The organism is Mesotoga sp. Brook.08.105.5.1 (assembly GCF_002752635.1).
Classification (GTDB): domain Bacteria; phylum Thermotogota; class Thermotogae; order Petrotogales; family Kosmotogaceae; genus Mesotoga.
In genome coordinates, this window is the sequence record NZ_AYTW01000005.1 from 230686 (window position 1) to 276857 (window position 46172).

Below are 46172 nucleotides of genomic sequence, written 5' to 3' on the forward strand. Positions count from 1 at the left end.
AGATCGACAAGGTCTTAGTCCGACCGACGATAAAGGTCAGGTCTGTTCTTACTTGTGAATCCGACAGTGGTGTTTGTGCTATGTGCTATGGAATGGATCTTTCAAACCATGAAATAGTGAATGTTGGAGAATCCGTAGGTGTAGTTGCTGCCCAGTCAATTGGAGAGCCGGGTACACAGCTCACGATGAGAACATTCCACACTGGCGGTATAGCGACTGGACAGGATATCACCAGAGGTCTTCCCAGGGCAGAGGAATTGTTCGAAGCTCGAAAGAAGCTGAAGGATCCCGAAGCTCTGTTCATTGAGAAGGGTGACGGAGGCTTCGTGAAGGATCTCGTCCCTGACGACAAGGGTAGGAGAAAGGTCTACATCGAAACGAAGACCGGAGGCATCAGCGAATACGATCTCTCCTCGAGCATAAAGCCAAAAATCGAGATTGGCGACAAAGTCCTAGAAGGAGAGACCATAACAACTGGAACGGTGAGGCCAAGGAAACTTATGGAAAAGCTAGGCCTCGTTCAGACGGCGCTTTACCTCCTGACTGAGATCAAGAGGGTTTATGCCGAACAGGGAGTCGAAATTCACGACAAGCACTTTGAACTTATCATCAGACAGATGCTTTCAAAGGTCGAGATAACCGATCCGGGAGATACCGACTTTTTACCCGGGGATCTTCTCGACATAGTAGAAATTAGGAAGATTAACAAGTCTATAGAGGAAGCCAACAGTAGAGTTGGCGAAAACAGGGAATACGTAATCGACAAGCGGTTGGCGAGGAGAGTCCTAGGCGAAGATGAAGATGGAAAGATACATAAGATTGCAGCCGAGGCCGAGCCGATTACGGAAGAGCTCCTGAATCAGATATTGAAGGGCGGAATCAAGCAGATATTGATCTATGATGTGGATGAGGATCAGTATCAGAAGCTGGTCGATGACTTCAACCCCGATACGGTAATTCCCGAGAAGAAGATCCAGATAATGCCGAAAGATCCCATTAAGTTCAAGCGAAAGCTTCTAAGGATCACAAAGGCATCTCTTGAGAGTGAAGGGTGGCTGTCGGCCGCATCGTTCCAGCAAACGCCTCAAATTCTCACCGAGGCATCTGTTGCGGGTAAGTCAGACTTCCTTCAGGGGCTGAAGGAAAATGTAATTGTTGGTCAGCTTATACCTGCTGGAACGGGTCTTGACATGTATGCAAATCTGCAGGTGGAAGAAGCTTCAATCCCTTCTCGTTTACAGGAAGAGGAGTTGGCTTGAGTAGGTACTTCTAATAGAAGCGGAAAGCTTAAAATAGCTTTCCGCTTTTCTTTTGTGATGGTAACATTGTAGAGGGAAAATCACTACTTGGGGGCTGAGTTGTCTAAGCCGATTTTGGAAGTATCGGATCTTAAGAAAACTTATGAGATGAGCGGAACAAAAGCTTTAAATGGAGTGACGCTTTCCTTTTTCCCGGGCGAGTTAATCTCGCTTCTGGGAGAGAATGCTGCGGGAAAGTCAACACTCATGAAGGCAATTGTTGGAATAGAAAAACCAGACAGTGGCTCAATGCTTCTCAAAGGAGAGCCTTACTCTCCGTCGAACCCTTCACAGGCTTTAAAAATGGGCATCGGGATGGTTCCGCAAAATCTGAGAGTAATCGACAGGCTTACTGTTCTTGAAAATCTTCTGATCGCACGTAAAGCGAATAGGTTGAAAAGAACGGCGAAAAGCTACAGAGAATACATTGAGACGTTGATAGGACGATATCAGTTACAGCTGCCCCTGGATAGAGAGGTTGGAACTCTTTCCTTGGCAGAGAGACAGAGAGTGGAAATCCTGAGGCTGCTTCAGAACTCGCCAGATATCTTAATATTCGACGAACCGACCGCTCTGATTTCCGAAAAAGAGAAGGCAGAGTTGTTCGAAACCTTCAACAAACTTAAGGGTGAAGGTAAGAGCGTTGTGTTCATTACTCATAAGCTGCGGGAAGCTTATTCTGTGTCCGACAGGATTTACCTGATTCGATCCGGGGTTATAGTAGGCAGTTTCAGGAAAGATGAGATCTCGGTCGAAGGACTGTACGATTTGATGGCCGGAGAAGAATCTCCCGGGTCTTCTGTCCGGAGTTCGTTGTCGGAAGAGGTCGTTCTAAAAGTTGAGAAGATCTGTGTAGAGTCTTCTGTAGAAGGGTCAGATGCAGTCAGGGATGTGTCTTTCGAGGCTAGAAAGGGTGAGCTTATCGCTATAACGGGAGTGGCCGGCAATGGCCAGGAGGAGCTTCAAGAAGGACTATTCGGAGTTAGAAAGGTGATTTCTGGAAGAATCCTGCTCGGCGGAATTGACGTTACAAATCTACCGCCGCATAGACTCAGAAGACTCGGAGTGGCTTCGCTGCCTTCAGACAGAGATAAGTTGGCGAGTTGTAGAGGTTCATCGATAAGGGACAATCTAGTTATTCAGAGAGTCCTCAGTGGAGGCTGGGTTGTTTCGGGCAGAGAAATGGATAATTATGCAAGGGAACTGCTTTCTAAGTATGGTGTTGTGTTTGGCAGTATCGGCGATCCGGTTTTCACTTTGTCTGGTGGAAATCTGCAAAAGTTGCTGCTAGCTAGAGAGATCAGCTCGGAGCCAAAGCTTCTTCTCCTGGGAGAGCCTTTTAGAGGGCTCGATGTCAAACATCTGGAGAAGCTGCGCAGCACTCTAGAGAGTATTAAAGAGAAGATGGCCATTGTGATATTCACTTCTGATCTCGACGAAGCTCTAATTGTGGCGGATAGAGTTGCTGTGATGTCAGAGGGAAGGATAGTCTTTTCCGGAGCGAACGGACCAGCACTCAGCAAGAGGGCAATAGGAAAGCATTTTGCTGGAACGTTGAGGGAAGATCAAAGATGACAAGTTTTCAAGATTTGAGAAGATCACTCCTTGTTATAGGTATTGCACTGATTGCCGGGCTATTACTCGTAGTTTTCATGAGTGAAGAGCCCATCAATTCGGCCCGATCATTCTTCCTTTCCGTCTTTTCAGACAGGTTTTACTTTGGCAATCTTATTTCAAATGCAATTCCACTTATCCTAACCGGGCTTGCAGCCTCAATAGCCTTCAGTTCGTCTTCCTTCAATCTTGGCATTGAAGGGCAGGTATATCTCGGGGCATTTGTCGGGACTGCGACAGGTATACTTCTATCGGGTAATTTGTCTGGTACTATAGGGATTACGGCAATGATCCTGGTGAGTTTCTTGTTTGGGGCTGGGGCGGCAAGTTTGTCAGCCGTCCTCAAAATCCGTATGGGTGTCAGTGAGCTAATCACTTCTCTATTGCTCAGCAATGGGCTAATTCTTGTCGTAGACTATTTCGTTGAGGGACCTTTCAACGACAGACAGTCGGGACTTGCGGCATCCTTAAGTTTGCCCGCGAATCTCAGGTTTTCAAGACTCATGCAACCTTCAAGTCTGCATACTGGGATCTTTTTCTCGCTGATAGTCGCTTTTCTTCTTTGGTTTCTCATGTTCAGGACTAGAGAAGGCTTCAAATTAAGAATTTCGGGCAAGAACAGGATGTTTGCTCATTATTCAGGTGTGAATACCAGCAAAGTCATTTTTTGGTCTCTCTTTCTGAGTGGGGGACTTGCTTCCACCGCAGGGATAATCGATGTAATAGGCGCACACGGTAGAGTTATGAGGGGTTTCTCGGCCGGATACGGATGGAATGGAATAGCGGTTGCCCTTATCGCAAGAAATCACCCGTTGTTTGTTATTCCTGCAGCTCTGTTCTTTGCATACCTGGAAAGCGGAGCACAGATATCATCTATTGAAGCGAGTGTCACGCCTGAACTGGCTAAGATAGTCCAGGCAGTAGTCTTCTTTCTAGTCACTGCAGAGGCACTTGCTCCCGTAAGCTTCAGGAGAAGAAGATATGTTTGAAGCCATAGTACGTGACACAATAAGGAATTCGACGCCTATCGTTCTTGCAGCAAGCGGAGGATTGCTGACAGAGGTTTCGGGATGGCTCAATATTGGACTTGAGGGTACAATTCTCTCAGGAGCGTTTTTTGCAGTAGTAATATCATCGACCACGGGTAGCATCCTTCTCGGAACTCTTGCTTCTATTATTGTGTCGATCATTCTTTCATCGCTTATCTACTTTGCAGTGAGATTTCTGAAGGCGAATCTCTTTGTTGTCGGAATTGCGGTCAACCTTCTATCCGTCGGATTGACTGTAGTGTTGACGGACGTTTGGTTCAGTAGTAAAGGCACAATTGTCTTCGGAGGTTCCCCCAGGCCTGCCGCTCTTTCTATTGATGTCTTAGGCGGTACTGTATTTGGTTGGTTGAATGGACTCGGTTTTTTTGATCTAATCGCCTTTGCCACTCCATTTGCTCTCTTCTATCTTTTCAAGAAGACGGTGGTTGGGGTGAAATTGCGGGCCTGTGGGTATGACGATGAAAGCGCCTTTTACAGCGGTGTTAGAGTAGATCAAATGAGATTCATAGCGTACATTGGCAGTGGAGTGTTCACGGGTTTGGCCGGTTCAGCACTTTCCATACCGTTAGGAGCCTTTGTATCCAATATGTCTGGGGGGCGCGGATGGCTGGCTCTTGTTGCCGTAATAATGGGGAGAAAGAACCCGCTTCTTGTAGTTGTTTCGGCTGTCATGTTGGGCTTTGTTACAGAACTCTCCATCTTCCTGCAAGTTTCCACAGAAATATCTCCTAAGTTACTATTGTCTTTACCTTACTTCGCTTCTCTTGCTATCCTTGCTATCTCATACGGCGGAAGAAAGGCGAAGCAGCTTTCGTGATTCGTAATGGTTGAGGATACTTAAGAGGCTCTTAAACTAGCCGAGTTGGACCATGATATAATTCATCGAATTGGAGGTGCAGTTTTGGAATTAATAGATCAGCTTAAATCAGAATACTCCGAGATCTCCTATCTTCAGAATGCAGCGGCCCTGATGGTCTGGGATTTGAGGACTTACATTCCCCCTAAAGGGGCCGAGAATAGGGCGGAGGCTCTAGGTTATGTATCAACTCTTGCATTCAAGAAGGCGGTCTCAGATGAATTTGGAGCATTGTTAAGGCAATTGAACGAAAGAGCAACCCAAGAAGGATTAACAGATGATGAAAAAGCAATGGTCAGGGTTGCTACGAAAGCATACAAAAGGGCCAGGTCAATTCCACCTGAGCTTCATCATAGGTTTTCCGTCCTAACGTCTAAGAGTGAAAGGGTATGGGAGAGAGCGCGAAAAGAAAACAGCTTTAGCAGCTTGGAGCCATATCTGGAAGAGATTGTCGCTCTTTCGAGAGAAATGGCAGAACTGTATGGTTATGAAGAAAACCCCTATGATGCGCTACTCGAAGGCTACGAAGAAGGGATGACGGCAAGAAAGCTACGGAAGGTCATCGAACCACTGAAATCAGAACTAATACCCTTCGTAAAAAAGATATTGGATAAAGGCACACATCCTGACACGTCAATCCTTCAAGGGATGTTCAGCAAGAGGGCACAGGAGAAGCTCAGCAGAAGGGCTCTGAAATTCATTGGCTATGACTTCGATGCAGGTAGGCTGGATGAGACTGTCCATCCATTCACGATTGGCATTGGAGTGAATGACGTTAGAGTGACTACCAAGTACGAGATCAAAGAGTTCACACCTTCATTGTTTGGATCTATCCATGAGGGGGGTCACGCAATTTATGAGCAGGGGCTGCCGATTTCTCTGAAAGATACACCTATATATGGTGCATGTTCATTAGGAATCCACGAATCGCAGTCAAGAATGATGGAAAACATAGTGGGAAGAAGCAAGGAGTTTCTATCGTTTTTCTATCCTCAGATTCAGAAGGCTTTCCCGTCAAACTTCAGGAGTGTTTCGCTTGGTGACTTCTATAGAGCTGTAAACAATGTCAAACCTTCGTTGATTAGAATAGAAGCCGACGAAGTGACATACAACTTTCATATCATGGTAAGGTTTGAGCTTGAAGAAGCGTTGATGAAAGGCGATTTGAAAGTGTCTGAGCTTCCGGCTGCCTGGAATGCAAAGATGAGAGAATACCTGGGAATTGAACCTGAGAGCAACCGGGACGGTGTGCTGCAGGACATTCATTGGCCATCGGGAATGATTGGATACTTCCCCTCGTATATGCTTGGAAACCTTTACGCCGCTCAAATGTACGCGAAAGCAAGACAGGATATCCCAAATCTCGAAAAGAGGATTGAGAAGGGAGACGTTCTGGCTCTTGTAGACTGGTTGCGAAAGAATATTCATGCTGTAGGCAGAAAGCATGAACCGGAGAGGCTTCTCAAAGTAGCGACGGGAAAGGAGCTAGATTCTTCTTATTTCTTGAAGTATGTCATCGATAAGTATTCCGAAATCTACTTCATTTAGTTCTCAGAGGCCTTTAGACCTTTAAGTAAGGCCTCAATTTCGGAGAGTCTGTCGGATGAAAGCTTCAGACTCTCCTTTCTACTAGTAAGAAAGGAGATTATTTCCTGTGGCTCAACGATCGCCATATCTTTCCACATGAAAGAAATTACTTCAGTGTCTACAAGGTTATGTGAGGTGAGAAGGTATATTGGCGAGGGCATTTCATCACTTATCTCACATACCTTGCTGATCTCACCCTTCTGTAGGTACTCGAGAGATTTGTCCACTACGGCCTTTCCAATGCCTCTTATTTCCAAGAGCTTTGTTATGTCACCATCTGAGAGACGGCCTTCCGGCAAATTAGATCTGATTATTCTTGCGGCGAATTCGTAAGTCCTTATCTTGAACGGGTTGTCTCTTATGACCTTGAGAAGTCTCGAGAGCAAGTCAAATTGCATTGCAAGTTCCTCTTTTCTCACCGGTATCACCTCTCAGTGTATTTTACACCGCTGAACACCGGCAAAGAAATCAGATGCTCGGAATTCTCTTGCGCTCCATTTGAAATGAATCTATTTGCCTAGACACAATTTAGGCAGACAAAAAGCTTCAATTATTGACACAGGGATCGGGATATCAGGGGATAGGCCCGTCGGATCTATTTTTTCCTTCTGCTAATAACAGCTTCAATGTTCTCCTTTGCCGTGCCAACAAAAGCTTCATAGAAAGCTATACCTGCTGCTTCTATAGCTTGAATGGCGTTGCCTCCAAGATGGAAAGCTATTATTGTGTCTATCCCTTGCTTTGTGAGCATATTTACGGCCATAGGTCCGGCACCGTGCGCCACACTGTTGTCTGGTTCTACATATTCTTCGCTTCCCGTTTCCGGGTCATACAGCAGAAAGAACTTAGCTCTGGCAAATCTATCGTCTGGGATGCTGTTGATACTCTTTTCTTTCACTGGGATAGCTATTTTCATTATTCTTCTACACCTCCGGAAATTTTCCGTTTCAACCTCAAGGCAATTCGCTTTATTGCTTGCGCTGCCGTAGAGTCTTCAATTGCAACAACCGGTTTTCCCATAATCGTCGCTTTCTCTACCTGCTCGTCAAAGGGAATCTTGCCAAGCAGTTCTATTCCGTTGGCTCCACACCAGGACTCTATGAAAGCGCTCTTGGATGTATTCAAATCCCATTTGTTTATAACTATTCCAAAGTCTCTCTTGAAATGTTTTATTGTCTCCACTATCCTTGCAAGATCGTGGTTTCCAGAAACAGTCGGTTCGGCAACTGCAAGAACGTAAGTTGCCCCGGTAATCGATGAAGTTGCGGGGCACCCTATTCCCGGGGCACCATCGATCACAATTACTTCTCTTTTTTCTCTCTCTGCGACATTAATTGCCAGCTTTCTGACCTCGGCCACCAACCCTCCAGAAGTCTCTTCCCCTGGAGTCAATAAAGCGTGGACAAGAGGGATTTCATTCGATTGAGACAAGAAGTACTCGCCCGACTTATTGTCTTTGAGTGAAATCGCATCTGCCGGGCAGACAGCCACACACATGCCGCATCCCTCACATGCGTAGGGATCGATTGAGTAAGGACCTCCCCTGATAATCGCATCGAACCTGCAGAATTTCTCGCAGAGTCCGCATGATATGCATTGATCAGAAATTTCGGCCTTTTTGCCACCATAGTATTCAAATTTCTCGATCTGCTTATTCTCAAGAATGAGGTGAAGGTTTGGTGCGTCTACGTCACAATCGGCCATCACTATTGAGTCAAAAAGAGAGGAAAGCGATCCTGCAAGTGTTGTCTTACCAGTTCCGCCCTTTCCACTTACTATGGCAAGTTGGAACATCATGACACCCCCGATGAAGAGATGATCTTTTCCGCCAGTTTTTTGAACCGTATCTTCCATGGTGGCGAAGTCTCAGTAAATAGCTTGCCTTCTGAATAGGCTTCCGCTATGCTGCGGTCAAAGGGTATTCTTTCGAGGAGAACGAGGTTTTCTTCACCAGCATACTCATCTATCATTGTGTAAGAATTCGTATCTCTGTTGATTACGACACCGAAAGGAATTTCCATCTCTCTTACAATTTGAACTGCAAGTTTCAAATCATGAAGACCAAATGGAGTGGGTTCGGTTACCAGTATCGCGAAATCTACTTTTCTTAGTGTCTCTACCACGGAACAGGACGTTCCCGGGGGAGAATCAATGATGACGAGCTTATTTCGATCGATATTCTCTTTAAGCTTTCTGATAACCCTTACAGGGGATGGTTCCCCAATTTCCAGTATTCCCATTCCAAAATCGATTTTGTTGTTGATCTTACCCGTCATGACTTTTCCAATGGTTTTTGGCCTCTCGCTGATTGCCTTCTCGGGACAGACAAAAGTGCACAAACCGCAGCCATGACACAAAGATTCAAAGACCATGACACCCGTGTCAAAAACAGAAAGTGCTCCAAACTGGCAGGCTTCAGCGCATTTGCGGCAACGAGTGCACTTTTCCTTGTCTATTACGGGAAGCATCAGCTCAATTTCCTCTTCATGCTCAATCTTTGGGTTAAAAAACAGATGTACATCGGGTTCTTCTGCGTCTGCGTCCAGAAGTTGAACATCAAACTCTTCAGATATTGCGTATGCGAGGTTTGTGGCAAGGGTTGTCTTTCCTGTGCCTCCCTTGCCACTTAGTACGGCAATAACCAAGGCCTACCACCATCTCCTGAAGCGATAGCCCATGCCTCTTCCGGCTCCAAAACCTCCCCCAAAACCCATCCTTCTTCCGAGAAAAAGTCTTCTCCTCGGATATGGTCGGTAGTAGTTCCTTGCGGGTGTCGGCCTCGACACTTGATCAACGGGAGCACAGTTTCCCATGCCCCAGCCGGTCATCGGCCCATAACCTTCGGGTCCAGTTCCATCTCTCCACGGCATATTCTCACTCCTCCTCTTCAGTACTGTTTGTGTTTTCAAGCGTTTCCAATCTCTTCTCTATTTCCTTGAGCTCTTCGCCGATCATCTCAAGCTCTCTCTTAAGCATCGCTTGATACTCCTTCAGTTCCTGACTCTCCATCTCAGCTGAAATCTCCTGATCGTAGGCGTATGGTCCATAATAACCGAAACCTCTTCCGGGCCCAAATCCCCTACCGTATCCCATTCCTCTTCCGTATCCTGCTCCATATCCAGGGCCGTACCCGTAGTATCTGCAGGAACCGTCTCTAAACCTCATAGGACCAGATCCAAATGGCATATTGTCACCTCCTATATATGCACTAATCATATATATTATACTGGTTGCAGCTAGCAATGTCAACAACAGATCTAGCTTTGCCGAATTCTGTAGAATTTCTGATATTATCTAAGTGAGGAGGATAGATGGGAAACAAAGCGCATGTCTTGCTGTTTTCACTAATAGCTCCATTTTATAACGTTGCTTTCAAGTCGCAGCTTAAAAGTTATCGAAGCCTTTTGAAAGAACACCGTTCTCTACTTGGCGACGACATCAAGAGCGTTCTCGATATCGGTTGCGGAACAGGTGCTCTTGCCAAAGCATTCGATGAACTGGGATACCGAGTAACGGCTGTAGATGCTTCGACTCCCATGGTAGTAATAGCAAGGCATAATCTTAAGGAAAGCGGGGTCAAAGTCGTTCAAGGCGACTTTTTTGAGAAGCTTCCCTTTGAAGACAATAGTTTTGATCTTCTCGTTGCATCTTATGTTGTACACGGTCATAAGATTGACGGCAGGGAGAAGTTTTATAGAGAGAGTCGCAGAATATGCAGGAAAGAGGTTCTGATTCATGAGTTCTTTCCGAATAGAAATCTCTTGGTCTATGTTGTCGAGTTCTTCGAAAGAAGCGATTACAGAAACTTCGTTCCGAAAGCCTTCGAAGAGCTCAAAGAGAATTTTCCCATTGTAAAAGACGTTAGGCTTTCATCTACGACAGGGTGGTATTTATGTCGGTGCGACTAGACTCTCAGGTTAGTTGAGTCTTCAGGATTTTGAAATTTGTGGGCGTTCAAGGAAGGGCTGGTATTTCAGTATTTGAACAATAGCATTATGGAGGTCTACAGGTGAAGAAAGCTACTCCTTATATATTTATTGCACCTGCAGGTGCAATAATTGGTTTCTTTCTCTTATATCCTTTGATATACTCATTTGCCATTAGCTTTTTTGAGTGGGACCTGTCTCCGACAATGACTTTCGTTGGTTTGGGGAACTACTCACAGATTCTCTCATCGAGCGAATTCTGGGACTCAATGTTATACACCGCTTATTACATTCTCGGCGTTCTCCCTTTTTCGCTCCTTATCGGTTTTCTCTTTGCCAATCTTCTGAACGATTCGACGATGAAGGGGATAGGGTTCTTTCGAATGATTTACTTCCTTCCGGTAGTTACATCACCCATTGCTGCCGGTATGGGCTTCAGCTTTCTGTTCAGTACGGAACTCGGTTATGTGAATCATATCATCTCCTTGTTTGGCGGGGATTACATCAACTGGTTAACTAATCCTCAGGGCGTAATTCAAATTCTTTTCAACTGGACAGGCATTCAGCTTCCCAGAATTCTGCAGGGGCCGAGCGTAGCGCTTTTCGTGATAATTCTAATGGGAATATGGCAGAATATCGGATATGCCATGGTTGTCTATCTGGCCGGTCTTCAGAATATCCCGACCACATACTATGAAGCGGCGGCGTTGAGTGGAGCTAACAGGTTCCAGATGTTGAGAAAGATCACCGTTCCGCTTCTTTCACCGACAACGTTCTTCCTTCTCATAATGTTCAGCATAAGCTCCTTCCAGGTCTTTGGACCGATTATGGTTATGACTCCAGACGGCGGACCGCTTAACACAACCTCCGTTGTCGTGTTTCGGCTTTATCGAGAGGCCTTCTCCTATTACAGGTTTGGCTATGCGTCCGCAATGGCCTTTGTTCTCTTCCTTTTTGTGATATTTTTGACTGCATTCCAAGTAAAGACAATTGAAAGGACCGTTCATTATGAGTAAGAGGATTGGAAGGATTCTGAAGTACTTCGTGTTGATATCCGGTGCAGTTGTGATGATTTTCCCGTTTTTCTGGTCTTTCATGACCTCCTTTAAGGATTTGCGAGAGATTCTCATGGATCCCTTTTCTCTTATCCCGAAGGAGTTCACTCTGAAGAATTATGTTAGTGTTTTCACGAAAGTTCCATTCGCAAGATACCTTCTAAATAGCACTATCGTAGCGCTGGGAACCACTTTCTTGCAACTTGTGACGGCCTCTCTGGCGGCCTTTGCATTTGCGAGAATGAGATTTAGGGGCAGAGAAGTGATATTCTACATCTTTCTGGCAACTATGATGATCCCTCAGCAAGTCGTAATGATTCCGCAGTATCTCGTTGTAATGAGACTCAATCTGGACAACTCATACCTTGGCCTCATTATTCCTCACGCAGCTACTGCGATCTCGATCTTTTTTCTGAGGCAGTTCTTTCTCACGATTCCAAGGGATCTAGAGGATGCTGCGATAATCGATGGTTGCGGTCCTTTAAGAACTCTGCTAAATGTTTTTTTACCTCTCACAAAACCCGCGATAGCAACAATCGCAGTCTTTTCTTTCATGTGGTCATGGAACAACTACTTCTGGCCCCTCTTGATTATTAGCGAACCTGAGATGAGAACTGTTCAGTTGGGACTAGCAATGTTCAAGTCTGAAGGGGGAATACAGTGGGGAGAGTTTATGGCCGCAACTGTAGTGGCTACGCTTCCGATCATGATAGCCTATTTCATCGCTCAGAAGCAATTCGTGAAGGGAATAACCCTTACGGGACTAAAAGGATAGCGATAAGGAGGAAGAGATGAAAAGAGTGACCATGGTAGTTATCTTGATGATCTTTGCACTAACGGGAATGGGAGCTGTCACGCTCACATTCTGGCACTCGATGTCTGATTATCAGAAGCCGATTATCGACAAACTCGTATCTGATTTCAACAAGGCACACAAGGACATCACTGTAAGGGCAATCTTTCAAGGCTCGTACGATGAGACCGTTACGAAACTAAAGGCGGCTTTGCTGGCAGGAAAAGGGCCGGATGTAGCGCAGGTGAACATCGAGCACATCCAGATATTTTCAAAAGACCATTCTCTCCAGGATCTCACAGATCTTCTGGCCGGCGATCCTACGCTTGACCCCGATGACTTTGTCCAGAGCTTCTGGCAGACAATAGTTCGTGACGAAAAGCCATATGCGCTTCCTTTCAACATCAGTGCGCTTATGCTTTTTTACAACAAGGATCATTTCAGAGCAGCGGGACTTGATCCAGACAGACCTCCTCAGAACTGGGAGGAACTCGAGGAATACGCCAGAAGACTCACAATAAGAAAATCTCTGGATTCCAGACCCTCTCAGTATGGTCTCTTATGGGGTGTAGACACCATGTTCTATCAGTTTGAACCTCTTGTCTGGCAGAACGGAGGAGAGATTTTCAATGAAGATATGACCGAGTGTGTAATCAACTCTCCTGAGGGAGTCGAGGCTCTGGAAACGTGGAGGCGTTGGTTCGTCGAGGGTTTGTCTCCGGTGGACTTGACCATCGATGAAGGAATACAGTCCTTCACAATGGGGAGAATCTCGATGGGCCCCATGACGAGCGGAGGAATTCGGTACGCTCTCGAGAACATACCCTGGAGTCTGGGAGTAGCCCCTCTTCCTGAAGGTAAGCAGAAAACCACAACGCTTGGAGGAGGTTCTCTTGCCATAATGGCCGGACTCTCAGAAGAGAAGCTTCAGGCCGCCTGGACCTTCATCAAATGGATGGTTTCAGAGAAGAACACATTGTTCTGGTATGAGGGAACGGGATACATGCCGGTTCTGAAGTCTGCAATGAGTTCTCTTGAGATACAGCTTATCTGGCAGCGCTTCCCGCAGTTGAAGGCTCCAATAGACTCGATAGAGTTTGCCAGACCCAGACCGGTTCACACAAATATTATTGAGATCAGGAATATTCTTTACGACGCTGTTGAGCAGGTAAGAAAAGGTGTTTCAGAGCCAAAATCGGCTTTCGATAGTGCTGTTACGAAAGTCAACGCGTTGCTTGAGTGAGGTGATGATATGAAGCGAATACTTCTGTCGGTAATATTCATTTTCTTTTCTCTAACGGTTTTTGCCAACAAAATCGTTGAAATTGAAGTAACAGGTGTTGATAAGACACTTCCACAAGTGGTAATCAATATTTCCGGGCTCAAGATCGGTGAAGATTTGGATATCGAGAGAGTCTACAGGGCAAAGAGAAATCTGGAAGAATGCGGTCTCTTTACAGACGTATATTTTCAGCTTAGAGACTCAAATGGCGACTATAAGCTGGTGATTACGGTTCAGGAGAGTTCGACAATCTATCCCTATTTCGGCGAGTACATGTCGATGGGTTTGGGGGAGAGAAATCTCCTCGGTACCGGTGTTAATCTCTATGGTGGGGTTCGGTTTCTCAGATTGACCGACAAGAAAATCCTCGGTTTCCTTCCCCAACCCGAGTTCTTCTGGGGGGGATTGAGATTTGGCGCAAGCACCCTTAGCGTCTTTGGAACAGGAATCAATCCCTTCATTGAAGTGACTCTGTTTAAAGATGTTCCGTGGCAGGCAGATACTATTCTTTCTCTTAGTTCTGTAGATCTGGGTGCGACATATCCCATTGGAGACTACGTTGCTGGACTCTCTTACACCTTTGAAAGTGCAACATTTGAGGCTACGGATTCAAACGACTACTCTGTATCAATACTAACAGGAGCCTTTGCCTTTGGGGATGAAGACAATTATCAGGAGAAGAGAGGTAATCTCTACGGGCAGACAAATCTTTCCTTTGGATTTGGGGAAGGAATATGCTATCTCCAGCAGAAGGCGTCTGTAAATTACTGGTACAGGATCATTGGAAGAATTTATATCGAGAGTGAGACAAGAGCAGGTGTGACTTATTTCGGAGATGCGCCGGTCACCAGGAGCTTCTACCTGGGAGGAAGCACCGATCTCAAGGGCTGGAACCCCAATGCATTTAATCCTAGATTCTATGCGCTGGAGATACTTCAGGCAGGAGTCCCTCTCACTGAGAGCTTCGGCATTGCTCCTTCCGATGATATGAGCGTCTTCATTCCCAAGCTCTACTTGATGGCGGCCGCGGGTGACAACGCCACTCTCGGTCTGTCGATAGGAATAGGTTTCGAGTGGAGAACACCACTGGGAGTTGGAGTGGAGCCTCAAGTATTCTTCGGAGGAGACGGTTTCAAATTCTACTTCGAACTCAGGTAACTTCTTGGCTAGCTTCACAAGAAGGTCATTTGCTTTTCTTTGCAAGCACAAAACGAAAGAACCGGCCACGAAAAAAGGCCGGTTCTTCTGCCACCCCATGTCCTTCAGCTTACTTCCTAACGAAAACGTTTTTCACATATTCAGAGAGCGAGTCGGCGAATTCGCTTAACACTGAATCCGGATAAGGTGGCGATTCGCAAAACCCGGATACCGGTCTATACTGCTGAACTGAAACCAACGACGCCCCGCTGCACATTCTCGCGAGCTCTTCGAAATCCTTTTCAGGAACGTAAGGTGGAAACATTGTGATCCTTATCTCATGAGTGGAGAAAGTCTTTGCCAATTCAATACTCTTCTGGATTTGCTTCAGATTTACAGTAGAAAAAGGCTCATAGTTCAGAGACTTGAGATCAACTGCGACATAGTCGATGACATTCAGGAACTCCCTGAGAATGTCTGAATTCCAGCCATTGGTATCGAGCTTAACCAACACAGTCGGAAATTGGGCCTTCAGTCTTTCGACAAATGGAATCAGATCATCTGCCCTGAGTGTAGGCTCCCCCCCGGTAATAACAACCGCATCAATGAGAGCCGCTCTTCTGTCAAGGTACTTGAAGACCTCTGATTCACCAACTTTCTCCTCTACCGATTTCTTCAGTTCAGGATTGTGGCAATAAGCACAGTCGAAATTACAGCTTGAGGTAAACAGTGTCAGGGCTACTTTGCCCGGATAGTCCACTAGACTGACCCTCTCCATTCCTGCGAAATTCATCTATTCTCTCTCCCCTGATTATGTAGGTCTCTCTCGTCTTAAATTCTTCCTGTTTTCCAGTGTTCCAGTTCTGTACTGGTCTGTAGTAGCCTGTAATCCTTGAATACACTTCGGTTGGCTTTCCGCATTCGGGACATGTGAACTGTTCACCTCTTATATATCCGTGGTTCTGACAGACTGAATAGGTTGGTGAAATCGTGAAGTACGGAATTCTATAATTCTCTGCGATCTTCCTCACAAGTTGCCTGGTCGTTTCCCAGTCAGATATCCTCTCTCCAAGGAAGGCGTGAAACACTGTGCCGCCTGTATATTTCTTCTGTAGTTCCTCCTGAAGGTCTAGCGCGCTGAAAATATCCTTCGTGTAGTCCACAGGCAAATGGGATGAGTTTGTGTAATACGGGTTGTCCTTTCCCGCAGTAAGTATTTGAGGAAATTTCTCTTTGTCCATCTTGGCGAGCCTGTAAGCCGTTGATTCGGCCGGTGTCGCCTCAAGGTTGTAGAGATGGTCGGTTGTCTCCTGATAGCCGATCATCTTGTTTCTCATGAAGTCCAGCACTCTCAATGCAAACTGATAGCCCTCTTCTTCGGCTATAGTCTTTCTGATCCATCGGGCATTCATACTTGCTTCATTCATTCCTATCAAGCCAATCGTAGAAAAATGGTTATCGAAGTTCTTCAGATATCTCTTTGTGTATGGATAAAGGCCTTCACTGTTCAGTTTCTCAACTACCGATCTCTTTATTTCAAGGCTTCTGCTCGACAAATCCATCATTTTAGAAAGACGTGCAAAGAACTCTTCTTCGCTCTTACTGAGGTATGCAATTCTCGGCAAGTTTATCGTAACGACGCCGATAGACCCAGTGAACTCATCCGAGCCGAAGAGCCCTCCCCCTCTTCTCTTCAGTTCTCGTTTATCGAGCTGAAGCCTGCAGCACATACTTCTGACATCATCCGGGTCCAGATCAGAGTTTATGAAGTTCTGGAAGTATGGAGTACCGTATTTGCTGGTTATCTCAAATAGAAGCTGGGCGTCTTCGTTGTCCCAATCGAAATCCTTTGTAATATTATATGTGGGTATCGGATACTGGAAACCGCGTCCGTTGGCATCACCCTCGTCGAGAATTTCCAGAAAGGCTCGGTTGATCATCTTCATCTCTTCCTGACAATCACCATATGTGAAGTCCATAGCTTTGCCGCCGACAATAGCAGCTTCGCTCTTTAGCTTGGATGGAACCACCCAGTCAAGAGTAACATTCGTGAAGGGGGCCTGTGTTCCCCATCGAGAAGGTGTGTTTACTCCGAAAACGAAAGACTGAATGTTCTGTTTCACTTCCTTCAAAGAGAGGTTATCTACTTTTACAAATGGGGCCAAATAGGTGTCGAATGAAGAGAACGCCTGGGCGCCTGCCCATTCATTCTGAAGTATTCCGAGGAAATTGACCATCTGGTTAACGAGCGTTGATAGATGCTTTGCAGGTGAGGAGGATACCTTTCCACGCACACCACCAAGTCCTTCTTCTATGAGCTGTCTCAGGCTCCAACCCGCGCAGTAGCCCGAGAGCATCGATAGATCATGGATGTGAATGTCCCCCTCGCGGTGGGCATTCCCAATTTGGGGATCGTATACCTCCCTCAGCCAGTAATTGGCGGTCACAGTTCCACTGTTGTGCAGAATCAGACCGCCGATAGAGTAGGTTACTGTGGAGTTCTCGTGAACTCTCCAGTCGAGCATGTCAAGATAACTGTTGACTGTCTTAGAGAAATCGAGCATGGAAGAATCGAGTTCTCTTAGCTTTTCTCGATGCCTTCTGTATAGAATATAGGCTTTGGCAACGTCAGCGAATCCTAGACTCTCCAAAGTTCTTTCAACGGAATCCTGGATATCCTCTATGTCCACCAGATTATCGGTGGCCTTCGACTGAAAATCGGCTACTACCCTTAGCGCAACCCTCTCAAGAATATCCTCGTTAAAATGTGTTTCAGTTGCCTCAAATGCTTTCTTCATGGCGCTGATTATCTTCTCCAGGTCGAATTCGACTATGGCTCCATTCCTTTTTCTTACATTCAACATCTCAATACCTCCATGAATCGGCTAATGATGTAGGACTCTATAAATTGTGTCCAAGAATGATTTTACCACAATATATGGGTAATTCAAAAAAAGAAAAGAGCATAATTTGGGCTAAGAAACCGGTTCTTCCGGTAAGAAAAATCTGCGATTTGTCGTGAAAGACTTTCCAGCAGTGGTCCACAGAATTACCGGGAAAAGGCGATCAAATATTCAAAGATTGCAATCGTTACTTGTGAGAGTTCCGTATGAAACGAGTTACGTTGTTTTTACCAATTCTAGTTAACATCGCGATAAAAGCGTCTGCTGTCGCGAGAGCATCTCCAAGCGCCCTGTGTCGCGATTCGGGAATTATGCCCAGTCTAGCAAGCAAAATATCCAGATTGTTTCTGCCATATCTGAAAACGGTCTTGGACATTTCTACCGTGTCGATATACGAATTGTCCAGTTTGCCAAGCCCGGATTTGATGCCGAAGTGATTTATAAACGAGAGATCAAAGAGAGCGTTATGGATAACAAGGGTCGAATCGCCCACGAAGGAATAGAAATCCTTTAATACGTCTGCCACCGAAGGTTTCCCTTTAACTGTGAGATTGCTGATTCCCGTCAGGGCAGTTATTGTAATCGGGATTATGCACCCGGGGTCTATTAGTGATTCAAAAGTGTCGTTTCTGTAGACCTTCCAGTCTCTCACTCGCACCCCAGCCACTTCTATGAGCCTTGCACCTCGCTCTACGCTTAGCCCGGTAGTTTCAGTATCAAGGACAACAAACTCCAATAGACTTCCCTCCCCTTAGATTTTATAATGAAGTGAGTGTTTTCAGAATAAGGTCAAAAAGAAACTTGTGAAGAATTATACAGATCATGGGAGCTCTTTTCCAAACCAAGGGCAACGTATAGAGTATAATTTTTATGAGGTGATCCACTATGGATGACAAGGTAAATCATTCCGAAGAGGAAATCAGGGAACGGTATAGAAAGGCTCTTGAATCAGCAGTTCAAAAAGCTCCGATAAGATCTGGAGAGAGACTGTATCTCACAGATCTCTGGGCCATCACCTCAATTCCTGAAGAGGTCATTGTGGAGACTCTTGCTTCTTCCGAGCTGAAGCTGCCCGAAGGGGTGTCCAGCATAGTCGATGATAGAAGGAAAAAGAAGAGGATCATTTATGGAAAACGAGAATCTAATGAAAAGGGTGGCGGTCCTAAGCAGCCCAGAATACGCAAGGTGCAGGAAGAAGATTAGCGAAGGGCTGGACCTGATCGAGTTCAACGAAACTCTGCAGGGAAAGAAAGTTCTTCTGAAAGTGAATCTTCTATCGGCAAGATCTCCGGAAAACTGTGTAACCACGAATCCTGCTTTTGTGCGCGCGGTTGCAGAGATCTTCATGGAGAGGGGAGCCAATGTGAGCATCGGGGATTCTCCGGCAAGCGTGAGCACTGCAGTCGCTGCCCATGCATCCGGGATCGCCTCTGTCTGCGAAGACCTGGGCGTTCCACTTGTCGATTTCGATGATCCCGTTCCTGTAGTCCTGGAGCATGGTACGTACAGAAGCTTCGAAATTGCCAGGCCGGTTCTTGAAACCGATCTTCTGGTGAATCTTCCGAAGCTCAAGACACATTCACTCACTCAGGTCACATTCGGGGTAAAGAATCTTTTTGGCTGTGTTCCGGGTGTTAAGAAGCAGGGTTGGCATTTCAGAGTAAGAAACATGAAGGAGTTCTCGGTTATGCTTCTTGATCTGGCTGGCTATTTGAAGCCGTCCCTGACAATAATCGACGGCGTAGAAGGCATGGATGGCAACGGTCCGTCGAACGGGAGGATTATAAGGCCAGGAATAATTGGCATTTCAGAAGATGTTTTCGCACTAGATGATGCCATCGCAGAACTCTTTGGAGTGATAAATTCGAAGGTCCCAATTCTCCGTTTGGCAAGGGAGAAAGGGTTAGTAGGAAATTACAAGGTTGTCGGAGATGAAGTCGAGCCGAAAAAACTCTCTCTCCCCGAGACAAATTTAATAGGTGTTTACGGTGCATCCCTATTGAGGAGATTAGTAACAAAGTTTCCGAAAATAGATAGGAAGAAGTGTGTGAGCTGTCGTGTTTGCGAGAGGGCCTGTCCGGCTGGAGCAATCGACATAAGCAGGTTAAATATCGATTATGGTAAGTGTATAGCTTGTTACGTTTGCCATGAACTTTGCCCTGAAGATGCTATCGTCTTCAGAAGACGTATTCATAGATAGGAGGGGTTAGATGAAGTATATTCTTGCTATCGATCAGGGAACGAGCAGCAGCAAAGCCGTTCTTTTTGATGAAGAACTGTATCAAGTTGCCGTTGCTCAGGAGGAGTTTGCGCAGATCTATCCCAAACCCGGGTGGGTTGAGCACGATCCTAGAGACATCATCTTAAGCACAATGGGTTCAATTGAGAAAGTAGTCTCGGATGCCAGGATCTCATTCAGGGAAATTGCGGCAATCGGCATCACAAATCAAAGAGAAACGGTCGTTGCCTGGGATTCGGTGACTGATCAGCCGCTCTACAACGCAATAGTGTGGCAGGATAGAAGAACTGCCGACAGATGCAGAGAGATTGAAGAGTCTCATGGAGAATTGATAAGACGAAAGACCGGCCTCAAGCCGGATCCCTATTTCTCCGCGACGAAGATGGAATGGCTGCTGGAGAATGTACCGGTAGTTCGAGAGGCGGCAAGAAAAGGGCGATTAAGATTTGGTACGATTGACTCCTGGTTAATCTGGAATCTGACTAGAGAGAATCTCCATGTTTGTGATTTCTCGAACGCGTCGAGAACGATGTTGTTCAACATCGAGAAGCTTGAATGGGATCGCGACCTACTCAATCTCTTTGGAGTGGAGAAAGAGTTTCTGCCCGAAGTGGTGGAATCGAGTAAGCTTCTCGGTCCTTCGATCTACGGCCCAAATATCGGGGGAATAGCTGGAGATCAACAGGCATCGCTGTTCGGTCAGACGGCCTTTCAGACCGGTGACGCGAAATGTACTTATGGGACTGGTTCATTTATATTGATGAACATTGGAAACAAACCAAAGATTTCCGATCATGGCTTGCTTACGACAATAGGCTGGAAGTCAACGGAAGAGACAGTCTACGCTGTGGAAGGTTCGATATTTGCCACCGGAGCCCTTATAAGCTGGTTGAAAGATGGACTGGGGATTATTGACAGCCCTTCCGATACGGAGCCTCTTGCCAGAGAAGTCAATGACAATGGAGGAGTCTTTTTCTCCGGTGCCTTGACAGGGCTGGGAGCTCCTTACTGGAACTCCTCAGCAAGAGGAATGATGATCGGTCTAACAAGGGGAACGAGGAAGGCACATATAGTAAGAGCCGTTCTCGAATACATCGCTTTCAGGACAAGAGAAATTCTTGAGCTGATGGAAAAAGAAACGGGAATCACGCTCAACAAGCTGCTTGTTGACGGAGGAGTTACCCGAAATAACTTCTTGATGGAGATGCAGGCAAATATCCTGAATATCCCGGTTGACAGATCTCTGATAAAGGAAACGACCGCGCTTGGTGCTGCAATGCTTGCAGGAATATGCACAGATCTCTGGGATCGGGAGAGCTTGAAGAACAAGAGAATAAGCGAAGTTGTCTTCGAACCTTCGGGCGATAGAATGGAGGCAGAGTACAAAAGGTGGAAAGAGGCGTTGAAGAGATCTATGAACTGGGCGAACTAGAGCTGAAAAATCTCGAGACTTTTGCACAAGAACTTGGAGAGGCACTCGAAGGAGGAGAGACGGTCCTTCTATTCGGTGATCTGGGCAGTGGAAAAACGACGTTTGTAAAGGCGCTGGCCAGCGGGTTGGGAATCGATAAGGATAGCGTGAGAAGTCCGACTTTCAACATTGTCAACTTCTATCCCGGCCGATCCTCGACTGGCGGAAGCGCCGATGTCGAAACGGTAAGAGTGCATCCCGCTCTCATTCACGTCGATCTGTACAGGATTACCGGTGAAGAAGAGGTTCTGGATCTAGCTATCTACGATCTAATGAATTGCAATACGGTTCTAGCGGTAGAATGGCCTAAACTTTACTTTAAGTATGTCTGCGAGCCTTATCTCATAGTTGAACTGGAGCATTTCGACGAGATCAAGCGAACCGTGAAATTGAAGCCATTCGGCCGCAGAATGAAGAGCATTTTGGATCGTTTGGTTAAGAGAATAGATCAAGATAAGAATGAAGGAAGGTGAATAGATGGCTCAGAAGTTTGAGTTGCTTGAAAAGGCTGCTGTAGGAAGCGAGCGAAAGATTGAGATACCCGACAAACTGCCGGTTATACCGACGAGAACAAACATGTTGGTATATCCTTCTTCAGTTATGCCGTTGTATGTTGGACGCGAGAAGTCTCTGGCGGCGCTGGAGGAGTCAATTGGCAAATTCAATCAGATGGTATTTCTCGTTTCTCAGAGGGACATTACTAAAGAAGAACCCGAGATCGAGGATCTATTCGAGATTGGAACGATAGCGAGAATAGTACAGCTGATGAAGATGCCCGATGGGAACTACAAGATTCTTGTTGAAGGCTTGACAAGAGCCAGGCTCTCTTCAGTGGAGGAAGGAGAGAGCACGTTTATCGTCGTTGCAGAGAAGCTGAAGTCCAAGGGTAGAAAAAGTAAGATGCTTCAGGCGCTGGTTCGAAGGGTGAAGGAACTTGCGCTGAGATATGTATCGATGAGCAGACGTTTCCCCGACGAAGCGATAATGGCGCTGGAAGATACTTCCGATGCAGACAAGTTTGCAGATTTCGTTTCCTCAATGGTGCCCTTTTCTTTGGAAGAGAAACAACGTCTTCTCGAGGAAATTGAAGCGAAGGATCGTCTCAATACGCTAATGGAGTTACTAACGAGAGAGATAGAGATTCTCTCTCTAGAGGAAGAACTAGACAAAAGGGTTAAACAGAAGATTGAGCAGGGGCAGAAGGAGTACTACCTGAGAGAAAAGATGAGAGCGATCCAGGAGGAGCTCGAGGGCGAAGAAGACGAGGAAATCAAAGAGCTTAAAGAGATGGCCGAGTCCGGCGAGCTTCCTCAGGAGGTAAAGGAAAAGGCAGAGCAAGAGATCTCGAGACTGGAAAAGATGTCCCCATATTCTCCGGAAGCGACGGTTGTGAGAACCTATCTCGATTGGTTGTTGAACCTCCCTTGGCAGAAAGAGACAGATGATGAGATAGTGATCAAGGACGTCAGAAAGACTCTTGATAACAATCATTATGGACTGGACGATGTGAAGGAAAGGATTCTTGAATTCCTGGCGGCCAGGAGGTTTTCGAAGAACCTGCGCACTCCGATTCTTTGCCTCGTTGGGCCTCCGGGTGTTGGGAAGACTTCACTTGGTCGGTCTGTTTCCGAGGCTATGGGAAGGAAGTTTGGTAGAATCTCGTTGGGAGGCATGAGAGACGAGGCAGAAATAAGGGGCCACAGACGTACTTATGTAGGAGCGCTTCCGGGCAGGATTATGCAGATGATCAGAAAGCTGAAGACCAGAAATCCGGTAATCGTGCTTGATGAAGTCGACAAGATGGGAATCAGTTTTCAAGGAGACCCCGCTTCTGCTCTTCTCGAGGTCCTTGATCCCGAGCAGAACAACAGTTTTACCGATCATTTTCTGGAAGTGCCTTTTGACCTTTCCAGAGTCCTGTTCATTACCACGGCAAACGTTCTCTATTCGATCCCTGCCGCTCTGAAAGACAGGATGGAGATTATCGAGATTCCAGGCTATACGGAGTCTGAGAAGTATCACATAGCCAGGGAGCATATATTGCCGAAGCTTCTCGATGAATACAACATGAAGGCCGGTAGACTCAAAATAACACCGGCCGCAACAAGAGACGTAATTAGAGACTACACAAGAGAAGCCGGAGTTAGGGAACTCGATAGAAATCTGGCGAAAATCATCAGAAAGGCCACCCTGAAAATAGCTGAGGGCGCTGATTCAATCTCGGTCGGTGTCAATGAACTGGGAGAGTATCTTGGAGCACCTCTATTCAAAGAGAGTGATTTCAGGAAGCATCCAGAGGTCGGCGTGGTGACTGGACTGGCCTGGACATCGGTTGGGGGAGAAATCATGTACATTGAAGTCCTGCCCGTTTCCGGGAAAGGAAAGACTATCATAACAGGTCAGCTGGGCGATGTTATGAAGGAATCGGCACAGATCGCGGCGTCGCTTGCCAGAAAGCTTTGTGGAGATGAGAAGTTCAACGAGATCTTCGAGAAGAAGGACTTCCATATCCACGTTCCCGAAGGGGCCGTTCCCAAGGATGGACCCAGTGCCGGGATTACTCTCACGACGGCGATTGTCTCGGCCGTCACCGGAAGAAAAGTGAGAAACGACATTGCAATGACTGGGGAGATAACTCTTAGAGGGAAGGTACTGCCCATTGGTGGTTTGAAAGAAAAGCTGATGGCAGCTTACCGTGCCAGAATGAAGAAGGTTCTGATTCCTCTTGCAAACAAGAGAGATCTCGATAAAGTCCCCGAAGAAATAAAGTCGAAACTGGAATTCGTCTTTGTTGAGAATATAAGCGAAGTACTAGAGGAGGCTTTGATTCAAGGTGATGGTGAAGAGTGCTGAACTTGTCCGAACTGTATACACGAAAGGCGAATATCCCCCTCCATTAAGGAGGGAGATAGCCTTCGCAGGAAGGTCAAATGTCGGCAAGTCTTCTTTGTTGAACGCTTTGTTTGGAAGGAAACTTGCGAAGACAAGTTCGACTCCTGGAAAGACAAGATCGATAAATTTCTATGGAGTAAACGGAGAGATCTATTTCGTTGATCTGCCCGGTTATGGATATGCAAAGGCCTCTATGTCGGAAAGAGAGAAGTGGCAGAGGCTGATTACCGACTATTTCGAATCGAGAGAAGACCTCTCTCTCGTTGTTATGCTCGTTGACATAAGGCACCCGTTGCAGCCGGCAGACGAGCAGATGCTTGAGTGGCTTACGCACTATTCCATCCCTTTTGTCTTGGTTCTGACAAAGGCCGACAAACTATCGAAGAATCGCCAGCTCCAGATGAAAAGATCGATAACCGAGGAAGTTACCTTTTGGGGAAAACCTCCGGTATTTGCAGTTTCTTCAGAGAAACGGCAGGGAACCGAAGAGCTTCTAGGAGTTCTGATTCAGTAGTTGCCGTGAGCTATTATCGAAAATCAGATGTGTCTTCTTGATAGATTCTCTTTCATCGACCTGAGTCTGCCGAGTGCCGATCTGTGGTGTGGATAGGCTGATGCTCGTTCTTTAAGGGCATCGCAAGGGAACTCTGCACATTCATAACAGTGACTCAGGCTTCGTTTTGCTACACAACAATCAAAAATGTTGCAGCTTTCTGTCCAGCGGTAAGATCCTTCACCCGCTTGGCAGCCGCTGCATCTAACTAGTGCCGAATCTACATTTCTGCTTCTCCAATAGCTCAGCTTTTCTTCGGTCCGAAGAAGATAGCATATCTAGAGCATTCGATACCACATGGAGCAATTATCGGCGATTTCGCTATGGCAACACTCCTTTTAGCTTTCTGCGTTGGTACTATTTCAGACTGTCCCTGATGAAATCTCTGAATTTTGCAACGCTCTCTCTAGGCCTTAATTCGAGACTCTCTTGAACCGTTTCGTAGAGTCCGAACTTCATTGAGTAGCCTTCTTTCCATTCGAAATTGTCCATAAGTGACCAGTACAGATAACCGAATACACGGGCTCCCTTATCCATAGCGTTTCTTAGTCCTGACAAAGCTTTCTCGATATACTCCCATCGTCGTGCGTCCGATTTGTCGGCAATTCCATTCTCAGTGATCATTATCGGCAGTCGATACCTCTTATATGCCTTCAGAACAACCTCTTCAATCCCCTGCGGGAAGAACTCATACCCCATTTCCGTTTTCTCAAATTCATTACCCGCTGCGATTTCAGGGAGGGGCTTCGAGTACTTGGCGAAGATTCGCGTGTAGTAATTGATGCCCAGGAAATCGAGCTTTGATTCTATCTCAGGCACCGCTTCTCCTTCGCCGAGAGGCTTAACTATACTGCCCTTCATCAGACTATCAAGATAACTGTAGTTGTAGACTCTGTCCAGATAATTTGCTACCAGCCTGTCTCCTGGATGGAACTTTCTGAGAGGGAAGAAAGGCATCATATTAACAGCTACCCCTACCATCGCCGTTGGATTCGACTCCCTTATTACGTCATATGCCTCGCTGTGGACATAGAGAAGATTAGCGAGGACTTTCATAGCCCTTCCCATATCCTTGACTTCCGGCGGCCATTCTCCCGTCAAATAGCCCATGACTGCGTAGACGTTCGGTTCGTTCACAGTGACCCAGTAGTGAATGAATTCGCCCATAGACTCGACGATTCTCGAGACGAAACGACGAAAGTAACGCAGGTTCTCCTTATTCTCCCAGCCTCCCATCTCCGAGAACCATTGAGGAAGAACGAAATGGTTGAGAGTAAGAATGGGCTGGATTCCGTTCTCAGTAAGCGCCTTGGAGAAATCTCTGTATCTCTCTAGTACACTGTCATCAAATCTGTTGATTTTTGGTTCAATTCTCGCCCACTCAACCGAGAATCTGTAGGCCTTTACACCCAAAGCCTTAACAGCCTCCAGATCCCTGTCGAGATTCTCCCAGCTACCACAAGCTATGTCGGAAGTGTCGCCATTCTTGACCTTTCCCTGATGTTCCCATTTGTACCAATCAGAAAAGACATTGCTTCCTTCTATTTGATGACCGGCCGTTGCGACACCCCATATGAACCCGTCTGGAAATGAAAGCATAGGCGAACCCTCCCACGTCATTTTTTTGTACGCTCATAAACAATTATAATCGTGAAAGGAAGCAAAAGCCAAAATTACCTAAAGAGTTGAGGTTAGAATATGAGATTATCTGTGGTTGGCAATGTGAATATAGATCTCAGCGCCTTCATCAACGAAAGTAAAAATGTTGAAGAGAACAGGATTAAGGAAATGATGTTCACTATCGGAGGAAGTGCGGCAAACACGGCAATCATGTTGAGTAGGTTGAGAAAGAACGTGTTTTTGCAGGGTGCAGTGGGGACTGATCGGTTCGGCGACATGGCAATAGAGGCTTTGACAAGAGAAGGGGTGGATATTCGGTATCTAGCTCGAATAGAAGGAAAGACGGGATTCTGTTTCTCCGCAGTTTCTACAGACGGCCAAAGACACCTGTTCACATACAGGGGTGTTAATGAAGTCAATTATCCTGTTGATGTATCCTCTGACTTCTACCATTTTGGGGGGATAGCCCCCGATCAAGTTATCAATCTCTTGAAGGAGATCCGTGAGCCGAGGTTTTCTTATAACCCGGGAGGGATAGTGACCTTTGAAAGAGGTGCAGAAGTTGCTGATCTTGCTGCGCAATGCGAAGTGCTTCTTGTTAACAAGAGCGAATGGCTACATCTTAGAGGCTTTTTGAAGACTGAGCCAAAAGTTGTTGTGGTTACTCTTGGAGCGGAGGGAGCAAAGATCAGTGACGGGAAACGCGTAGACGCCTTTCCCACAGAGGTAGTAGATACAACGGGAGCGGGAGACTCTTTCAACGCAGGATTCTTGCATGCATATCTTTCCGGTAGGACGGAAACAGAATGCTTGAAGACAGGAAATTTGCTTGCATCTATGGTTGTTGCCAGACCTGGAGCTAGTCCATTCTTTTCGTATTCGGATATACAACGATTAGCTAGTAAATATAACATTGTAGTCGATATGCTAGTATAATACCGTATACGCGTTGTTAATAGTGCCTTGCAACGTTTGATTTATGTAATAAAGTATAGCAATATACAGCTCTCTATAAGTAGTATATATTTGCATACAAATTTAGAACATGTATATATAAACAATGTAACTCGTGATTGTTTTTGTGTTAGTATAATGTAAGAGGTGATACTATGCCAGCACAGATTGCATCTGTCGATGTTGTGAGGATACTTGGCAAGCTCAGTGATGAAGGTGGAGAGCATTCAAGTAGGAGCAGGTTCATTAGAGAGTTCCTTTCGAAATACAAGACACCGGAGATGGTAATTAGTGATATTGACGGGCTGCTGGAAGCCTACCCCACATTCAAAGGCGATTCTGAGAGTCTTGGGAGAGCGTTTGCAGATCTGGTCAACAGACTGGCCGAGATCTCCGGCTTTTCTGTGGATTACGTCAAATACTCAGGCAGAGAGAAGATCACGGGTATCTGGAAGGTCGGGGAGGATATACAGATAAGAGTAGCCGCCATCATCTGCGCCAGCTTCGAAGAAGCAAAGGGTGTAGCCAGAAATGCGCTGCTCATACTGCCTGAGGCTATCGACCTGGGTAGGCCCTTCGTGACTGTGGGACGCCTGGGAATGTTGTTCGCGATGATAGAGCAGATTGAGCTTCCTGTAAGTTCGGTAGCCTCGATTCTTGTAACTGACGATGACTACGACAAAAGGATATCTTCGTTTATGGAGCTGATGCTTCTTGCCTTCAAAAAGGAACTCGCTCGAAAGCCGCAAGTCTCTCTTCAGAAGGAGTGGACAAAAGAGGAACTGGAAGACTTCATTATGAACAGATTGAAACTTCCTACAGTTGGCATGTTGTTCTCCTTGCTCGATTCTCCGATGGTCGGAGACGATCTGGTGGGGAAAATAAACGAGTTTCTGGAGATGAACGAGAGCGAACTGGTCAAAGGACCAATGGCGTTGGGCGCTATAATGGGAGCTCTTTCAAAACACTACTCGGGAATCAAGGAAGAGCTTGTGGTGCGAGAGGGAAAGAGGTATAGACTTGCAGATAAATACAGAGCTATAATATCGGAAATCAGAGCGCGCTTTGAGAGAGCATTACAGACAAATGCTCGTTAAACGGCTCATAGCGCTCGTTTCTTGCTGTTTGGATAGTACAAGATGCATCCTGTCAAAAAAATGCGTTACAGGGCAATATACGAGATGTAATTCTATAATGCGCATTTGATAAGACTTACAGAACACGGTATAGAGAATGGGCTGTGTTATAATACAATATATGAGTCATAATGACTATTATGACTCATAATGTATGACAATTTGGGGGTATGTATGGAGTTTGTCGAAGCCGTCGAGAGATTCAAGGACAATATGGAATATGTTAGGAATATGTCATTCAATACTATCGCAGCATATCTTTCGGATCTTCACCACTTTCAGTTGTTTCTAGAGAGTCATAATACCGATTTTAAAGAGGTGAAGAGAAGAGACATCGAACTTTTCGTGAAGGAGTATTCTCAGGGGAAGTACTCCAGGAAGAGGCCTTCAGCAACTACCGTCTCGAGGAACCTCTCAACTATTAGGTCATTCTATACATTTCTTTATATAAGCGGTACGGTTGGCAAGGTCCCTACGGAGCTCATAAAGAACCCTAAGACGAGACGCAGGATCCCCGACTACATAAGTCATGATGAGGTAATGAAGATCATATCGTCTTTCAAGGAAACCAATCTTGGCAAGAGAAACAAGGCTATTGTGGCGGTGATGTACTTCTGTGGACTGAGAGTCAGCGAAGTATGCAAACTAAGACTCGGTGATCTTAGGATGGGTAATTCGCCAGCTGTAAGAATACTGAGCGGAAAGGGAAATAGAGACAGGGAGGTTCCTCTGAACGATCAGGTCCTTGCCATAATTAAGGATTACCTCCAGATAAGGAAGGATTTCCCCCTCAGCGAGTATGAGGATCATGTCTTTATCGGGACCCGTGGGGAGCCGATGGCGAGGAACGTTATTCCAAAAGTACTGAATACACAAATAAAACTTGTATATCCAGAGAAACGAGTAACTCCGCATATATTCAGACATAGTTTTGCTACACAACTTCTACAAAAAGGAGCAAGCATAAAAACAGTACAGGAATTACTTGGCCATGCTAATCTTTCTACAACTAGTATATATTTGCATATAACCGACAGAGAAAAGAGAGCGGCTGTACAATTGCTTTCTGATTAATATGCTAGTATAGATTGCGGAGCCTTATGATGATAGATATTCACAATCATACAATTTTTTCAGACGGAAGGAATACGGTCGAGGAAGTTATTCAGTCGGCTTCACTCAAAGGGCTTCATGTCGTCGGCATATCAGATCACTTCGACCCTTACGTCTCTCAGGAAGTCTGCTTGCAGCCCGAAGAAACGGGGGGCTATCTGAAGGAGATCAAGAGCTTTGAGGGGAAGTTTCCCATCAAGATACTTGCCGGGCTTGAACTGGGTCTTCAGTCCCAGGGTATTCTCTTGCCTTTTGAGGAGATGGATTTCTTCATCTACTCAGTCCACACGGTTCCGGGAAGGCCAGATCTGAAGACTCTTGAAGACCCTTGGGATATCTACCTTCGCGAGGCGACTCTAGCAGTTGATTTGATCGAGAAACCGGGTTTTCTTGGCCATCTCGATTTCCTCAGAAGGCATATTCCTTACGCAAAGCCTCCTAGATCCGGACCGCAGATGGATCAGCTGCTTATGAAGCTGGTATCCTGTCATGTGGGGCTTGAAGTCAATACTTCGGGCTGGATGTACGGAATCGGAGACCCTACCCCTCAATCATGGGTGATAGAGAGATACCTCGAACTCGGAGGACGTCTACTGACTATAGGTTCTGACTCTCATAGAGCATATCAGGTGGGGAGCTACAATTCACAGGCCGTTTCTCTTCTATGTAAGCTTGGAGTTAAAGAGGTATTCTACTGTGAGAAAGGTAGTTACGTTTCCCACTCGATTGCGGAGGCGAGATGAGCGAAAGACAGTTCATGGGATTTTCAGGTGAGACTATTTCATTTCTCATGGATCTCGGGATGAACAACAACCGTTCCTGGATGGATAAAAACCGTGATCGGTATCGCGTGTGCTTGCTTGAACCCTTCAAGGCACTTGTAAGTGAACTTGCGCCCTTCATGGAAAGGCTTGATCCCTTTATGGAAGTGAGACCTCAGGTTGGAAAGACCATAAGCAGAATAAGTCGGGATGCAAGGCGCAACAAGGGAAAGCCTCCCTACAGAACCAATATGTGGTTCACTTTCAGGGTGCCAGGGCCCGACTGGAAGGACTCTCCCGGATACTTTTTTGAGCTCTTTCCCGACAGATACCGTTACGGTATGGGATTCTACTTCCCATCTCGAGAGACTATGAGTAAGATCCATGAAGAAATAGCGAAGAATCCATCGAGGTTTACAGAAAAGACTCGTATTCTGAGAGAGAGCGATTTCTCGGTTTTCGGAGAGAAGTACAAGAGAAGACGGAAGAGAGAAGGAGTGTCCGAAGAGCTGCTCGAATGGTTTCAATATAGAGACTTCTACATCGCTGCCAACCGGGAGATAGACGACATTCTAATGACTTCAGCCTTAGTTGATCATCTGAAGATAAAATTCTCTTCACTTTCGGAGCTGTACGAATACTTCTGGGAGCTTAAGATGAAAGCAAGCGAGGATTAGCAGTCGGTAAATGGATCTACAGGTTTTTACAGAGGTGATCAGAGATCCTTTTTGACGCAATACCATAGAGCTGCTAGAATGGTTTCAATATAGAGACTTCTACATCGCTGCCAACCGGGAGATAGACGACACTCTAATGACTTCAGCGTTAGTTGATCATCTGAAGATAAAATTCTCTTCACTTTCGGAGCTGTACGAATACTTCTGGGAGCTCAAGATGAAAGCAAGCGAGGATTAGCAGTCGGTAAATGGATCTACAGGTTTTTACAGAGGTGATCAGAGATCCTTTTTGACGCGGTACCATCTCCGAACGGATTTCTTGCCTTCGCCATACGCTCATATTCCCGTGAATCGCTGAGAAGTCTCATTGTCTCCATGAAGACGGCTTCTCTACTTGTTCCTACAAGCTTGGCAGTACCTGCTTCGATCGCTTCTGGTCTCTCCGTCGTGCGCCTCAGTACCAATGTCGGCTTTCCAAGAGCAGGGGCCTCTTCCTGGATTCCGCCAGAGTCCGTGAGTATGAGCTTTGATTTCTCCATCAAAGAAATGAAGGGAAGGTAATCGAGCGGATCAGTCAAGACTACCCTGTCGTGTTCTTCAAGCTCCGGATAGACGACTTCTCTGACGGCAGGATTGAGATGAACCGGAAAGACAACTTTCATCCGGGGGAACTCGTTGAGGACATCCTTTATTGCTTTCATAACTTCCTGCATCGGTCTTCCCCAGTTTTCCCTTCTGTGCATGGTTACTAGAATGTAGTCATCACCCTCCACACCAAGCGCTTCTCTGAAGCTCGAAGTAAGCCTGGACTTGTTGCTTGTTACCCACAGCAGGGCATCGATGACAGTATTGCCTGTAACAAGCATGTTTTCTTCAGGCACTCCTTCTTTAAGCAGGTTAAGCTTTGATTTCTCAGTTGGAGGATAGTGGTACGTTGAAATGACTCCGTTGAGCCTTCTGTTGACTTCTTCAGGAAAGGGATCGTAAACGTTGGCGGTCCTCAGCCCCGCTTCAACATGACCAACTGGGATCTTATGATAGAAAGATACCAGAGCGCCCGTGAAAGTAGATGTGGTATCACCCTGAACGAGCGTTGCATCAAACTTGTTCTGCAAATATATCTCGTCGAGTTTTTCGATCAGTCTGGAAGTAAGGCCCGAAAGAGACTGCCTTTGTTGCATGATATTCAGATCAAAGTCGGGTTCTATGCCGAAGAGTGAGAGAACCTGATCGAGCATCTCTCTGTGCTGGGCCGTAGCAATTACAACAGGCCTAAGAGAGGAATTCTTCAGCGCCAGATAGACAGGAGCCATCTTCACTGCCTCCGGTCTGGTTCCGAATATCAGAGCTACCTTTTTCATATTTAGCAGCCTTGGGGCTTTCCCTCCTTAGGATCATTCGTAATAGCCATGCTCAGTATATCATAGTTATCAACTTCGCTCGTGACTGGACATCTGAGACTTCTCTCCTATCCAATCCTTCGACCATGTATTATAATCTTCTCTGGAGGTTTCTATGACGGCTAGCACGGTCAGAAGCACGGCTCTTTTTGCAATAGCAACGTTGTTATCAAGAATTACGGGTCTCGTCAGAGACTCCCTTTTTGCCAGCTATTTCGGCACGTCGGCTCAGTACGACGCATATTTAGTTGCGATCATGATTCCCTTCTTTCTCAGAAAGATCTTTGCAGATGGAGCGATGACGATGGCTTTCGTTCCAGTATTCAACGAGAAGCTGAAGAGCTCGAGAGAGAGAGCTTTTATGTTCGCTTCTACCGTTCTCATATTCGTAGTTATTGTCTCGGGCTCGATTTCAGCAGCGGGAAGCTTATTCTCTGACGGGGTTGCCTCAGCCTTTGCCGGAGGCTTCGATCAATCAGCACTTGAACTGACCTCTCAACTTATAAGGATCTCCTTTCCGTTTATTGTACTAGTATCTCTTTGGGCAGTCTACTGCGGTGTTCTCAACAGTCTCGATGCCTTTTTCATTGCGGCAGTCTCACCAATGTTCATAAATCTCTCGACGATCGCTGGAATTTTGCTTTCAGGAAGGTTCTCAACTCCAATTGTCGGTCCTACAATCGGATTTCTTGTCGGAGGAGTCATCCAGCTCGGCGTGGTCGCTCTCTCCGCAAGATCAAGGGGCTTTGTCTTCAGGCCGGGCTACAACAAAAGCGATGTCAGGGAGTTCCTGCTCCTGTTCCTTTTTTCTGCGATTTCCCCGGCGATCAACGAAATCAACTCCTTTGTCGATATTAGAGTGTCAACTGAGCTTGGGAGGGGAGCCGTATCGAGTCTTGGATACGCCCAGCGGCTCTATCAGCTTCCTCTAGGCGTCTTCGCAATCGCGGTGGCCACGGTAGCGCTTCCGAAACTTTCAAAACTTACCGGAGAAGGTTCTAAGGAGAAATTCAGGAGTTCTCTATGGGACGCGTTAACCGTTCTCGCCTTTTTGATTATCCCCTCAACACTGGGACTTCTTGTTCTCGGCGAAGGGATTGTCCGTATTCTGTTTGAGAGAGGTTCGTTCACTCCTGCAGATACGGCCTTAACCACAACCCTCCTTTACGGGTACACTCTGGGACTACCTTTCTATGGATCTTACGGTGTTCTATCAAGGGCATATTATGCAAGGAAGAGCCCCAGGACGCCCACAATAATCTCTGCGATCATGGTTGGTGTGAATGTGGTTCTCGATATATTGCTCGGTTTTACAATAGGACCTTTGGGTGTGGCATTAGCGACAAGTATTGCGGGAATTGTCGGTACAGTCATCGTATCGGCAGCACTCCTCAGATGGACCGGATATGAAAAGGCGAAGGTTACGGCCATGCTGAAAATCATCGTTGCTTCTCTTGTCATGTCCGGACTAATGTTTTTTGGGAAGGCAGTCTTTGGAACGGGATCTATTTCAACGTTGATAACTCTGACTGCAGGGACCGCAGTGTACTTTCTATTTATAAGAATTCTCGGGCTTGGTAACTTAATGAAATTCAAGAATCTGCTGAGAGGAAGAGAAAGTTAGTCTCTAGATCTCCTGGAGCTGGATGGGAACATACTCCATCCTTTCACAGTAGAAGATCTCTTCTACGCCAATCTCCTTTAGCAAAGAGACGGCGTCGTGTATGTAGCTGCCAACGTCTTCCTTGCGGTGAGAATCCGACCCGGCAGTTATGACCCTTCCCCCAAGAGAAACATACCTCTCCACGATCCAGCGCTGCGGGCTCGGTTCTTTGTACGGGTACCGCCAGCCGGATGTGTTAATCTCTATTCCGATTCCAACTCGAATAAGCCTTTTCAGTAATTCGTCCAGAAGAATTCGATTATCAAGAGGTCTATGACCTGGAATATACCTTCTCAGAAAATCTATGTGACCGAAGAAGCCTGGCCTCTCTATTTCCGAAATCGCCTCGATAGCCTCTTCCAGGTAGAGCGTCCAAAGGTTCTCTACCGAAAGATCAATTACTCCCGGTACTCCATGTACCGAATAGATGAAGTAATCGAAGTCTCCATCAGGCGGTATCTTAGCGCATGACTGGAGACCTACTTCAAGTCCGGATAGAACCTTTATGTTCGACTTCTCTTTTAGGCTGGAGAGACTCTCCAGATAGCCCTCCGGATCCTTGAGCCTGAAGCTGAATGGGAAAGAAGAGTCGAGATCGTCATGATCGGAGATGCCTATCACTTTCAAGCCTTTTCGAGTGGCTTCTTTCACGATCTCTTCTATAGGCGTGGCGCTGTCTGGAGAAAACAAGCTATGATTGTGAAGATCTATCGGCAATTCTCAGTCACCGTCACTTAGAAGCTTCTCAAGTTCTGCCTTCAATGTCTTTTCGATCTTCCCTCTGAATACGGCTAGAGAAACGGGAAGAGTTCCACTAACAGATACTTCTCTTTCAGTGACATTCAAATAGCCATCGGTCTTAATCCCTGCCGCTTTCAGATGAAACTCGAGAAAATCATCTTTCCAGGACGAGTCCAGAGTGAACTTCCCTTCATAATCACTCTTAAGCTCTTCGATTCTTCTCATTAACTTCTTCTTGGCGTTCTCACTGCCCAGATCATGATTTACAGTTACTGATAGCTCTTTCAATTGGATCACCTCACTCAATTGTATAGTAAACAAGTGGTCAGGAGTGTAAGCAGTTCTCATGGTAGAATTTTCACGGAGGGTTTGAAATGAAGAAGATCTACTTAGTCATTGACACAGAGACCACCGGGTCCAGTCCGCTCTCTGGTGATAGAATTCTTGAAATAGCGGCAATCCCGGTGTATGGGAACAAAATCCTGCACAATCTCTCATTCCAGTCTCTTGTGAATCCACTTGTTAAGATACCGGCGCAAATAACAGGGATTCATGGACTGAAGAACGAAGATGTGTCGGAAGAGCCCACTATGGCAGAGGTCTTTCCAAGATTTCGCGACTATGTTGGTGGGGCGACACTCGTGGGGCACAACATCGTGAACGACATGACTTTCTTCGATATCGCATCGAAGGAAACGGGAGTGCTGCCACTCGTAAACAACTATATAGACACGATTGACATCGCTCATGAGGTTTTTTTCGAAGGTCCATACAGCCTCACCAATATTGCCAAGAGATTGAAGATAAGAGATGTTCCTACTCACAGAGCTATGGACGATGCGAGGGTAACGGCGAAGGTCTTCCTTGCCTTGGCTAGGAGACTGGGCGGAGTATTCGAAATGATCAAGTATGAAAAGAAGTGGAGGGGTTAGGTTTGATCAAGGATTTCATTCTCGACACCAACGTTCTGGTTCACGATCCGTATTGCTTTATTAATTTCGAGGACAATAACATTATTATTCCCTTTCCCGTTCTGGAAGAGATAGATAAATTGAAGAAGAACTCAGGTTCTGTCGGTCAGAATGCAAGGAAGGTTAACAGGTTTCTCGATTCCTTAAGATCAAAAGGGAGACTCACAGAGGGGATAAGGCTTGAATCAGGAGGTACACTGCGTATTGCAGTGTTCAACGAATTCAAGAGCAAGCTGCCGCCTTTTGCTGCAAACGACTACAAAGACAACGCCATTCTGCTTTACATGATGGAGCTTAATCTCGTAGAGAAACTACCTGTCATTTTAGTCAGCAAAGACATAAACATGCGAGTAAAGGCAGATATTATGGGACTTAAAGCAGAAGACTATTTGCATGACAAGGTAGAGATCGACGACAAGCTTTCAGGCATAACGACAGTAGATGATGCTTCTCTCAGGGATGAATTCATAAATAAGGACGAGCTCTCAACTGGAAGACTGCCAGAACCTGTCGGGGCGAATGAGTTTGTCGATTTTGGACGAGAGATTTTCGGAAGAGTTGTACCGGACGGGAAGAAGATAGTTCCTCTTGAAGTATCGATGGAGTCTGGCAGTTGGGGCATAAAACCGAGAAACCGCGAGCAGATGATGGCAATGGAGCTTCTGTTGGACGATAGCGTAAGGGTCGTGTTCATACCTGGAATGGCTGGCACCGGAAAGACTCTAATCTCTCTTGCCTGCGGGTTGAGAAAAGTAGTGGATGAGAAGAAGTACGAGAGGCTCCTGGTGGCAAGGCCGATCATTCCAATGGGCCAGGACATCGGCTATCTTCCCGGTTCGATGGAAGAGAAGATCAACCCGTGGATGACTCCCATATACGACAATCTCTATATGTTGTTCAACAACCGCCACATGGACCTGAATGCCTTCATGAAGAAGGGAGAGCAACTTCAGGTAGAGGTTTTAAGTTACATTAGGGGGAGGTCCATTCCCAATCAATACTTCATCATCGATGAGGCCCAGAATCTTTCGCCTCACGAAATCAAGACGATTATTACGAGGGTGGGCGAAAACACGAAGATAGTCGTGATCGGCGACCCCTATCAGATTGATAATTCATACCTTGATGCATACAGTAATGGGTTGACCTACTCCGCCTCAAGGCTTACAAACAAATCGCTTGCGGGCCACGTGACCCTAACAAAGGGTGAGCGCTCTGAACTGGCGAGTCTGGCTGCCGAGCTGCTGTGAGGTTGTCGGATGAATGAAGCACTGGAGTATGATCTCTTTATTAGGATCAGGCCGGAAGACATCCACGTATTGTGTTATATTGCAGAAGCAGAAGACAATCTGATGAATATAAGGCATGTTACAGATGAAGGTCTACTCAAAATCATCGTTCCTGCTGGTCTGCTGGAGGAACTCAAGAGTTTCCTTCAGAGTATCAAGAAGCGGATAGATTTGGAAGTGGTGGAGATTCGTGCGAATCCTGGACATACTTGATAGTGCCGTACCAAACGACAAAGCCGAGAATGTGAGGAAGATAGACTACGACAAGCTCCGGAGGCTAGGTTACAACACCATTCTCTTTGACTACGACAACACGATAGCAGTCTGGAGAGAGCCATTCGATATGAGGAATAAGTCGGTAATCGACGATCTCATAGCTGCCGGGATGAAGGTCGCTGTTGTCACAAACGGTCCGCAATCCAGAGTGAGGAACCTAAGAGACCTCTTTGGAGAAAAACTCAGGATTTATCACTCGATGAGAAAGCCCGGTACCAAGGAACTCCGGAAGGTTCTGAGCGATATGAAGTCGCGGCCTGAGAAGACGGTAATAATAGGAGACCTTTTCTTCACAGATATTATTGCGGGGAACAGAATGGGGATGTATTCGATCTTGGTGGCACCACTGGTCGATATTAGCCAGAAGTGGTATAAGAGGCTTCTGGGGAAGATGACGATTGCAGCTTATTTTGTCTTCTTCTTCAGTATTGGCTGGATCTTCAGAACGGGAAGGCTGGCCACGCCTCATTTGTTTGCCGAAGGCGTTATGGACATTGATTTTGATGCGTTGAAGGAGTCCGGTTATAAACTTGTGATCTTCGATTTCGACAATACCCTTGAGCCCTGGGGAGCAAGCTCGGTCTCGAAGGAGAAACGGTTGCTTCTCAGCAGAGTGGAAAGACTGGGTATGGAGGTCGTTCTAATTTCAAATGGCAAGCCGGGCAGGCTCGGCAGAATCAATGATGAGCTGGATTCAATAAGGGTAATCAGCCGAGCTAGAAAGCCTCTGACATTCAAAGCCAAACGAGTGCTTAAGGACTCTGATATTCCATCATTCAAGACAGTGGTAGTGGGAGACCAGCTCTTCACAGATATGATTATGGGTAATCTTCTAGGGGCGTACACAATAAAGGTCGAACCTATTTCGGAGAGAGAATTCTTCTGGACGAAGCTTGTAAGAATGGTTGAAGGTCTTCTTCTAAGCAAAATGAAAAAGCATCCAGAGGTGGAGGCGCTTGATAGATGAGATGTAGCGGATGTGGTGTGGAACTACAGCATGAAGACCCGGAAGAACTGGGATACCTACCTGAATCGGTTTTGGAATCAAGGCTCCAGGCTGGCAAGGAGATAATGTGCCGAAGGTGTTTCTTGATAAAGCACTATAGTTCTTTGCCTGAGAACGATTCCGTGTCACATACACTCGATAACCTTAAAGAGTACCTGAAGCTTGCGCGAGAAGTGATTTACGTAATCGATATCTCCGATTTTGACGGCACCTACAGGAAGGATATTTCTCAACTACTCAAGAACCATTCCGTTCACTATGTTTTAAACAAGATAGATCTCCTTCCCAAAGAGGTGAAGGTTGAAGAGATAAGGGAGTGGGCGTCGGACATTATCAAAGAGCCTGTGATCAGAGTGAGACCCGTCTCTGTACTGGGCAAGTACGGACTGAATTCGCTTTACGCCTATCTGAAGTCCGCAGCGGAGGAGTTTGTCTCGATAGGAGTGACTAATGTTGGAAAGTCCTCTCTTCTGAATGGGCTCATGCGTTCAGAAGAGATAATAGTGAGTCGTTTCCCCGGAACAACTGTAGAGGTAGCTTCGAAGACTCTGAAAAACTCAGCTGTGATTGTTTACGATACTCCCGGGATTTTCACGAACGACAGGCTGACGGATTTGATGAGTACCGAGGATCAGAGCAGGCTTCTTGCCAGAAAAAGACTCAAAAAATCTACTTTTCAATTTCATGATGTTCGAACGGTTTTCCTTGGCGGATTCGTGAAGATAGACGCGAAAAATCAGAGCGATCCAGTCGGGATATTTCATACTTTTGTCCCGGAGAGCGTCTCGGTGCATGAAACTAACCCGAACACCGCTGCCAAAGAATGGGATAGTTGGTTCGGCGATATACTGAGACCTCCCTTTGATAGATCGAAAAGAGGTAAGTATAGATGGGAGGCTAAGGAATTCAGGCTTCGTACCGGTCAGGAGCTTCACATATGCGGCCTGGGGTGGATAAACGTAGCTAAAGGTCCACTTACAATAGTTCTAACCAGGCCTAAGAACGTAGCTCTGAAAGTGAGAAAAGGACTCGTGGGTCCTAAGAAGTTCAAGAAAAATAGATAACTGGAGGTGTTTTTGTGAAGCTTAAGCAACCTGCGATTAAAGCTGGAGTTTCGAATCGGCATTTGCATCTGAGTGAGGAAGACATCGGTAGACTCTTTGGAAGTGGTCATCAGCTCACTCCAATAAAGGATCTGGGTCAACCCGGACAGTTTGCATGTGACGAAAAAGTGATCCTTGTCGGTCCAAAGGGAGCAATAACAGGAGTGAGGGTACTGGGGCCTGCAAGAAAGGCAACACAAATAGAAGTATCCAGAACCGATGCCTTCTCTCTGGGGATCAAACCCCCGATAAAGGATTCTGGCGACCATGCCGGGACTGCCGGTCTCACGATTGTAGGACCAAAGGGAACGGTTGTACTGAACTCAGGAGTGATGCTGGCAAAAAGACACATACACATGACTCCTGAGGATGCAGAAGTCTATGGTGTGAAAGACAAGGATATCGTTATGGTTTACGCGGAAGGTGCAGGGACTAGAAGGGTAATCTTCGACGATGTTCTAGTCAGAGTACATTCCAGCTATGCGCTTGAATTCCATGTCGATGTTGACGAGGCCAACGCTGCAATAATTAACAACAACGATCCTGTATACATAATAGAGGAGCTATAGTGATCTACTTGGGAACGAGCGGATACTCATTTCCCGACTGGGTAGGAACTGCTTACCCCGAAGGAATAAGCTCTTCCCAGATGCTCAGGTATTATCACTCTGTCTGGAAGTTCAATTCTGTTGAACTGAATTTCACATACTACAGGATGCCATCGCTGAAGACGATAACAGGCATTTTACGGAAGATTCCAGGGGAGATGACTTTTTCTGTGAAGGCGCCTGGCCGGGTGACTCATGAATTATGGAAGGGTGATTCAAGGGGCCTAAGGGAAGTCTCAAGTGAGTTCTTTAGTGCTTTACTTCCAATGAGAGAAGAGGGCAAATTGGGTCCGACTCTCTTTCAGTTCCCGTGGTCTTTCAAATTCAATGAAGGAAACGTGATGTATCTTGAAGAGGTTGCCGACTCTTTCGATCCAGAGAGTAATCTTCTCGCTTTCGAGTTCAGACACGATAGTTGGGCGAACAAGGCCACTTTTGAAGCTCTGGAGAGGATTGGCGGAATACCCGTCACGGTCGATGAACCATCTATCGGCGAGTTGTTTCCTTATATCCCCAGCGCCGGTGCCAAAGGTGCTTATTTCAGGTTCCACGGCAGAAACTCGAACTGGTTCAGAAGTAGCGGAAGCGAAAGATACAACTACGATTATTCGGAAGTTGATCTGAGAAGTTTTGCCCTCGATGTGCTAGAATTTCATAAACGTGATATGCCCGTCTATGTGTTCTTTAACAACTGCTACATGGGTAGGGCAATTCATAACGCTCTTCAATTGAGAGAAATGCTAGGAGGTGCCTGAATAGACGATGACGTTTCCTGATTATATAAATGTTGTTTTGAGGATGATAGCTGAGGGAAATGAAAGCCACGAGATTTACGAACAGCTCCAAAAGCTGGGACTAAGAGAAGCAGAGATTGCCGAAGTCTACAATGCGGTTGTCGGCATTATTTCTTCGGGTTCAGAGTCGACAGAGACCATTCTGGACGGTGAATACGACCCCAGGAAGAGAGTCTTCCTTGATGAAGAACTTAGAGCCATCATGACCGTTCCCGGTCTGTACAAGTCGCTGCTATGGGGAGCGATTTCTTCTGGAGAGTTCGAGAGAACTTTGACAGATTTCTCTATGAATAATTAAAAACCCGCCTTAAAGGCGGCGGGTTTTTTCATACAATCCATTTCGCAGCAGGTATGAAGTATCTGTCAGGCAGCTTGTCAGGGTTTGGAATTACCCTTACGGTATAGGCCAGATCGCCCTCTTCGGATACTGTGAACTTTCCTCCGTAAACGTATTCTCCATGAACGTCTTCCTTAACGAGCTTCATAGGGTACAGACTGAAACTGTCCAGCTCTCCTTCTTCGTTCATCTTTGCTACGAAGATCTCGACGAGAACTTCAGAGGGATCGAGTGTGCCCAGATAGATATTTGCCGATAGAGATATCTCCTGACCTACCTTCACTGACTTGGCTGAGGATTCTCCCTGCACGTTAGGTTTGATCCTTATGGCGTTCCAGCTGGAACTGAACTTGTCTTTCCACACGGCTGCGCTCTTGGCGAGTTTGAAGCCATCTCTTTCAGCCTCTTCAGAAAGATCTGCAGCGGGGAAATACAGATCGTTCGCATAGTCAATGACCATCCTGTGAGTATTGAATCTACTCCCAATCTCCTTTATGGAGTTCTTCATTCTTTTCGCCCATTGTCTTGCAACACCGTCTTTGTCTCTTGAGTAATAGAGAGGTATTATCTCCTTCTCCAGAGTGCTATATATCGAGACCGAGTCTATTCTGTCCTGGAGCTCATGGTCCTTGTAGTCTCTGTTGTCTCCTATGGCCCAGCCGTTTTCCCCGTTGAAGCCTTCAACCCACCAGCCATCGAGTACGCTGAAATTTAAAACGCCGTTCATGCCGGCCTTCTCACCGCTCGTTCCGCTGGCTTCGTGCGGTCTCCTCGGCGTATTGAGCCAAATGTCAACCCCGCTGACAAGATGCCTTGCGATATTCATGTCGTAGTTCTCGACGATGATTACTCTGCTCTTGAACTCGGGGGTTCTGGAAATCTCATAAAGCTTTCTTATAAGCTCCTTGCCGGGATCGTCTGCAGGATGGGCCTTTCCGGCAAAGACAAACTGGACAGGTCTTTCAGAGTTAGTGATTATTGATTTCAATCTGTTGATGTCCTTAAAGATAAGAGTTGCGCGCTTGTATGTAGCAAATCTCCTGGCAAAACCAACTGTGAGCACATTTTCGGGAAGGGCTTCCTCTACTTCCAGAAGATCTTCTATCGTCTCTCCTAGTCTCATTCTCTGTTTCTTAAGCCTGCCCTGAAGAAATCCTCTTGCCCTTGACTTGAGGGACATGTGAAGCTCCCAAATCTCTTTTTCGGGAATGCTATCGACCCCTTCCCACACCTCTGGGTCGTATACCTTTTCATGCCAGCCTTCAGGCAGGTACTTGTCGAGCAACTCGACGAGGTTAGGATTGAGCCACGTCCAGATATGGACACCGTTCGTCACGTGGGTTATTGGAACCTCAACTGCGGGCAAATCCGGATATATGTGGTTCCACAGGTTTCTGCTCACTCTTCCGTGTAGCTTGCTTACGCCATTGGCGAGCGCAGACAATCTCAACGCTAGAACGGTCATGCTGAAATGTTGGCCCCCGCCAGGAAGCTTTTCAATCCCTAGATCTATGAATTCGTCTCTTTCGGTCTTCATTTTGCTCCAGAAGTCCCGGAAGTACTTGTCAATCATGTCAAGACTGAACGTATCATTGCCTGCAGGGACCGGTGTGTGAGTTGTGAAGACACTGCTCGTCTTGACAATCATAGAAGCCGTCGAGAAATCCATTGAGTCTTTCTGGACGAGCTCTCTTATTCTTTCGACCGACAAAAAGGCGGCGTGACCCTCATTCATATGCCAGACTTTTGGAGAGTATCCGAGCATTCTCAGGGCTCTAACTCCACCGATGCCTAACAGTATTTCCTGCTTTATTCTCATCTCGCGATCTCCACCATACAGAGTAGCCGTGATCTTTCTATCATCGGGCTCGTTCTGAGGGATATCGGTGTCGAGAAGATAAAGCGACGTTCTGCCTATGGCTGCCTTCCATATCTTAGCCCATACTTTTCTTTCGGGAAAATCAACATTCACGAATACTTCATCACCGGAAGCGTCCAGCGCAGGAATTACCGGGAAGTCTTCAAACTCATAGGAATGATACATATTCTGCTGCCATCCAGATTCATCTATCATCTGCTCGAAGTATCCATTCCTGTACAGAAGGCCGACTGCGACGAAGTTAAGTCCTAGATCGCTTGCTGTCTTAAGATGATCACCGGCTAGGATTCCAAGGCCGCCCGAATAGATTGGAAAGGATTCATGAAAGCCATACTCCGCACAGAAGTACGCTATACACTGATTCTTTCGCTCACCATGGGCCCTTTCAAGCCAGGTGTCCTTTCCAGCAATATACTCATCGAATTGCCTTACTACGCTTTCGTACATTTCCGCGAAGTCTTTGTCTTCAGAGAGTTCATAAAGCCTGTTCTGGCTGACCCTACGAAGCAAACGCACCGGACTTCTCTTCTCCTGATACCACATCTCAGGATCCATGTATCTGAACATTTGCTGAGCAGGGTAATTCCAGCTCCACCAAAGGTTTCTCGCAATCTCTTCGAGTCTATTCAGTTTTTCCGGCAGTCTCGGTACCGCCATAACCTTTTCAAGGAAGTACATCAATATACCCTCCTAAATTCTGGTGTTATGTCCAATTATACCTTGTTAGGAACGATCTTGCTCTTTTATTGTGCTCTTGCTCATTGTTACTGGTCGGTATGCCAAACAAAAAAGGGAGCACTGCTCCCTTTTTATATCTGTTGGACTATTCTGCATTATGGCCTTTTACGGATACCTCTTTTCTTGTCGAGTCTTCTCTTAAAGGCAGATATCTTCTCGCCGCTATCTCTCATGAACTTGGCCAATTTCTTTTCGAAGTCCTGACTTGTCGTTCCTTCTTCTGAACCCTTGGCCTTGAGATCTTTGATTGACAGTTCCCACTTTCCGTCCTTCGTCGTCCCAAGAACCTTTGCTTCCACTTTCTGACCGACTTTGAGATAGTCTTCAATGTTCTTCACGTACTCTCTTGCCACTTTGGAAATATGAATGAACCCTTCCTCACCGCTTTCAAGATTTACGTACGCTCCGAATTTCTTGACAGAAGTTACACTTCCCTCAACAACGGTACCCACTTTCACACTCACATGACTAACCTCCAATTGACTATATACTTGAGAGAGCGCAGAGCGCAGACTCAGTAATTGTCTCCGTATTTGTTTCTGAACTTCTGTACTCTTCCTTCAGTGTCGAGAATCATTGAAGATGCATCTCCACGGAAGAAGGGGTGGCAGCTGGAACAAAGGTCAATCTTTATGTTGTCCTTTGTCGAGAAGAATTTGTGTTCTGCGCCACAGGTACACTTTACGGTAATCAGCTTCATCTCAGGGTGCATTTCTTTTTTCATCGGGGCTTCACCTCTTCATGTTGTAATTTGCACAAAACTCATTATATCATAGAGAGGAAAGCGTGTCAAAGACTTACTTATGGCTGAAAGCTGTCGTAGAATGGAGAATAGTGATGATTACAGATGTTTTGAGTAGACTCAAACAGTCGGCCTCTTCTCAGGGCTTCTATACTTATTATAGCAAAAGAAAGGAACACATCGAAAGACTGTCTAGTCACCTTAAGAAGAACCCTGTGAGTAGTGCAGCAATTGCAAAGGTAAGAAAACGGATTCCCGATCTGAGCTCTCTCTCTTATGAAGAGATGGAGTTTTCAATAGACATCCTTAGAGAACGAGACAAATCACCTGAAGAAAGGGTCGATTATGTTTCGTCTCTGTCGAAAGCTTCTCTGGCCAGTATCGGTCATTTGCTTTTCTTGATCGATCCCAGAAATAACCCGCCCGTTACCGGCCCTATCATAAAGGAAATCAAATCGGTAGACGACTATAAAGAATGGCTTTCCTTCTGTAAGTCAATCGGCAGACATGGAATCCAGAACTTCGTCATGCTTGAGGCAGCGCTACTGTACGAGAGAGACGATTTGGCCCAGAAACCCGATCTTGCTTACAGAGTTGGCCAAGCGGTGTATACTAACATCACTGAACTCGAGCTGTTGAGAGGGGCGATTTCCAATCTGTCCAGACAGGAGAGGAGAGGACTGGCGAATCTAAAGTTCACGCATCCGTATGTGAAAACGGTCCTCTTATCTAGTCATGCAAGATCGGTAGTTGTAGATGGAAGCAATATAGTATTCTCGAAGAGCGAACATGCCGATCTTAACAGAATCGATAACCTCTTCCTTAGAATGTCGTTTTGTAGAATCGCCTTGTTCCCTTACAGGATCGTCTTTGATGCCAACATCAGGTATACTCTCGGCGGTTTCCAGCAGGAAAGCCTTAACAGACTGCTCTCGTTGCCACAAGTTGAGACCTATTCACCTGCTGATGATAGGATAATCTTCCTCGCGAGAGAGAACAACTCAGTGGTTGTCACCTACGATAGATTCCTGGATCATTTGGTTGATGATATAAAGATAGTGCGGCCGGAGGACATAGATGAAAGTCTCAGACTTTGATTACGATCTTCCACAAGAATTGATTGCTCAGGAACCCGCTGATCCGAGAGACAGCTCTCGACTGCTGGTGATCAACAGGGAGACAGGCCTATTTGAACACAGAGTCTTCTCAGAAATCACTGAACTCCTTCGTCCGGGTGATGTTCTGGTGTTGAACAACAGTCGGGTCGTCCCGGCGAGACTAATAGGTAGAAAGGAAACAGGTGCCAGTGTGGAAGCCCTCTTGATAGAAAAACTGGGCTCAGGCCTCTGGAAAGCGATAGTGAGACCTGGTTCCAAGATCAAGCTGGGAAATGAGCTTATCTTCAGAAGCATCTCTTGTAAGGTCGTAGAACACTGTGAAGACTCTAGCAGGGTCCTTGACTTCCATGGAGCTGCCGATGAAGAGATAAAAGAAGCCGGTCTTCTTGCGATTCCTCCGTATATTCACAAGTATCCGGATAATCCCGAGTCTTATCAGACTGTGTATTCGCAGAGAGAGGGCTCAGTCGCTGCCCCTACCGCAGGGCTTCACTTCACGGATGAGCTTCTCGGATCCATTGAGAGCAAAGGAGTTGCTATCGAGTACATCACGCTTCACGTTGGAATAGGAACATTCAGGCCGGTGAAATC

At 46.2% G+C, this 46172-nt stretch carries 48 protein-coding genes (1 of these 48 running past the window's edge); 32 read left to right on the top strand and 16 right to left on the bottom strand.

Annotated features, from left to right (window positions below):
- From V512_RS02940 to V512_RS02960, 5 genes are all read left to right on the top strand, one after another.
- A protein-coding gene (locus V512_RS02940; RefSeq protein ID WP_099828964.1) for a DNA-directed RNA polymerase subunit beta' crosses the window boundary here: on the top strand, positions 1-1259 show its 3' end. 3436 nt of this gene lie to the left of the window's left edge; only the last 1259 of its 4695 coding nucleotides appear in the window; its start codon lies beyond the left edge, outside the window; its stop codon occupies positions 1257-1259.
- Positions 1260-1358: 99 nt separating this feature from the next.
- Positions 1359-2873 carry an ATP-binding cassette domain-containing protein gene (locus tag V512_RS02945; RefSeq protein ID WP_112109444.1) on the top strand — a complete coding sequence of 505 codons (1515 nt, stop codon included), beginning with the start codon at positions 1359-1361 and terminating at the stop codon, positions 2871-2873.
- On the top strand, positions 2870-3901 hold the full coding sequence (locus V512_RS02950) for an ABC transporter permease (RefSeq protein ID WP_099828966.1): 1032 nt from the start codon (positions 2870-2872) through the stop codon (positions 3899-3901). The genes V512_RS02945 and V512_RS02950 overlap by 4 nt, the downstream gene beginning before the upstream one ends.
- Complete coding sequence (locus V512_RS02955; RefSeq protein WP_099828967.1) at positions 3894-4778, top strand: ABC transporter permease; 885 nt, start codon at positions 3894-3896, stop codon at positions 4776-4778. Before V512_RS02950 ends, V512_RS02955 begins: the two co-directional genes overlap by 8 nt.
- A gap of 84 nt (positions 4779-4862) precedes the next feature.
- Positions 4863-6365 (top strand): carboxypeptidase M32, encoded by a 1503-nt coding sequence (locus tag V512_RS02960; protein ID WP_099828968.1) that lies wholly within the window; start codon positions 4863-4865, stop codon positions 6363-6365.
- Here V512_RS02960 and V512_RS02965 read toward each other — a convergent pair.
- The 6 genes from V512_RS02965 to V512_RS02990 all read right to left on the bottom strand — a co-directional run bounded on the left by V512_RS02965 (position 6362) and on the right by V512_RS02990 (position 9590).
- On the bottom strand, positions 6362-6823 hold the full coding sequence (locus V512_RS02965) for a helix-hairpin-helix domain-containing protein (RefSeq protein ID WP_099828969.1): 462 nt from the start codon (positions 6821-6823) through the stop codon (positions 6362-6364). The two genes, V512_RS02960 and V512_RS02965, sit on opposite strands and share 4 nt — an antisense overlap.
- Positions 6824-6999: 176 nt before the next feature.
- Entirely contained in the window at positions 7000-7320 is a 321-nt protein-coding gene (locus tag V512_RS02970; protein ID WP_099828970.1) for a NifB/NifX family molybdenum-iron cluster-binding protein, read from the bottom strand.
- Positions 7320-8198 carry an ATP-binding protein gene (locus V512_RS02975; RefSeq protein WP_099828971.1) on the bottom strand — a complete coding sequence of 293 codons (879 nt, stop codon included), beginning with the start codon at positions 8196-8198 and terminating at the stop codon, positions 7320-7322. The genes V512_RS02970 and V512_RS02975 overlap by 1 nt, the downstream gene beginning before the upstream one ends.
- A complete protein-coding gene (locus V512_RS02980; protein WP_099828972.1) occupies positions 8198-9049 on the bottom strand; it encodes an ATP-binding protein in 852 nt (283 codons plus the stop codon). The genes V512_RS02975 and V512_RS02980 overlap by 1 nt, the downstream gene beginning before the upstream one ends.
- A gap of 3 nt (positions 9050-9052) precedes the next feature.
- Positions 9053-9274: a DUF5320 domain-containing protein gene (locus tag V512_RS02985; protein ID WP_099828973.1), complete on the bottom strand. Its 222-nt coding sequence runs from the start codon at positions 9272-9274 to the stop codon at positions 9053-9055.
- Between the two features lie 4 nt (positions 9275-9278).
- Positions 9279-9590 carry a DUF5320 family protein gene (locus V512_RS02990; RefSeq protein ID WP_099828974.1) on the bottom strand — a complete coding sequence of 104 codons (312 nt, stop codon included), beginning with the start codon at positions 9588-9590 and terminating at the stop codon, positions 9279-9281.
- Between the two features lie 125 nt (positions 9591-9715).
- Here V512_RS02990 and V512_RS02995 point away from each other — a divergent pair, with 125 nt between their 5' ends.
- The 5 genes from V512_RS02995 (at position 9716) to V512_RS03015 (ending at position 14618) form a co-directional block, all read left to right on the top strand.
- Entirely contained in the window at positions 9716-10312 is a 597-nt protein-coding gene (locus V512_RS02995) for a class I SAM-dependent methyltransferase (RefSeq protein ID WP_099828975.1), read from the top strand.
- Between the two features lie 101 nt (positions 10313-10413).
- Positions 10414-11346, top strand: a complete 933-nt coding sequence (locus V512_RS03000; RefSeq protein ID WP_099828976.1) for a sugar ABC transporter permease — start codon at positions 10414-10416, stop codon at positions 11344-11346.
- The gene (locus V512_RS03005) at positions 11339-12160 is read left to right on the top strand and encodes a carbohydrate ABC transporter permease (protein WP_099828977.1); all 822 of its coding nucleotides are present in this window, start codon (positions 11339-11341) and stop codon (positions 12158-12160) included. Before V512_RS03000 ends, V512_RS03005 begins: the two co-directional genes overlap by 8 nt.
- 16 nt (positions 12161-12176) lie before the next feature.
- Positions 12177-13421 carry an ABC transporter substrate-binding protein gene (locus tag V512_RS03010; protein ID WP_099828978.1) on the top strand — a complete coding sequence of 415 codons (1245 nt, stop codon included), beginning with the start codon at positions 12177-12179 and terminating at the stop codon, positions 13419-13421.
- A gap of 9 nt (positions 13422-13430) precedes the next feature.
- A complete protein-coding gene (locus tag V512_RS03015) occupies positions 13431-14618 on the top strand; it encodes a BamA/TamA family outer membrane protein (protein WP_099828979.1) in 1188 nt (395 codons plus the stop codon).
- A 109-nt stretch (positions 14619-14727) separates the two neighbouring features.
- Here V512_RS03015 and V512_RS03020 read toward each other — a convergent pair whose 3' ends face one another.
- The 3 genes from V512_RS03020 to V512_RS03030 form a co-directional block, all read right to left on the bottom strand.
- On the bottom strand, positions 14728-15390 hold the full coding sequence (locus V512_RS03020) for an anaerobic ribonucleoside-triphosphate reductase activating protein (protein ID WP_099828980.1): 663 nt from the start codon (positions 15388-15390) through the stop codon (positions 14728-14730).
- Positions 15308-17461, bottom strand: coding sequence for a ribonucleoside triphosphate reductase (locus V512_RS03025; protein ID WP_099828981.1), 2154 nt, complete (start codon positions 17459-17461; stop codon positions 15308-15310). Before V512_RS03025 ends, V512_RS03020 begins: the two co-directional genes overlap by 83 nt.
- A 226-nt stretch (positions 17462-17687) precedes the next feature.
- Positions 17688-18236, bottom strand: a complete 549-nt coding sequence (locus V512_RS03030; protein WP_099828982.1) for a 3'-5' exonuclease — start codon at positions 18234-18236, stop codon at positions 17688-17690.
- Positions 18237-18385: 149 nt separating this feature from the next.
- Between V512_RS03030 and V512_RS03035 the strand changes: the two genes are divergently transcribed.
- From V512_RS03035 to yihA, 6 genes are read left to right on the top strand one after another with little or no spacing between them, the layout of a single operon-like run.
- Positions 18386-18703, top strand: coding sequence for a hypothetical protein (locus V512_RS03035; RefSeq protein ID WP_099828983.1), 318 nt, complete (start codon positions 18386-18388; stop codon positions 18701-18703).
- On the top strand, positions 18627-19700 hold the full coding sequence (locus V512_RS03040; protein ID WP_099828984.1) for a DUF362 domain-containing protein: 1074 nt from the start codon (positions 18627-18629) through the stop codon (positions 19698-19700). Before V512_RS03035 ends, V512_RS03040 begins: the two co-directional genes overlap by 77 nt.
- A gap of 10 nt (positions 19701-19710) precedes the next feature.
- Complete coding sequence (gene glpK, locus V512_RS03045; protein WP_099828985.1) at positions 19711-21171, top strand: glycerol kinase GlpK; 1461 nt, start codon at positions 19711-19713, stop codon at positions 21169-21171.
- A complete protein-coding gene (tsaE, locus tag V512_RS03050) occupies positions 21129-21683 on the top strand; it encodes a tRNA (adenosine(37)-N6)-threonylcarbamoyltransferase complex ATPase subunit type 1 TsaE (protein WP_099828986.1) in 555 nt (184 codons plus the stop codon). Before glpK ends, tsaE begins: the two co-directional genes overlap by 43 nt.
- Positions 21684-21687: 4 nt before the next feature.
- Positions 21688-24063: an endopeptidase La gene (gene lon, locus V512_RS03055; protein WP_099828987.1), complete on the top strand. Its 2376-nt coding sequence runs from the start codon at positions 21688-21690 to the stop codon at positions 24061-24063.
- Positions 24044-24616, top strand: coding sequence for a ribosome biogenesis GTP-binding protein YihA/YsxC (yihA, locus tag V512_RS03060; RefSeq protein ID WP_099828988.1), 573 nt, complete (start codon positions 24044-24046; stop codon positions 24614-24616). The genes lon and yihA overlap by 20 nt, the downstream gene beginning before the upstream one ends.
- Before the next feature lie 396 nt (positions 24617-25012).
- Here the strand turns inward: yihA and V512_RS03070 are convergent, their stop codons facing one another.
- Positions 25013-26254 carry a glycoside hydrolase family 1 protein gene (locus tag V512_RS03070; RefSeq protein WP_099828989.1) on the bottom strand — a complete coding sequence of 414 codons (1242 nt, stop codon included), beginning with the start codon at positions 26252-26254 and terminating at the stop codon, positions 25013-25015.
- 99 nt (positions 26255-26353) lie between these two features.
- Between V512_RS03070 and V512_RS03075 the strand changes: the two genes are divergently transcribed.
- From V512_RS03075 to V512_RS03095, 5 genes are all read left to right on the top strand, one after another.
- Positions 26354-27211 (top strand): carbohydrate kinase family protein, encoded by an 858-nt coding sequence (locus V512_RS03075; RefSeq protein ID WP_099828990.1) that lies wholly within the window; start codon positions 26354-26356, stop codon positions 27209-27211.
- Between the two features lie 173 nt (positions 27212-27384).
- Entirely contained in the window at positions 27385-28326 is a 942-nt protein-coding gene (locus tag V512_RS03080) for a hypothetical protein (RefSeq protein WP_099828991.1), read from the top strand.
- Between the two features lie 213 nt (positions 28327-28539).
- Positions 28540-29439 carry a tyrosine-type recombinase/integrase gene (locus V512_RS03085; RefSeq protein ID WP_099828992.1) on the top strand — a complete coding sequence of 300 codons (900 nt, stop codon included), beginning with the start codon at positions 28540-28542 and terminating at the stop codon, positions 29437-29439.
- 29 nt (positions 29440-29468) lie between these two features.
- Complete coding sequence (locus tag V512_RS03090) at positions 29469-30221, top strand: PHP domain-containing protein (RefSeq protein WP_099828993.1); 753 nt, start codon at positions 29469-29471, stop codon at positions 30219-30221.
- The gene (locus V512_RS03095; protein ID WP_099828994.1) at positions 30218-30916 is read left to right on the top strand and encodes a DUF2461 domain-containing protein; all 699 of its coding nucleotides are present in this window, start codon (positions 30218-30220) and stop codon (positions 30914-30916) included. Before V512_RS03090 ends, V512_RS03095 begins: the two co-directional genes overlap by 4 nt.
- Positions 30917-31170: 254 nt before the next feature.
- Here V512_RS03095 and wecB read toward each other — a convergent pair whose 3' ends face one another.
- Positions 31171-32277 carry a UDP-N-acetylglucosamine 2-epimerase (non-hydrolyzing) gene (gene wecB / locus V512_RS03100; RefSeq protein ID WP_099828995.1) on the bottom strand — a complete coding sequence of 369 codons (1107 nt, stop codon included), beginning with the start codon at positions 32275-32277 and terminating at the stop codon, positions 31171-31173.
- 154 nt (positions 32278-32431) lie between these two features.
- Between wecB and murJ the strand changes: the two genes are divergently transcribed.
- Positions 32432-33940, top strand: coding sequence for a murein biosynthesis integral membrane protein MurJ (murJ, locus tag V512_RS03105; RefSeq protein WP_099828996.1), 1509 nt, complete (start codon positions 32432-32434; stop codon positions 33938-33940).
- 3 nt (positions 33941-33943) lie between these two features.
- Here the strand turns inward: murJ and V512_RS03110 are convergent, their stop codons facing one another.
- Together V512_RS03110 and V512_RS03115 are read right to left on the bottom strand one after the other, a co-directional pair.
- Positions 33944-34696, bottom strand: a complete 753-nt coding sequence (locus V512_RS03110) for a histidinol-phosphatase HisJ family protein (protein ID WP_099828997.1) — start codon at positions 34694-34696, stop codon at positions 33944-33946.
- 3 nt (positions 34697-34699) lie between these two features.
- A complete protein-coding gene (locus V512_RS03115; protein WP_099828998.1) occupies positions 34700-35008 on the bottom strand; it encodes a polyhydroxyalkanoic acid system family protein in 309 nt (102 codons plus the stop codon).
- 86 nt (positions 35009-35094) lie between these two features.
- On the opposite strand from V512_RS03115, the gene V512_RS03120 reads away from it, so the two are divergent.
- Genes V512_RS03120 through V512_RS03155 form a run of 8 tightly spaced genes read left to right on the top strand, consistent with a single transcriptional unit; the run spans position 35095 to position 41065 of the window.
- The gene (locus tag V512_RS03120; RefSeq protein ID WP_099828999.1) at positions 35095-35652 is read left to right on the top strand and encodes a 3'-5' exonuclease; all 558 of its coding nucleotides are present in this window, start codon (positions 35095-35097) and stop codon (positions 35650-35652) included.
- 2 nt (positions 35653-35654) lie between these two features.
- On the top strand, positions 35655-36941 hold the full coding sequence (locus V512_RS03125; RefSeq protein WP_099829000.1) for a PhoH family protein: 1287 nt from the start codon (positions 35655-35657) through the stop codon (positions 36939-36941).
- A 9-nt stretch (positions 36942-36950) separates the two neighbouring features.
- Positions 36951-37193: a DUF4911 domain-containing protein gene (locus tag V512_RS03130; protein WP_099829001.1), complete on the top strand. Its 243-nt coding sequence runs from the start codon at positions 36951-36953 to the stop codon at positions 37191-37193.
- Positions 37171-38223, top strand: coding sequence for a YqeG family HAD IIIA-type phosphatase (locus V512_RS03135; RefSeq protein ID WP_099829002.1), 1053 nt, complete (start codon positions 37171-37173; stop codon positions 38221-38223). The genes V512_RS03130 and V512_RS03135 overlap by 23 nt, the downstream gene beginning before the upstream one ends.
- Complete coding sequence (locus V512_RS03140; RefSeq protein WP_099829003.1) at positions 38220-39326, top strand: GTPase; 1107 nt, start codon at positions 38220-38222, stop codon at positions 39324-39326. Before V512_RS03135 ends, V512_RS03140 begins: the two co-directional genes overlap by 4 nt.
- 14 nt (positions 39327-39340) lie before the next feature.
- Positions 39341-39934, top strand: coding sequence for a phosphate propanoyltransferase (locus V512_RS03145; protein WP_099829004.1), 594 nt, complete (start codon positions 39341-39343; stop codon positions 39932-39934).
- On the top strand, positions 39934-40728 hold the full coding sequence (locus V512_RS03150) for a DUF72 domain-containing protein (protein ID WP_099829005.1): 795 nt from the start codon (positions 39934-39936) through the stop codon (positions 40726-40728). The genes V512_RS03145 and V512_RS03150 overlap by 1 nt, the downstream gene beginning before the upstream one ends.
- A gap of 7 nt (positions 40729-40735) precedes the next feature.
- Positions 40736-41065: a hypothetical protein gene (locus V512_RS03155; protein ID WP_099829006.1), complete on the top strand. Its 330-nt coding sequence runs from the start codon at positions 40736-40738 to the stop codon at positions 41063-41065.
- A gap of 28 nt (positions 41066-41093) precedes the next feature.
- On the opposite strand, the gene glgP is transcribed toward V512_RS03155, so the two are convergent.
- From glgP to rpmE, 3 genes are all read right to left on the bottom strand, one after another.
- The gene (glgP, locus tag V512_RS03160) at positions 41094-43661 is read right to left on the bottom strand and encodes an alpha-glucan family phosphorylase (RefSeq protein WP_099829007.1); all 2568 of its coding nucleotides are present in this window, start codon (positions 43659-43661) and stop codon (positions 41094-41096) included.
- Between the two features lie 155 nt (positions 43662-43816).
- Positions 43817-44185, bottom strand: coding sequence for a S1 RNA-binding domain-containing protein (locus tag V512_RS03165; protein WP_099829008.1), 369 nt, complete (start codon positions 44183-44185; stop codon positions 43817-43819).
- 50 nt (positions 44186-44235) lie between these two features.
- Positions 44236-44445 (bottom strand): 50S ribosomal protein L31, encoded by a 210-nt coding sequence (gene rpmE, locus V512_RS03170; protein WP_099829009.1) that lies wholly within the window; start codon positions 44443-44445, stop codon positions 44236-44238.
- Positions 44446-44507: 62 nt separating this feature from the next.
- On the opposite strand from rpmE, the gene V512_RS03175 reads away from it, so the two are divergent.
- Positions 44508-45560 carry a ribonuclease gene (locus V512_RS03175; protein ID WP_243392225.1) on the top strand — a complete coding sequence of 351 codons (1053 nt, stop codon included), beginning with the start codon at positions 44508-44510 and terminating at the stop codon, positions 45558-45560.
- The coding region (locus V512_RS03180) for an S-adenosylmethionine:tRNA ribosyltransferase-isomerase (RefSeq protein ID WP_133117310.1) at positions 45541-46172 on the top strand (632 nt) is incomplete at its 3' end. The genes V512_RS03175 and V512_RS03180, both read left to right, overlap by 20 nt.

Excerpts from the sequence above, each read along its gene's own strand:
- V512_RS02950 (WP_099828966.1), top strand. The coding sequence starts at position 2,870 with ATGACAAGTTTTCAAGATTTGAGAAGATCACTCCTTGTTATAGGTATT.
- V512_RS02955 (WP_099828967.1), top strand. The coding sequence starts at position 3,894 with ATGTTTGAAGCCATAGTACGTGACACAATAAGGAATTCGACGCCTATC.
- V512_RS02970 (WP_099828970.1), bottom strand. The coding sequence starts at position 7,320 with ATGAAAATAGCTATCCCAGTGAAAGAAAAGAGTATCAACAGCATCCCA.
- V512_RS02975 (WP_099828971.1), bottom strand. The coding sequence starts at position 8,198 with ATGTTCCAACTTGCCATAGTAAGTGGAAAGGGCGGAACTGGTAAGACA.
- V512_RS02985 (WP_099828973.1), bottom strand. The coding sequence starts at position 9,274 with ATGCCGTGGAGAGATGGAACTGGACCCGAAGGTTATGGGCCGATGACC.
- V512_RS02990 (WP_099828974.1), bottom strand. The coding sequence starts at position 9,590 with ATGCCATTTGGATCTGGTCCTATGAGGTTTAGAGACGGTTCCTGCAGA.
- V512_RS02995 (WP_099828975.1), top strand. The coding sequence starts at position 9,716 with ATGGGAAACAAAGCGCATGTCTTGCTGTTTTCACTAATAGCTCCATTT.
- V512_RS03005 (WP_099828977.1), top strand. The coding sequence starts at position 11,339 with ATGAGTAAGAGGATTGGAAGGATTCTGAAGTACTTCGTGTTGATATCC.
- V512_RS03010 (WP_099828978.1), top strand. The coding sequence starts at position 12,177 with ATGAAAAGAGTGACCATGGTAGTTATCTTGATGATCTTTGCACTAACG.
- V512_RS03015 (WP_099828979.1), top strand. The coding sequence starts at position 13,431 with ATGAAGCGAATACTTCTGTCGGTAATATTCATTTTCTTTTCTCTAACG.
- V512_RS03020 (WP_099828980.1), bottom strand. The coding sequence starts at position 15,390 with ATGAATTTCGCAGGAATGGAGAGGGTCAGTCTAGTGGACTATCCGGGC.
- V512_RS03025 (WP_099828981.1), bottom strand. The coding sequence starts at position 17,461 with ATGTTGAATGTAAGAAAAAGGAATGGAGCCATAGTCGAATTCGACCTG.
- V512_RS03035 (WP_099828983.1), top strand. The coding sequence starts at position 18,386 with ATGGATGACAAGGTAAATCATTCCGAAGAGGAAATCAGGGAACGGTAT.
- V512_RS03040 (WP_099828984.1), top strand. The coding sequence starts at position 18,627 with ATGGAAAACGAGAATCTAATGAAAAGGGTGGCGGTCCTAAGCAGCCCA.
- glpK (WP_099828985.1), top strand. The coding sequence starts at position 19,711 with ATGAAGTATATTCTTGCTATCGATCAGGGAACGAGCAGCAGCAAAGCC.
- lon (WP_099828987.1), top strand. The coding sequence starts at position 21,688 with ATGGCTCAGAAGTTTGAGTTGCTTGAAAAGGCTGCTGTAGGAAGCGAG.
- V512_RS03070 (WP_099828989.1), bottom strand. The coding sequence starts at position 26,254 with ATGCTTTCATTTCCAGACGGGTTCATATGGGGTGTCGCAACGGCCGGT.
- V512_RS03075 (WP_099828990.1), top strand. The coding sequence starts at position 26,354 with ATGAGATTATCTGTGGTTGGCAATGTGAATATAGATCTCAGCGCCTTC.
- V512_RS03080 (WP_099828991.1), top strand. The coding sequence starts at position 27,385 with ATGCCAGCACAGATTGCATCTGTCGATGTTGTGAGGATACTTGGCAAG.
- V512_RS03085 (WP_099828992.1), top strand. The coding sequence starts at position 28,540 with ATGGAGTTTGTCGAAGCCGTCGAGAGATTCAAGGACAATATGGAATAT.
- V512_RS03090 (WP_099828993.1), top strand. The coding sequence starts at position 29,469 with ATGATAGATATTCACAATCATACAATTTTTTCAGACGGAAGGAATACG.
- V512_RS03095 (WP_099828994.1), top strand. The coding sequence starts at position 30,218 with ATGAGCGAAAGACAGTTCATGGGATTTTCAGGTGAGACTATTTCATTT.
- wecB (WP_099828995.1), bottom strand. The coding sequence starts at position 32,277 with ATGAAAAAGGTAGCTCTGATATTCGGAACCAGACCGGAGGCAGTGAAG.
- murJ (WP_099828996.1), top strand. The coding sequence starts at position 32,432 with ATGACGGCTAGCACGGTCAGAAGCACGGCTCTTTTTGCAATAGCAACG.
- V512_RS03120 (WP_099828999.1), top strand. The coding sequence starts at position 35,095 with ATGAAGAAGATCTACTTAGTCATTGACACAGAGACCACCGGGTCCAGT.
- V512_RS03130 (WP_099829001.1), top strand. The coding sequence starts at position 36,951 with ATGAATGAAGCACTGGAGTATGATCTCTTTATTAGGATCAGGCCGGAA.
- V512_RS03140 (WP_099829003.1), top strand. The coding sequence starts at position 38,220 with ATGAGATGTAGCGGATGTGGTGTGGAACTACAGCATGAAGACCCGGAA.
- V512_RS03155 (WP_099829006.1), top strand. The coding sequence starts at position 40,736 with ATGACGTTTCCTGATTATATAAATGTTGTTTTGAGGATGATAGCTGAG.
- glgP (WP_099829007.1), bottom strand. The coding sequence starts at position 43,661 with ATGTACTTCCTTGAAAAGGTTATGGCGGTACCGAGACTGCCGGAAAAA.
- rpmE (WP_099829009.1), bottom strand. The coding sequence starts at position 44,445 with ATGAAAAAAGAAATGCACCCTGAGATGAAGCTGATTACCGTAAAGTGT.